At 41.8% G+C, this 56673-nt stretch carries 68 protein-coding genes and 2 other annotated features (1 of these 70 only partly in view); all 68 genes read right to left on the bottom strand.

What is annotated here, in order from left to right; all coding sequences use genetic code 11:
* On the bottom strand, positions 1-574 hold the beginning of the coding sequence (gene hemG, locus CUU66_RS03225) for a protoporphyrinogen oxidase (protein ID WP_101640242.1). It extends 812 nt beyond the left edge of the window; 574 of the gene's 1386 nt are visible here — the first part of the coding sequence; it begins with the start codon at positions 572-574; its stop codon lies beyond the left edge, outside the window.
* 230 nt (positions 575-804) lie between these two features.
* Positions 805-1197, bottom strand: a complete 393-nt coding sequence (rpsI, locus tag CUU66_RS03220) for a 30S ribosomal protein S9 (RefSeq protein ID WP_101640241.1) — start codon at positions 1195-1197, stop codon at positions 805-807.
* Between the two features lie 18 nt (positions 1198-1215).
* Positions 1216-1653 carry a 50S ribosomal protein L13 gene (gene rplM / locus CUU66_RS03215; protein ID WP_101640240.1) on the bottom strand — a complete coding sequence of 146 codons (438 nt, stop codon included), beginning with the start codon at positions 1651-1653 and terminating at the stop codon, positions 1216-1218.
* A gap of 213 nt (positions 1654-1866) precedes the next feature.
* On the bottom strand, positions 1867-2607 hold the full coding sequence (truA, locus tag CUU66_RS03210; RefSeq protein ID WP_101640239.1) for a tRNA pseudouridine(38-40) synthase TruA: 741 nt from the start codon (positions 2605-2607) through the stop codon (positions 1867-1869).
* A gap of 12 nt (positions 2608-2619) precedes the next feature.
* Entirely contained in the window at positions 2620-3417 is a 798-nt protein-coding gene (locus CUU66_RS03205) for an energy-coupling factor transporter transmembrane component T family protein (RefSeq protein ID WP_101640238.1), read from the bottom strand.
* Complete coding sequence (locus CUU66_RS03200) at positions 3414-4283, bottom strand: energy-coupling factor ABC transporter ATP-binding protein (protein WP_101640237.1); 870 nt, start codon at positions 4281-4283, stop codon at positions 3414-3416. The genes CUU66_RS03205 and CUU66_RS03200 overlap by 4 nt, the downstream gene beginning before the upstream one ends.
* Positions 4259-5098: an energy-coupling factor ABC transporter ATP-binding protein gene (locus CUU66_RS03195; RefSeq protein WP_101640236.1), complete on the bottom strand. Its 840-nt coding sequence runs from the start codon at positions 5096-5098 to the stop codon at positions 4259-4261. Before CUU66_RS03195 ends, CUU66_RS03200 begins: the two co-directional genes overlap by 25 nt.
* 403 nt (positions 5099-5501) lie before the next feature.
* Positions 5502-5864 (bottom strand): 50S ribosomal protein L17, encoded by a 363-nt coding sequence (rplQ, locus tag CUU66_RS03190; RefSeq protein WP_101640235.1) that lies wholly within the window; start codon positions 5862-5864, stop codon positions 5502-5504.
* 70 nt (positions 5865-5934) lie between these two features.
* Positions 5935-6879 carry a DNA-directed RNA polymerase subunit alpha gene (locus CUU66_RS03185; protein ID WP_101640234.1) on the bottom strand — a complete coding sequence of 315 codons (945 nt, stop codon included), beginning with the start codon at positions 6877-6879 and terminating at the stop codon, positions 5935-5937.
* Positions 6880-7052: 173 nt separating this feature from the next.
* Positions 7053-7442, bottom strand: coding sequence for a 30S ribosomal protein S11 (rpsK, locus tag CUU66_RS03180; RefSeq protein ID WP_026693346.1), 390 nt, complete (start codon positions 7440-7442; stop codon positions 7053-7055).
* A 22-nt stretch (positions 7443-7464) separates the two neighbouring features.
* Entirely contained in the window at positions 7465-7830 is a 366-nt protein-coding gene (rpsM, locus tag CUU66_RS03175) for a 30S ribosomal protein S13 (RefSeq protein ID WP_101640233.1), read from the bottom strand.
* Positions 7831-7852: 22 nt separating this feature from the next.
* A complete protein-coding gene (gene rpmJ / locus CUU66_RS03170; protein ID WP_003156543.1) occupies positions 7853-7966 on the bottom strand; it encodes a 50S ribosomal protein L36 in 114 nt (37 codons plus the stop codon).
* 37 nt (positions 7967-8003) lie between these two features.
* Positions 8004-8222: a translation initiation factor IF-1 gene (infA, locus tag CUU66_RS03165; RefSeq protein WP_026693344.1), complete on the bottom strand. Its 219-nt coding sequence runs from the start codon at positions 8220-8222 to the stop codon at positions 8004-8006.
* A gap of 96 nt (positions 8223-8318) precedes the next feature.
* The gene (map, locus tag CUU66_RS03160) at positions 8319-9065 is read right to left on the bottom strand and encodes a type I methionyl aminopeptidase (protein ID WP_101640232.1); all 747 of its coding nucleotides are present in this window, start codon (positions 9063-9065) and stop codon (positions 8319-8321) included.
* Positions 9065-9715 (bottom strand): adenylate kinase, encoded by a 651-nt coding sequence (locus tag CUU66_RS03155; protein WP_101640231.1) that lies wholly within the window; start codon positions 9713-9715, stop codon positions 9065-9067. Before CUU66_RS03155 ends, map begins: the two co-directional genes overlap by 1 nt.
* A 60-nt stretch (positions 9716-9775) precedes the next feature.
* Positions 9776-11068 (bottom strand): preprotein translocase subunit SecY, encoded by a 1293-nt coding sequence (gene secY / locus CUU66_RS03150; protein WP_101640230.1) that lies wholly within the window; start codon positions 11066-11068, stop codon positions 9776-9778.
* Entirely contained in the window at positions 11068-11508 is a 441-nt protein-coding gene (gene rplO, locus CUU66_RS03145) for a 50S ribosomal protein L15 (protein ID WP_101640229.1), read from the bottom strand. The genes secY and rplO overlap by 1 nt, the downstream gene beginning before the upstream one ends.
* A 33-nt stretch (positions 11509-11541) precedes the next feature.
* Positions 11542-11724, bottom strand: a complete 183-nt coding sequence (gene rpmD / locus CUU66_RS03140; RefSeq protein ID WP_101640228.1) for a 50S ribosomal protein L30 — start codon at positions 11722-11724, stop codon at positions 11542-11544.
* 13 nt (positions 11725-11737) lie between these two features.
* The gene (gene rpsE, locus CUU66_RS03135; RefSeq protein WP_101640227.1) at positions 11738-12238 is read right to left on the bottom strand and encodes a 30S ribosomal protein S5; all 501 of its coding nucleotides are present in this window, start codon (positions 12236-12238) and stop codon (positions 11738-11740) included.
* A 23-nt stretch (positions 12239-12261) separates the two neighbouring features.
* Complete coding sequence (gene rplR, locus CUU66_RS03130) at positions 12262-12624, bottom strand: 50S ribosomal protein L18 (protein WP_101640226.1); 363 nt, start codon at positions 12622-12624, stop codon at positions 12262-12264.
* Between the two features lie 32 nt (positions 12625-12656).
* Entirely contained in the window at positions 12657-13196 is a 540-nt protein-coding gene (rplF, locus tag CUU66_RS03125) for a 50S ribosomal protein L6 (protein ID WP_101640225.1), read from the bottom strand.
* Positions 13197-13226: 30 nt separating this feature from the next.
* Positions 13227-13625, bottom strand: a complete 399-nt coding sequence (rpsH, locus tag CUU66_RS03120) for a 30S ribosomal protein S8 (RefSeq protein WP_101640224.1) — start codon at positions 13623-13625, stop codon at positions 13227-13229.
* A gap of 31 nt (positions 13626-13656) precedes the next feature.
* On the bottom strand, positions 13657-13842 hold the full coding sequence (locus tag CUU66_RS03115) for a type Z 30S ribosomal protein S14 (RefSeq protein ID WP_026693334.1): 186 nt from the start codon (positions 13840-13842) through the stop codon (positions 13657-13659).
* A gap of 29 nt (positions 13843-13871) precedes the next feature.
* The gene (gene rplE / locus CUU66_RS03110) at positions 13872-14411 is read right to left on the bottom strand and encodes a 50S ribosomal protein L5 (protein WP_101640223.1); all 540 of its coding nucleotides are present in this window, start codon (positions 14409-14411) and stop codon (positions 13872-13874) included.
* Between the two features lie 26 nt (positions 14412-14437).
* Complete coding sequence (gene rplX, locus CUU66_RS03105; RefSeq protein ID WP_101640222.1) at positions 14438-14749, bottom strand: 50S ribosomal protein L24; 312 nt, start codon at positions 14747-14749, stop codon at positions 14438-14440.
* Between the two features lie 40 nt (positions 14750-14789).
* Positions 14790-15158: a 50S ribosomal protein L14 gene (gene rplN, locus CUU66_RS03100; RefSeq protein WP_101640221.1), complete on the bottom strand. Its 369-nt coding sequence runs from the start codon at positions 15156-15158 to the stop codon at positions 14790-14792.
* Positions 15159-15200: 42 nt separating this feature from the next.
* Positions 15201-15464, bottom strand: a complete 264-nt coding sequence (gene rpsQ, locus CUU66_RS03095; protein ID WP_101640220.1) for a 30S ribosomal protein S17 — start codon at positions 15462-15464, stop codon at positions 15201-15203.
* Positions 15465-15485: 21 nt separating this feature from the next.
* Entirely contained in the window at positions 15486-15686 is a 201-nt protein-coding gene (gene rpmC / locus CUU66_RS03090; protein WP_101640219.1) for a 50S ribosomal protein L29, read from the bottom strand.
* Complete coding sequence (gene rplP / locus CUU66_RS03085; protein WP_101640218.1) at positions 15676-16110, bottom strand: 50S ribosomal protein L16; 435 nt, start codon at positions 16108-16110, stop codon at positions 15676-15678. The genes rpmC and rplP overlap by 11 nt, the downstream gene beginning before the upstream one ends.
* 2 nt (positions 16111-16112) lie before the next feature.
* Entirely contained in the window at positions 16113-16769 is a 657-nt protein-coding gene (gene rpsC / locus CUU66_RS03080; protein WP_101640217.1) for a 30S ribosomal protein S3, read from the bottom strand.
* Between the two features lie 3 nt (positions 16770-16772).
* Positions 16773-17114: a 50S ribosomal protein L22 gene (gene rplV / locus CUU66_RS03075; protein ID WP_101640216.1), complete on the bottom strand. Its 342-nt coding sequence runs from the start codon at positions 17112-17114 to the stop codon at positions 16773-16775.
* 17 nt (positions 17115-17131) lie between these two features.
* Positions 17132-17410, bottom strand: a complete 279-nt coding sequence (rpsS, locus tag CUU66_RS03070) for a 30S ribosomal protein S19 (RefSeq protein ID WP_101640215.1) — start codon at positions 17408-17410, stop codon at positions 17132-17134.
* Positions 17411-17467: 57 nt separating this feature from the next.
* On the bottom strand, positions 17468-18298 hold the full coding sequence (rplB, locus tag CUU66_RS03065) for a 50S ribosomal protein L2 (protein ID WP_101640214.1): 831 nt from the start codon (positions 18296-18298) through the stop codon (positions 17468-17470).
* Positions 18299-18323: 25 nt separating this feature from the next.
* Positions 18324-18608: a 50S ribosomal protein L23 gene (gene rplW / locus CUU66_RS03060; RefSeq protein WP_101640213.1), complete on the bottom strand. Its 285-nt coding sequence runs from the start codon at positions 18606-18608 to the stop codon at positions 18324-18326.
* Positions 18608-19231, bottom strand: coding sequence for a 50S ribosomal protein L4 (gene rplD / locus CUU66_RS03055; RefSeq protein WP_101640212.1), 624 nt, complete (start codon positions 19229-19231; stop codon positions 18608-18610). Before rplD ends, rplW begins: the two co-directional genes overlap by 1 nt.
* Before the next feature lie 26 nt (positions 19232-19257).
* A complete protein-coding gene (gene rplC, locus CUU66_RS03050) occupies positions 19258-19887 on the bottom strand; it encodes a 50S ribosomal protein L3 (protein ID WP_101640211.1) in 630 nt (209 codons plus the stop codon).
* 36 nt (positions 19888-19923) lie between these two features.
* Positions 19924-20232, bottom strand: a complete 309-nt coding sequence (gene rpsJ, locus CUU66_RS03045; protein ID WP_019244375.1) for a 30S ribosomal protein S10 — start codon at positions 20230-20232, stop codon at positions 19924-19926.
* 1328 nt (positions 20233-21560) lie between these two features.
* Positions 21561-22748: an elongation factor Tu gene (gene tuf / locus CUU66_RS03035; RefSeq protein WP_101640210.1), complete on the bottom strand. Its 1188-nt coding sequence runs from the start codon at positions 22746-22748 to the stop codon at positions 21561-21563.
* 118 nt (positions 22749-22866) lie between these two features.
* Entirely contained in the window at positions 22867-24945 is a 2079-nt protein-coding gene (fusA, locus tag CUU66_RS03030) for an elongation factor G (protein ID WP_101640209.1), read from the bottom strand.
* Positions 24946-24990: 45 nt separating this feature from the next.
* Entirely contained in the window at positions 24991-25461 is a 471-nt protein-coding gene (gene rpsG, locus CUU66_RS03025) for a 30S ribosomal protein S7 (protein WP_101640208.1), read from the bottom strand.
* A gap of 45 nt (positions 25462-25506) precedes the next feature.
* Positions 25507-25929, bottom strand: a complete 423-nt coding sequence (gene rpsL, locus CUU66_RS03020) for a 30S ribosomal protein S12 (protein ID WP_101640207.1) — start codon at positions 25927-25929, stop codon at positions 25507-25509.
* Between the two features lie 103 nt (positions 25930-26032).
* Entirely contained in the window at positions 26033-26281 is a 249-nt protein-coding gene (locus CUU66_RS03015; RefSeq protein WP_101640206.1) for a 50S ribosomal protein L7ae-like protein, read from the bottom strand.
* A gap of 175 nt (positions 26282-26456) precedes the next feature.
* Entirely contained in the window at positions 26457-30056 is a 3600-nt protein-coding gene (gene rpoC, locus CUU66_RS03010; protein ID WP_101640205.1) for a DNA-directed RNA polymerase subunit beta', read from the bottom strand.
* Positions 30057-30111: 55 nt separating this feature from the next.
* Complete coding sequence (gene rpoB, locus CUU66_RS03005) at positions 30112-33675, bottom strand: DNA-directed RNA polymerase subunit beta (protein WP_101640204.1); 3564 nt, start codon at positions 33673-33675, stop codon at positions 30112-30114.
* Between the two features lie 329 nt (positions 33676-34004).
* Positions 34005-34607, bottom strand: a complete 603-nt coding sequence (locus tag CUU66_RS03000) for a class I SAM-dependent methyltransferase (protein ID WP_101640203.1) — start codon at positions 34605-34607, stop codon at positions 34005-34007.
* A gap of 646 nt (positions 34608-35253) precedes the next feature.
* Complete coding sequence (gene rplL, locus CUU66_RS02995) at positions 35254-35619, bottom strand: 50S ribosomal protein L7/L12 (RefSeq protein ID WP_101640202.1); 366 nt, start codon at positions 35617-35619, stop codon at positions 35254-35256.
* Positions 35620-35686: 67 nt separating this feature from the next.
* On the bottom strand, positions 35687-36187 hold the full coding sequence (gene rplJ / locus CUU66_RS02990; RefSeq protein WP_101640201.1) for a 50S ribosomal protein L10: 501 nt from the start codon (positions 36185-36187) through the stop codon (positions 35687-35689).
* A gap of 39 nt (positions 36188-36226) precedes the next feature.
* Positions 36227-36369 (bottom strand) — a sequence feature (ribosomal protein L10 leader region).
* Positions 36370-36412: 43 nt separating this feature from the next.
* Positions 36413-37114 carry a 50S ribosomal protein L1 gene (gene rplA, locus CUU66_RS02985; protein WP_101640200.1) on the bottom strand — a complete coding sequence of 234 codons (702 nt, stop codon included), beginning with the start codon at positions 37112-37114 and terminating at the stop codon, positions 36413-36415.
* A 118-nt stretch (positions 37115-37232) separates the two neighbouring features.
* A complete protein-coding gene (rplK, locus tag CUU66_RS02980) occupies positions 37233-37658 on the bottom strand; it encodes a 50S ribosomal protein L11 (protein ID WP_142383695.1) in 426 nt (141 codons plus the stop codon).
* A 177-nt stretch (positions 37659-37835) separates the two neighbouring features.
* Entirely contained in the window at positions 37836-38369 is a 534-nt protein-coding gene (gene nusG, locus CUU66_RS02975; RefSeq protein WP_101640198.1) for a transcription termination/antitermination protein NusG, read from the bottom strand.
* 273 nt (positions 38370-38642) lie between these two features.
* Positions 38643-38825 carry a preprotein translocase subunit SecE gene (gene secE / locus CUU66_RS02970; RefSeq protein WP_101640197.1) on the bottom strand — a complete coding sequence of 61 codons (183 nt, stop codon included), beginning with the start codon at positions 38823-38825 and terminating at the stop codon, positions 38643-38645.
* A 53-nt stretch (positions 38826-38878) separates the two neighbouring features.
* Entirely contained in the window at positions 38879-39028 is a 150-nt protein-coding gene (gene rpmG / locus CUU66_RS02965; protein WP_101640196.1) for a 50S ribosomal protein L33, read from the bottom strand.
* A gap of 634 nt (positions 39029-39662) precedes the next feature.
* Complete coding sequence (gene sigH / locus CUU66_RS02960; protein ID WP_257967882.1) at positions 39663-40313, bottom strand: RNA polymerase sporulation sigma factor SigH; 651 nt, start codon at positions 40311-40313, stop codon at positions 39663-39665.
* Between the two features lie 68 nt (positions 40314-40381).
* Complete coding sequence (locus CUU66_RS02955; protein ID WP_101640195.1) at positions 40382-40891, bottom strand: NYN domain-containing protein; 510 nt, start codon at positions 40889-40891, stop codon at positions 40382-40384.
* Between the two features lie 4 nt (positions 40892-40895).
* Entirely contained in the window at positions 40896-41639 is a 744-nt protein-coding gene (gene rlmB, locus CUU66_RS02950) for a 23S rRNA (guanosine(2251)-2'-O)-methyltransferase RlmB (protein WP_101640194.1), read from the bottom strand.
* Positions 41632-42063 carry a Mini-ribonuclease 3 gene (locus tag CUU66_RS02945; RefSeq protein WP_101640193.1) on the bottom strand — a complete coding sequence of 144 codons (432 nt, stop codon included), beginning with the start codon at positions 42061-42063 and terminating at the stop codon, positions 41632-41634. Before CUU66_RS02945 ends, rlmB begins: the two co-directional genes overlap by 8 nt.
* A gap of 2 nt (positions 42064-42065) precedes the next feature.
* A complete protein-coding gene (gene cysS / locus CUU66_RS02940) occupies positions 42066-43463 on the bottom strand; it encodes a cysteine--tRNA ligase (RefSeq protein WP_101640192.1) in 1398 nt (465 codons plus the stop codon).
* Positions 43444-44112, bottom strand: coding sequence for a serine O-acetyltransferase (gene cysE / locus CUU66_RS02935; protein ID WP_101640191.1), 669 nt, complete (start codon positions 44110-44112; stop codon positions 43444-43446). The genes cysS and cysE overlap by 20 nt, the downstream gene beginning before the upstream one ends.
* Before the next feature lie 75 nt (positions 44113-44187).
* Positions 44188-44428: a binding site (T-box leader), on the bottom strand.
* A gap of 40 nt (positions 44429-44468) precedes the next feature.
* Positions 44469-45926 (bottom strand): glutamate--tRNA ligase, encoded by a 1458-nt coding sequence (gene gltX, locus CUU66_RS02930; RefSeq protein WP_101640190.1) that lies wholly within the window; start codon positions 45924-45926, stop codon positions 44469-44471.
* A 23-nt stretch (positions 45927-45949) separates the two neighbouring features.
* On the bottom strand, positions 45950-46429 hold the full coding sequence (ispF, locus tag CUU66_RS02925) for a 2-C-methyl-D-erythritol 2,4-cyclodiphosphate synthase (RefSeq protein ID WP_101640189.1): 480 nt from the start codon (positions 46427-46429) through the stop codon (positions 45950-45952).
* Positions 46430-46458: 29 nt separating this feature from the next.
* A complete protein-coding gene (gene ispD, locus CUU66_RS02920; RefSeq protein WP_101640188.1) occupies positions 46459-47142 on the bottom strand; it encodes a 2-C-methyl-D-erythritol 4-phosphate cytidylyltransferase in 684 nt (227 codons plus the stop codon).
* An 18-nt stretch (positions 47143-47160) separates the two neighbouring features.
* On the bottom strand, positions 47161-48249 hold the full coding sequence (locus CUU66_RS02915) for a PIN/TRAM domain-containing protein (RefSeq protein ID WP_101640187.1): 1089 nt from the start codon (positions 48247-48249) through the stop codon (positions 47161-47163).
* 195 nt (positions 48250-48444) lie between these two features.
* Complete coding sequence (gene disA / locus CUU66_RS02910) at positions 48445-49518, bottom strand: DNA integrity scanning diadenylate cyclase DisA (protein ID WP_101640186.1); 1074 nt, start codon at positions 49516-49518, stop codon at positions 48445-48447.
* Positions 49519-49520: 2 nt separating this feature from the next.
* A complete protein-coding gene (radA, locus tag CUU66_RS02905) occupies positions 49521-50909 on the bottom strand; it encodes a DNA repair protein RadA (RefSeq protein WP_101640185.1) in 1389 nt (462 codons plus the stop codon).
* 192 nt (positions 50910-51101) lie between these two features.
* On the bottom strand, positions 51102-53543 hold the full coding sequence (clpC, locus tag CUU66_RS02900; protein WP_101640184.1) for an ATP-dependent protease ATP-binding subunit ClpC: 2442 nt from the start codon (positions 53541-53543) through the stop codon (positions 51102-51104).
* 17 nt (positions 53544-53560) lie between these two features.
* Positions 53561-54634: a protein arginine kinase gene (locus CUU66_RS02895; protein ID WP_101640183.1), complete on the bottom strand. Its 1074-nt coding sequence runs from the start codon at positions 54632-54634 to the stop codon at positions 53561-53563.
* Positions 54631-55179, bottom strand: a complete 549-nt coding sequence (locus tag CUU66_RS02890; protein ID WP_101640182.1) for a UvrB/UvrC motif-containing protein — start codon at positions 55177-55179, stop codon at positions 54631-54633. Before CUU66_RS02890 ends, CUU66_RS02895 begins: the two co-directional genes overlap by 4 nt.
* Before the next feature lie 27 nt (positions 55180-55206).
* Positions 55207-55668, bottom strand: coding sequence for a CtsR family transcriptional regulator (locus CUU66_RS02885; RefSeq protein WP_101640181.1), 462 nt, complete (start codon positions 55666-55668; stop codon positions 55207-55209).
* Between the last annotated feature and the right edge of the window lie 1005 nt (positions 55669-56673).

Raw genomic sequence — 56673 nt, 5'->3', positions numbered from 1 at the left:
AATCAAATACCTGAGGCAGAGTCGAAGCAATAGTAAGATCACTGAGGTTTCCAGAATATACACCTGAAAGCACTGGCGCAATTTGCTTTTGAACCAATTCTTCCCCCAAAAAGCACTCCAGAAACTTGCCTATGGAATCATTCTTTGTAAAGTTTTCATTCTTTGTAAAAAAGTCCTTTAATGCCTCGACTTTACCCTCTGCTGATACAAGGGTACTCTTCGCCAGTGATTCAATACTGGCAGGGATACCAAATACAGAATCTGCAGGAATCAGCTTAAGCTCCCCATCACTATAGATGAACGACCTGCCAGCGGCGTTATAGACTAATTTACCCTCCAGTCCCAGCTCCTTAATAAAATCCATACCGTGTGCTTTACGGGTAACCATAGAGTCTGCTCCGGTTTCCATTACAAAGCCGCCTTCCTTGACGGTTCGAATCTTTCCGCCAAGCTTTGCCGCAGCTTCAGCCAGTACCAGCCTTACATTCGATTGACATTCTTTTTTCCATTTATTCAGCTCATATAAAGCGGCCAGACCTGTTACGCCGCCACCGATTATTAATACTGTTTTCAAGTTGGACACCTCTGATTAATATCCTATTCGTACTTAAAGTGTACCACAATACAGAGTAAAGATTGAAAGCCGCGGTTTAATGTAACAATATTGTACTGATCTTTAGAGTTTTCCAAATTGGTTATTTTTTACGTAATTCCGCGAAACCATTTGATAATTGGGCGAAAAAACACTTTCCAGCATAAAAAAGACCCCCAGCCAAGATGACTGAGAGTCTTTGAAAGCGAAAATTAACGCTTTGAGAACTGAGGTGCACGACGAGCGCCTTTAAGACCGTATTTTTTACGTTCTTTCATACGAGCGTCACGAGTTAATAGTCCAGCTGATTTAAGTGATCCACGGTATTCAGGATCAGCTTGAAGCAATGCACGGGAGATTCCGTGGCGAATTGCGCCAGCTTGGCCAGTATAGCCGCCGCCTTGTACAGATACAAGAACGTCATAGCTGTTCACTGTTTCTGTATTGTTAAGTGGTTGTTTAACAACCTCGCGTAAAGCTTCGAATGGAATGTATTCGTTGATATCACGGCCGTTGATTACGATGCGTCCGTCGCCTGGTACTAAACGTACACGTGCTACGGAGCTCTTACGACGACCAGTGCCATAATATTGTACCTGTGCCATTATAATATCCTCCCTTTATTATCCGCGTAGTTCGTAAACTTCAGGCTGTTGAGCTTGGTGTGGATGCTCGCTGCCAGCGTATACGTGTAATTTTTTAAAGATTTGACGGCCAAGAGAGTTCTTTGGAAGCATGCCTTTAACAGCAAGCTCGATCATTCTCTCAGCGTAGTTAGTACGCATTTCAAGAGCCGTTCTAGTTTTTAGACCGCCTGGGTGCATACTGTGACGGTAGTAAATTTTATCTGTAAGTTTCTTACCTGTAAGTTCTACTTTAGAAGCGTTGATGATGATAACATGATCACCTGTGTCAACGTTTGGTGTAAATGTTGGCTTGTTTTTTCCACGCAAGATAGCTGCTACTTCACTTGCAAGACGACCTAAAGTTTTACCTTCAGCATCAATAACGAACCATTTACGTTCAATTTCATTTGCTTTCGCCATAAATGTCGTGCGCATGGTTACCCTCCTATTAAATCGTTGGTTATATTTATTTTCAATCACGTAAAGTCTTCCGGGGCTTAACGTGGGGTTTAAATATCATACCTATGATATGATATAATTTTTAGGACGTAATGTCAAGAAAATGTTACACCAGGATTAGTTGTCATAAAAATCGGGAACGCCTTGATATTACTGGATTTCCGCCCAGCTGTTTTTGGGTGAAAAAAATTAATCATAAAAGACTTCCCATAAATATAATCCGTGGCCCGGTGCCGTTTTCCCGGCACAGCTGCGATCCTTTTTTTCCAGGATCTCTTTCATCTCACTAGGTCGCTTCCTGCCCGTCCCTACTTCTAAAATCGTTCCTACTAATATCCTTACCATGTTATAAAGAAAACCATTGCCTACAAAGCGGAACATCAGCTCATCTCCGCTCTCCACAAATTCAATAGTACGAATGGTCCTTACCCGGTCTTCTACTTCCGTTTTAGCAGAGCAGAAGCTCGTAAAATCGTGAGTGCCTATTAAATGCTTCACTGATTCATTCATAGCCTCATAGTCAAGCTTAAATCCTGCCTGGTATGAATAATTACGCCTGAAAGGATCCCTTACTGTTCCAAGACTCACAAAGTACCGATATTCCTTTCCCGACGCATCAAACCGTGAATGGAATCCTGGATCAGCTCTACTGATCTGTACCACAGAAATATCATCAGGAAGCAGGGTATTCATTGCTTTCAGCCAATTTTCTTCAGGTATCTGGAGCGGAGAATCAAAGTGGATAATCTGGCCTCTGGCATGGACTCCTGCATCAGTTCGCCCCGATGCTGAAATGCGGATGTGAGTGCCCTTATGCAATTTAGTTAGAACACTTTCAATAACTCCCTGTACGGTCCTTTTTTCGGGCTGGACTTGATACCCTGAAAAATGAGTGCCATCATACATAATTTTGCATTTAAATCTTTCCATTTAACAGCTCCATTACGCTCGTAATATGAATAACAGTACAGTCATTACCCCTATGGCCGCGATCAGCACCGTGTCTGTACCTTCCCATTCCAACAGACGGTATTTGGTTCTTCCCTCACCGCCGCGGTAACCTCTTGATTCCATAGCGGTCGCGAGCTCCTCAGCCCTTTTAAACGAACTGACAAACAAAGGAATAAGCAAGGGAACAATCGCTTTGATTCTATTTTTTATAGGTCCGCTGGAGAATTCAGTACCCCTTGCCGCCTGTGCTTTCATGATTTTATCGGTTTCTTCCATCAAGGTCGGAATAAACCGTAAAGAAATCGACATCATCAGTGCTAATTCATGGATCGGCAGCTTCCACTTTTTTAAAGGGTTAAACAAGGTTTCGAGCCCATCTGTAATCGATATAGGAGTGGTTGTCAGCGTTAAAATAGATGTAATCAGTATTAACAAAGCAAAGCGCAAGGATATGAATATTCCCTGGCGCAGCCCATCTTCATACACTTCTATAAAACTCCACTTAAAAAGCAGATTGCCTTCCTTAGTGAAAAATATATGAAGCAGGAAGGTAAATAAAATGAGGTAAAAAACAGGCTTAAGGCCGCCTATCAAAAAACGGGCAGGAATATTTGATAATCTTAGAATAATAAACGTAAACGCTGCTGCAAGCACATATGTCGGAATGTTATTCGCTAGAAAAATGATAAATACAAATATAAATACCATTAGAAGTTTGGCCCGGGGATCCATCCGGTGCATAGGAGATTCCACAGGAACATAACGTCCAAAGATCATTTTATCCATCATTTCGAAACACCCCCTTCAAGGAGACTTTCAATCTGACAAGCCAGTTCATCCATAGTGAGGCATATCTGTCCCAGCTTCCTGCCGCACTGATTCTCGATCATAAGCTGCATACGTACTGTATTGGGAACATCCAATCCTAAAGTAACAAGCTCATCACTCTTTGAAAATATCTCTCTTGGACTGCCTTTCTCATATACTGTACCTTGATGCATAATAACAATCTCATCAGCATATCTAGCCGCATCTTCCATACTGTGTGTGACCAATATAGTAGAAATCCCAGCCTCTTTGTGTATTTCGTAAAACAGGTCCATGATTTCCATTCGGCCCCTTGGATCAAGGCCGGCAGTCGGCTCATCAAGGACGATTACCTCTGGCTTCATCGCAAGCACTCCAGCTATCGCCACTCTTCTCATTTGTCCGCCTGACAAATCAAAAGGGGACTTGTCCAGAATTTGTTCAGATAAGCCAACTTTACGGATGGCTTCTTTAGCGAGGGTAACTGCCTCCTCCTCAGGTATACCAAAGTTCATAGGACCAAAACAAATATCCTTTAATACGGTTTCCTCAAACAATTGGTGCTCGGGAAACTGGAATACGATTCCTACCTTTTTGCGGACAGCGCGGAGGTTCTTATCCTTTTTCCCTGCCTGTATCGTGTTCTCTCCAATTTGGACCGACCCTTTAGTAGGTTTCAAAAGGCCATTAAGGTGCTGAAGCAGGGTAGACTTACCTGAACCGGTATGCCCAATAATTGCAAGATAAGTTCCTGAAGGTATATCGATATTAACCTCTCTTAAAGCAACTCTCTCAAAAGGAGTATCTTTTTGGTACCTGTGCTCTACATTGTTGAGATTAATTTGCATAAATCATTCACCAGCTCTTTGTCGGTTAGATGTGATCCAGTTAAACGTACTCCCCGTTGTTGCAGCAGGGCGCTCAGTTTAATGGGAAAAGGTATGTCAAGTCCCAGGGTTACAAGCTCCTCTTCCAGCTTAAATATATCTCTGGGTGTACCTTCTTTATAAAGGGACCCCTGATTCATCACGATCATTCGGTCGGCACGGGAGGCTTCTTCTAAATCATGGGTTATAGAAACAACGGTGATTCCCCGTTCTTTCATAAGATCCCTGACAGTACCAAGTACTTCCTCTCGTCCTTTGGGATCGAGCATGGAAGTAGACTCATCCAGAATGATGATACTTGGCCTTAATGCCAAAACTCCAGCAATAGCTACCCTTTGCTTCTGTCCGCCAGATAGATGGTGCGGCTCTTGATTAAGAAATGAATCCATGTTAACCCGCTTGAGAGCATCGTCTACACGGAGAAGCATTTCCTCTCTGGGTATCCCAGCGTTTTCTAAACCAAAAGCCACATCATCCTGTACGGTGGTACCAACAAACTGGTTATCAGGATTCTGAAACACCATGCCAATCTGTCTGCGGACACCCCAGACTGTTTCCTCCGATAAATTCTGGCCTTGGACAGTGATCCTACCGGATTGTGGATATAGGAGTCCATTCAAGAGCTTTGCCAGAGAGGACTTGCCTGAACCATTATGGCCCACAATAGCCAGCCATTCACCCTCATAGATGTCGAAAGAGACAGAATCGACTGCATTCTGTTCCTGGCCATCATATTTAAATACAACTTGTTCCAACTGTACCAGAGCATTCTTCATGTGCTCTCCTCCTCTTGCCTCTCCTATACTGATCTCTGCTCTAGTAGAAAGTCTTTTGCTGCTGGCAAAAGAAGTTAAGGTCTATTTTCCATACGTCAGAAAAATGATCCTTTTCTAAAAAAGGATATAAAAAAACGCTGCACCCCTTCCACAAGAAAAAATTTTCCCGGTAGATTAAGAACAGCTTTAGAAGCATCCTATTTACGAATAAGAGCATTTTTACACTTTCATCCTATGAAAGCTGGAGGGGTGCGAGAGCTAGACGGGCCGGTTAAAAACCGGTCATCGTAACACTCTATTAGCGTATTGCATTTTACAAAAAAAACAAAAAATTTAACAAGGTAAGAAAAAAGGGCAAAGAACAAGTTAGTTTGGAACTGTCCCGCCCTTTTATTCATGCTTATTAAACTAACTCGATAATAACCATTGGTGCTCCGTCTCCGCGACGAGGACCTACTTTCATTATACGAGTGTAACCGCCTTGACGTTCTTCATAACGTGGAGCGATGTCACTGAACAATTTTTGAAGAGCATCTTGACCTGTTTCAGCGTTAGCTACTTCGTTGCGGATGAATGCTGCAGCTTGACGGCGTGCGTGCAAGTCACCACGTTTACCTAAAGTGATCATTTTTTCAACAACAGAACGTAATTCTTTAGCTTTAGCTTCTGTTGTTTCAATACGCTCACTTACGATTAGGTCAGTTGCTAAATCACGAAGTAGAGCCTTACGTTGAGAGCTAGTGCGTCCTAACTTTCTGTAACCCATTGAGAGATTCCCTCCTTTATTGAAGTCATTTTCTATATAGCCTGGTCAGGAAAGGACTTTATTTATTATATCAATCGTCTTTTCTTAAACCTAAGCCTAATTCTTCTAGTTTCGCTTTCACTTCTTCAAGTGATTTGCGGCCTAGATTACGAACCTTCATCATATCTTCTTCCGTTTTATGAGCAAGCTCTTGAACGGTATTGATTCCAGCACGTTTTAAACAGTTGTAAGAACGAACAGAAAGATCTAATTCTTCGATAGTCATCTCAAGAACTTTTTCTTTTTGATCTTCTTCTTTTTCTACCATGATTTCTGCATTTTGAGCTTCGTCAGTTAAACCAACGAAAATATTCAAATGCTCTGTTAAAATCTTGGCTCCAAGCGCGATAGCTTCTTTTGGACCATTGCTGCCATCAGTCCAAACGTCAAACGTCAGCTTATCGTAGTTAGTCATTTGTCCAACACGTGTATTTTCTACTTGGTAGGAGACACGTGAAACCGGAGTGTAAATAGAGTCGATGGGAATAACGCCAATTGGCTGATCTTCTCTCTTATTTTGGTCAGCTGGTGTATAACCGCGTCCTCTGCGTGCAGTTAATCTCATACGCATATGGCCGTTCTTACCAATGGTTGCGATGTGTAAATCAGGATTTAGGATTTCTACATCACTATCATGAGTAATATCAGCTGCCGTAACTACTCCTTCTTCCGGCACATCAATTTCAAGCGTTTTTTCTTCATCGGAGTAAATCTTAAGAGCTAGTTTCTTCACATTTAGAATAATAGAAGTAACATCTTCTACAACGCCTTCAATTGTTGAGAACTCATGCAGTACACCATCTATCTGGATAGATGTGACAGCGGCACCTGGGAGTGAGGATAATAGAATACGACGTAAGGAGTTACCCAGAGTTGTACCATACCCACGCTCAAGTGGCTCGACGACGAACTTACCGTACTTGGCGTCATCGCTGATTTCAACCGTTTCGATTTTTGGTTTTTCTATTTCGATCATTTAAATAAACCCTCCTTCAAAACGTCGAAACCCCGGCTAGTTATGTGGCTAACCGAAATTCCCCATGTTAACATTCCCGATTGTGCGCAACAACTGAATTATTTCTTCTGTATTAACGCAAACTTCCTATCATATCCCAGTATAGACAGGGATACAATTTCTATACAGAAAAATTAAACACGGCGACGTTTTGGTGGACGACATCCGTTATGTGGAACTGGAGTCACATCTTTAATTGCAGTAACTTCTAGACCAGCAGCTTGAAGTGCACGAATTGCAGCTTCACGGCCTGCTCCAGGACCTTTAACAGTTACTTCAAGAGTTTTCAAACCATGTTCCATAGAAGTTTTCGCTGCAGTTTCAGCTGCCATTTGAGCCGCGAACGGAGTGGATTTACGGGATCCTTTGAATCCTAATGCACCCGCACTTGACCAAGAAATAGCGTTACCTTGGCTGTCAGTGATAGTTACGATTGTATTGTTAAATGTTGAACGAATATGAGCAATACCAGTTTCAATATTCTTTTTTACACGACGTTTACGCGTATTCGTTTTACGTGCCATGAAATGTACCCTCCTTTACAGATTATTTTTTCTTGTTAGCTACAGTACGTTTTGGACCTTTACGCGTACGAGCATTATTTTTAGTGTTTTGTCCGCGAACAGGTAAGCCGCGACGGTGACGAAGACCACGGTAGCTGCCGATTTCCATTAAACGTTTAATGTTTAAAGAAATTTCACGGCGAAGATCTCCTTCTACTTTTAATCTGTCGATGATATCACGGATTTTGTTTAATTCATCTTCAGTTAAATCGCGTACGCGAGTATCTTCAGAAACACCAGCTTCTGCTAAGATTTGTTGTGCAGTTGGTTTACCAATACCAAAAATATATGTTAATGAAATGACAATACGTTTGTCACGTGGAACATCTACTCCAGCAATACGTGCCATTGTATATGCGCACCTCCTTCAATTAGCCTTGTTTTTGTTTATGCTTAGGGTTTTCGCAAATAACCATAACTTTACCTTTTCTGCGGATTACTTTACACTTTTCGCAGATCGGCTTTACAGATGGTCTGACTTTCATTGATTTAACCTCCTTATATAGATCGGAGAGAACCAGATTATTTGAATCGGTAAGTGATTCTGCCGCGAGTTAAATCATACGGTGAAAGCTCAACTGTTACTTTATCGCCTGGTAAAATGCGAATAAAGTGCATACGAATTTTACCGGAAACATGAGCTAAAACAGTATGACCATTTTCTAATTCTACCTTAAACATAGCGTTTGGCAAAGTTTCAGTTACTTTGCCCTCAATTTCAATTACATCATCTTTCGCCATTATAAATCTTCTCCCTTCATATCAGCTATAACTCGAATTTATGTGAACTCTGTACATTTATGAAACAGCCTTTAATACCGATTAGGACCACAGATCTTAAAGCTTGGTTAATACATCATAACCTGTTTCAGTAATGGCGATGGTATGTTCAAAATGAGCACACATCTTCTTGTCAACCGTTACAACAGTCCAGTCATCTGAAAGTGTTTTAACATAACGGCTTCCTGCATTAACCATAGGCTCGATACATATAACCATACCAGGCTTTAAGCGAGGACCTTTTCCCGGCGGACCATAATGAGGGATTTGAGGTTCCTCATGTAAGTCTTGACCGATTCCATGTCCAACATACTCTCGAACAATTGAGAATTTGTTTTCTTCAACATAAGTCTGAATAGCATGGGAGATGTTTGAAAGACGCACGCCTGGCATTGCTTCTTTCAATCCTCTATATAATGACTCTTCGGTAACATCCAAGAGCCGCTGCGTTTCATCATCAATATTGCCAACAGGATATGTCCAGGCCGAGTCACCGTGATAGCCATTATATTTAGCACCTATATCAATGCTGATTATATCGCCACCTTTGAGGACTCTGTTCCCCGGGATACCATGTACTAATTCATCATTCACAGAAGCGCATATGCTTCCGCGAAAACCATTATACCCTTTAAATGAAGGAATTGCATCATGTTTGCGTATGAAATTTTCTGCTATTTGATCTAATTCTTTCGTGGTTATACCTGGCTGAATGTGCGGTTTTAGTTCTTGATGAGTTAAGGCAACGATCCTGCCAGCTTCGCGCATAATTTCCAGCTCGCGAGGGGTTTTACAAATGATCATTATTGCAAGCTCCCAAGGAGTTCCTGGATATTTGCAAACACTTTGTCAATATCCTGCTGCCCGTTTATATTTCGAAGGTAACCTTTGTCTTCATAGAAATCTAGAAGAGGCTGTGTCTGCTTCACGTTAACTTCTAATCTAGTCTGGACAGTTTCTTGATTATCATCAGCCCGCTGATAAAGTTCTCCGCCGCAGCGGTCGCAGACTCCCTCTTTTGCCGGAGGATTAAATACTAAATGATACGTAGCCCCGCAGTCTTTACAGATGCGTCGGCCGGTTAAACGTTCCATTAGTATATTTTTATCAACGTCAATATTGATAACAAAGTCAATTTGGCGTTCAAGCTCAGCAAGAATGGCTTCTAAAGCACTGGCTTGCGCAACAGTACGTGGAAAACCATCTAGTAAGAAACCTTTAGTGCAATCATCTTTACTCAATCTTTCACGGACGATCCCGATGGTCACTTCATCTGGAACTAGTTCTCCTTTGTCCATGTACGATTTTGCTTGTAAACCAAGTTCCGTCTGGCTTTTGATAGCCGCGCGAAACATATCTCCTGTAGAAATATGAGGGATATCGTATTGTTCTACGATTCTTTCGGCTTGAGTACCTTTACCGGCGCCCGGAAGCCCCATTAATACTAGGTTCAACTTAGGTTCCCCCCTCAAAATCTATGATAGGTTTGGGGAACAATCTGTTCCCAAAACCCTTTATTTGATAAAGCCTTTATAATGACGTTTCACTAATTGGGCTTCCAGCTGTTTCATCGTTTCTAGGGCGACCCCGATGACGATCAGCAGGCTGGTACCTCCAATTTGTGCTGATTGCGGAAGATTGCCAATTGAGATGAAAATAACAGGCAAAATGGCAATCAGAGCCAAGAATATTGCACCGACAAAAGTTAATCGGCCCAGTACTCTAGAAAGATAATCTTGAGTGTTCTGTCCCGGGCGGATGCCAGGAACATATCCGCCTTGCTTTTTCAAATTATCCGCTACTTGTTCAGGGTTGACCTGGATAAACGCATAGAAATAAGCAAAAGCAATGATTAGCGCCACATACACAGCAGCTCCGACTGGGTGAGTATATGTGAAATTCTTTTGGATCCAAAGAGTTACGTCATTTGTACCAAAGAATGATGCGATCGTTGGCGGAGTAATCAAGAATGATACTGCAAAGATAACAGGAATAACTCCTGCTGAATTCACCTTTAATGGTAAATGTGTTGATTGGCCGCCCATTGGGTTGCGTCCAGCCACTCGCTTAGCATACTGAATCGGAATTTTTCGCAATGCCTGCTGAATGAATATTACTCCAACGATTATCGCGATCACAGCAAGAAGAATCAGTACGACAGTCACTATATTTAAAAATAGTTTATCTCCTGCATTTTCTAACTGCTGAGCATATATTTGGTTAACAGTTCCAGGAATTCCTGCAGCGATACCAGCGAAGATGATAATGGAAATACCATTACCTACTCCCTTGGAGGTAATCAGCTCTCCTAACCACAAAAGGAAAGCAGTACCCGCTGTTAAAACTGTGGCAATCAAAAGATATGTTCCAATGCCAGGATTGTTAATTAATAACCCGTTAGACATGTTATTAAATCCGTATGACATTCCAATGGCCTGGATAAAGCCAAGCACAATGGTTCCATAGCGGGTAAACTGAGCTAATTTACGTCTTCCAGCTTCTCCTTGTTTAGACCATTCGGTAAACTTAGGAATTACATCCATCTGCAAGAGCTGAATGATGATGGAAGCAGTAATGTAAGGCATAATCCCCATTGCAAAAATGGAAAATTGCTGCAGCGCACCGCCGCCGAATGTGTTTAGAATTCCAAATACATTCATCTGGTCCTGTGCTCTCAGTACATCTGCATTTACGTTTGGAACTGGAATGAATGCCCCAATTCTAAAAACAATCAACATTAAAAGGGTGAATAGGATTTTATTTCTTATATCACCCACGCGCATAAAATTGGAGAATGTGCGAAACATTAAATCACCTCAGTTTTACCGCCAGCAGCTTCGATCGCTTCTTTAGCAGCAGAGGAGAATTTATGAGCTTTCACAGTAAGCTTTTTCTCAACGTTACCTTTTGCAAGAATTTTGATTCCTGCTTTTTCATTACTTACAACGCCTGTTTCGATAAGAAGTTCTGGAGTAACTTCTGTACCGTCTTCAAAGCGGTTTAATGTTTCAAGGTTGACTACAGCAAATTCCTTACGGTGGATGTTAGTGAATCCGCGTTTAGGAAGACGTCTGAATAGTGGAGTTTGACCACCTTCAAAGCCTAGGCGTACACCACCACCTGAACGAGCGTTTTGACCCTTGTGTCCTTTACCGGCTGTTTTACCGTTTCCAGAACCGATACCGCGACCGACGCGGTTACGTTCTTTACGAGAACCTTCTGCAGGTTTTAACTCATGAAGTTTCATGTTGGCACCTCCTTGTTATATGAGAAATATATTTTATTGTTCTTTTACAGTAACAAGATGAGCAACTTTGTTAATCATACCGCGAATCGCAGGGTTATCATCATGAACAACAGTTTGATGCATTTTGCGTAACCCAAGCGTATTAACTGTTACGCGTTGATCTTCAGGGCGACCAATTAAGCTGCGAGTGAGGGTAATTGCTAATTTATTTGCCATTCGAATTCCCTCCTTATCCTAACAGTTCTTCTACTGATTTGCCACGTAATTTCGCTACGTCTTCAGCACGTTTTAATTGCTTCAAACCATCCATAGTTGCACGCACCATGTTAATTGGTGTGTTAGATCCTAGGGATTTAGAAAGAATATCACTAACACCAGCAAGTTCAAGTACAGCACGAACTGGTCCGCCAGCGATAACTCCAGTACCAGCAGAAGCTGGTTTTAATAGAATGTGGCCAGCACCGAAATGACCGTTAACTTGGTGTGGTACAGTAGTACCAACCATAGGTACAGTAATTAGGTTTTTCTTAGCATCTTCGATTGCTTTACGGATAGCATCTGGTACTTCTTGAGCTTTACCAGTTCCAAATCCAACATGTCCGTTTTTGTCACCAACCACTACTAATGCAGTGAAGCGGAAACGACGTCCACCTTTTACAACCTTCGCTACGCGGTTAACCGTAACAACGCGTTCTTCAAGTTCAAGTTTATTTGGATCAATGCGACGCATCTGATATGTCCCTCCTTTTTTGATTAAAATTCTAAGCCGTTTTCACGAGCAGCATCAGCTAATGCTTTTACACGACCATGGAAAAGGTAACCCCCGCGGTCAAATACCACAGCTTTAACACCTTTTTCTACAGCACGTTTAGCAACTAATTCGCCAACTTTTTGAGCTGCTTCAAGGTTGCTTGTTGATTCAAGGCCTAAGTCTTTATCTAAAGTAGAAGCACTTGCAAGAGTTACGCCTGTTAGATCGTCAACTAATTGTGCATAAATGTGCTTGTTAGAACGATACACATTTAGACGAGGACGAGCTTCAGTACCGGAAAGCTTAGCACGTACACGCGCATGTCTTTTTCTACGGGTTGCGTTTTTATCAAGCTTTGTGATCATTTAGGTCACTCCTTTCGTTTACTTATGACGCATTACTTACCAGTTTTACCTTCTTTACGGCGAACAACTTCACCTTCATAACGGATACCTTTACCTTTGTAAGGCTCTGGTGGACGTACATCACGGATGTTAGCTGCCAAAGCGCCTACACGCTCTTTGCTGATTCCTTTGACGGAGATCTTTGTGTTAGCAGGAACTTCGATTTCGATGCCTTGTTCAGGTTCGAATTCAACTGGGTGAGAGTAACCAACGTTCAGTACAAGCTTATTGCCTTGTTTCTGAGCACGGTAACCTACCCCAATAAGTTCAAGGTTTTTTTGATATCCTTTAGATACACCCTCAACCATGTTAGAGATAAGCGCGCGAGTTGTTCCGTGCAGAGCGCGGATCGTCTTCTCTTCTGAAGGTCGGGATACAGTAAGAACATTTTCTTCTATATTAATTGTTAACTCTGGACTAAAAGCACGAGTTAATTCACCTTTTGGGCCTTTAACAGTTACAGTGTTGTTATCAGCAACTGTAACAGTTACGCCAGCAGGAATTTCAATTATTTTTTTACCTATGCGGGACATTTAGTGCACCTCCATTCGTGTAAAGATTTATTACCAAACGTATGCTAGAACTTCTCCGCCAATTTGCTTAGCGCGAGCATCTTTGTCAGTTATAACGCCTTGAGATGTAGAAACTAGAGCAATACCTAAACCGTTAAGTACGCGTGGTACATCAGTTGATTTTGCATATACACGTAGACCAGGCTTGCTGATACGTTTTAATCCAGTAATTACACGCTCATTGTTAGCACCGTATTTCAAGAAGATACGGATGATACCTTGTTTGTTGTCTTCAATAAATTCAACGTCACGTACGAAGCCTTCACGCTTTAAGATTTCAGCGATTTCTCTTTTAATCTTAGAAGCTGGAACTTCTAATTTCTCGTGACGAACCATATTCGCATTACGGATGCGAGTAAGCAAATCTGCAATTGGATCTGTCATGACCATTGTTTATTTACCTCCTTCCCAATATCAGGTATTACCAGCTAGCTTTTTTAACGCCAGGAATTTGTCCTTTATAAGCAAGTTCACGGAAACAAATACGGCACAGTTTAAATTTACGGTATACAGAGTGTGGACGCCCGCAGCGTTCGCAGCGAGTGTACTCTTGAACCTTGAATTTAGCGCCTGCTTTTTGCTTCAAGATCATTGATTTTTTAGCCACGTTTTCGCCTCCCTTATTTAGCGATTATCTTACTTTTGGAATGGCATTCCGAATTGAGTAAGTAGTTCACGAGCTTCTTCGTCAGTGTTGGCAGTCGTTACGATAACGATATCCATACCACGAACCTTGCTCACTTTATCATAGTCAATTTCAGGGAAGATTAATTGTTCTTTAACACCAAGAGTGTAGTTACCGCGACCGTCGAATGCTTTCTTAGATACACCACGGAAGTCACGTACACGAGGTAAAGAAACAGAAATTAATTTGTCTAGGAATTCGTACATACGCTCACCGCGAAGAGTTACTTTCGCACCGATTGGCATACCTTCACGAAGACGGAAGCCTGCGATGGATTTTTTAGCTTTAGTAACCAATGGCTTTTGACCAGTGATAATAGCTAGCTCTTCAACAGCAGTGTCTAAAGCTTTAGCGTTTGATACTGCATCGCCGACACCCATGTTAATTACGATTTTATCAATTTTTGGAGTTTCCATAACAGATTTATAGTTAAACTTGCTCATCAGAGCAGGAGTAATTTCTTGTTGGAATTTTTCCTTTAGGCGGTTCATTTATTGTACCTCCCTTCTTCTTAAACTTATTTATCTATAGTTTCGCCAGATTTTTTAGCAACACGTACTTTTTTGCCATCAACTTCTTTTGTACCTACGCGAGTAGGAGTTCCTGTTTTAGGATCAAGAAGCATGACATTTGATACGTGAATAGCAGCCTCTTGGTTTAGAATGCCGCCCTGTGGGTTGACTTGTGAAGGTTTAGCGTGTTTTTTAACAATGTTTACACCTTCAACAAGCACACGGTCTTTCTTAGGGAAAGCTTCAAGGACCACGCCTTGTTTTCCTTTGTCTTTGCCAGAGATGACTACGACTTTATCACCTTTTTTTACATGCATGAGATTCGCACCTCCTTGAAAGGCATTTTACGATTTATCATTATAGAACTTCTGGAGCAAGTGAAACGATCTTCATGAAGTTGTTGTCGCGCAATTCGCGTGCAACAGGTCCAAAGATACGAGTACCGCGAGGGCCTTTATCGTCACGGATGATTACACATGCGTTTTCATCGAAACGGATGTAAGAACCATCATTACGACGCACACCGCTCTTCGTACGAACAACTACCGCTTTAACAACGTCACCTTTTTTAACAACGCCACCTGGTGTTGCTTGTTTTACTGTACAAACGATAACATCACCAATATTAGCAGTTTTACGGCCAGAACCACCGAGAACTTTAATTGTAAGTACTTCACGTGCACCGGAGTTATCAGCAACTTTTAAACGTGTTTCTTGTTGAATCACGAACGAAACCTCCCTTCGGAATTAACATAATCCGAACATATATTATATAATAACAGCTTTTTCTACAACTTCTACAAGACGGAAGCGTTTAGTAGCAGAAAGTGGACGAGTTTCCATAATTCTTACGATATCGCCAGCTTTTGCTTCGTTTTGCTCATCATGAGCTTTAAACTTCTTGGAGTACTTCACGCGCTTGCCGTATAGAGAATGTTTTTTATAGGTTTCTACAAGAACAGTGACTGTTTTGTCCATTTTATCTGATACTACACGACCAGTATAGACTTTACGCTGATTGCGTTCACTCATTCCATAAACCTCCTCTCATGATCAATTGTTAGCAGAGATCTCTCTTTGACGTACAACAGTTTTCATACGAGCGATCGATTTGCGCACTTCACGGATGCGTGCAGGGTTTTCTAATTGTCCAGTTGCTAACTGGAAACGAAGGTTGAATAACTCTTCTTTTAAAGACTTTACTTTTTGTTCTATTTCGGCAGTGGTAAGATCACGGATTTCATTAGCTTTCATTTGATTCACCACCAATTTCTTCTCGTTTTACAAACTTACATTTAACAGGAAGTTTGTGGGCTGCAAGACGAAGAGCTTCGCGAGCTACTTCTTCAGAAACACCAGCAATTTCAAACATAACTTTACCAGGTTTCACAACAGCTACCCATCCTTCTGGAGCACCTTTACCGGAACCCATACGGACTTCAAGAGGTTTAGCAGTGTAAGGCTTGCTTGGGAAAATCTTAATCCAAACTTTACCTCCACGTTTCATGTAACGAGTCATCGCGATACGAGCTGCTTCAATCTGACGGTTAGTGATCCAAGAAGCATCTTGTGCTTGAAGACCAAATTCACCAAAATGAACTTCAGTGCCGCCTTTGGCACGGCCCCTCATCTTACCGCGGTGTTCACGACGATATTTAACGCGTTTAGGCAATAACATGATTATTTTCCTCCTTCCTCGGATTTCTTCTTAGTAGGAAGAACCTCTCCACGATAGATCCATACTTTCACACCAAGCTTACCATAAGTAGTGTCAGCTTCAGCAGTAGCATAGTCAATATCAGCACGAAGTGTGTGAAGTGGAACTGTACCTTCGCTATAGTGTTCAGAACGAGCGATATCAGCGCCGCCAAGACGTCCAGATACCATTGTTTTAATACCTTGTGCACCAGAACGCATTGTGCGTTGGATCGCTTGCTTTTGTGCACGACGGAAAGATACACGGTTTTCTAATTGACGAGCGATGTTTTCTGCTACTAGTTTAGCGTCAAGATCCGCTCTCTTGATTTCAATGATGTTGATGTGAACGCGTTTCCCAGTTAACTGGTTTAATGCTTTACGCAATGCTTCAACTTCAGTACCACCTTTACCAATAACCATACCAGGTTTAGCAGTGTGGACAGAAATGTTGATGCGGTTTGCAGCACGTTCAATTTCTACTTTGGATACAGAAGCATCATTTAAACGATTCATGATGTACTCACGAACTTTGATGTCTTCGTGTAAAAGTTCTGCGTAGTCTTTATCAGCGTACCATTTAGATTCCCAGTCACGGATAATCCCGATACGTAAACCGACCGGATTTACTTTTTGACCCACAGTTTATCCCTCCTTCTTTTCTGATAGAACGATAGTTATATGACTAGTACGTTTGTTGATTGCACTCGCACGACCCATAGCGCGAGGACGGAAACGTTTCAATGTTGGTCCTTCATTCACATAAGCTTGTGAAACAACCAGGTTATTAATGTCCATTTCGTAGTTGTGTTCTGCATTTGCTACAGCAGATTTAAGAACTTTTTCTACGACTGGAGAAGCGGCTTTTGGAGTGTGGCGAAGAATCGCTACCGCTTCACCGATTTGCTTGCCTCTGATTAAGTCGATTACTAAACGAACTTTACGAGGTGCAATACGGACTGTATTAGCAACAGCTTTAGCTTGCATGAGATGCCCTCCTCTCATTAACGTCTTGTTTTCTTATCATCATTGCCATGGCCTTTATAGCTACGAGTTGGTGCGAATTCACCAAGTTTGTGGCCAACCATGTCTTCAGTTACATAGACCGGTACGTGTTTACGACCATCGTAAACCGCGATTGTGTGCCCAATGAATTGCGGGAAGATTGTTGAACGGCGAGACCAAGTTTTAATTACTTGTTTTTTCTCAGCGTCATTCATTTTTTCAACCTTGTTAATTAAATGATCATCAACAAAAGGTCCTTTTTTCAAACTGCGACCCATATGTGTGCCTCCCTTCGCGATTGCACTACGGTCCGCATGAACCGTAGATCAATCCCGTTATTTTTTACCACGACGTACGATAAATTTATCAGACTTGTTCTTTTTCTTACGAGTTTTAAGACCAAGAGCAGGTTTGCCCCAAGGAGTCATTGGTGATTTACGTCCGATAGGAGCGCGTCCTTCACCACCACCGTGTGGGTGATCTACTGGGTTCATTACAGAACCACGTACAGTTGGACGTTTGCCTAACCAGCGAGAACGGCCAGCTTTACCGATGTTGATAAGTTCATGCTGTTCATTACCTACTTGACCAATTGAAGCGCGGCATGTAGATAGAACCATACGAACCTCACCTGAATTTAATCGAACTAATACGTAACGGCCTTCTTTACCAAGAACTTGTGCAGAAGTACCGGCAGAACGTACTAATTGACCACCTTTTCCAGGTTTCAATTCGATATTGTGGATAACAGTACCAACAGGGATGTTGATAAGTGGAAGTGCGTTTCCTACTTTAATGTCAGCTTCAGCACCTGACATGATCTCCATACCTACTTCTAGGTTTTTAGGAGCTAGGATATAACGTTTTTCTCCATCCACGTAGTTAATTAATGCAATGTTTGCGGAACGGTTTGGATCATACTCAATAGTAGCAACGCGTCCTGGTATACCATCTTTATTCCGTTTGAAGTCGATGATACGGTATTGACGCTTATGGCCGCCACCTTGATGACGAACAGTTAACTTACCTTGGTTGTTACGGCCACCTTTTCTGTGTAAAGGTGCAAGCAATGATTTTTCTGGTTTGCTAGTTGTGATCTCTGCAAAATCAGAAGTAGTCATGCCGCGACGACCATTGGAGGTAGGTTTGTACTTTTTAATCGCCATAGTTATTCCCTCCTTCTCTTATATATTAAGCTTCGAAAAATTCGATTTCTTTGCTGTCAGCAGTCAATTTAACGATTGCTTTACGGCGTTTGTTTGTATAGCCGGCATAACGGCCCATACGCTTGAATTTACCTTTGTAGTTCATGATGTTTACTTTCTCAACTTTTACGTCAAAGATTTCTTGAACAGCATCTTTAACTTGAGTTTTGTTAGCTCTAACATCCACTTCAAAAGTGTATTTTTTTTCAGCCATCAAGTCTGATGAAGCTTCAGTGATTACGGGGCGCTTAATGATATCACGAGCATCCATTATGCAAGCACCTCCTCTACTTTTTCAACAGCAGCTTTAGTAAGGATCAGTTTGTTGTGTCCTACAACGTCTAATACGTTTAGGCCGTCAGCTTCTACAACTGTTACACCAGGAATGTTACGAGCAGAAAGTGCTACGTTTTCGTTCAGGCTGTCTGTAACAATAAGTGCTTTCGTATCAACAGAAAGACCTTCAAGGACCGCTGTGAATTCTTTTGTTTTTGGTGCATCAAACGCTAGGTTTTCAAGCACTAAAATGTTCTCTTCTTGCACTTTAGCAGAAAGAGCAGATTTAATAGCTAAACGACGCATTTTCTTAGGCATTTTATAGCTGTATGATCTTGGTGTTGGACCAAAAACGATACCACCGCCGCGCCATTGTGGAGAACGGATAGAACCTTGACGAGCACGTCCAGTTCCTTTTTGTTTCCATGGCTTGCGTCCACCGCCTGCTACTTCAGAACGGCCTTTTACTTTATGAGTTCCTTGACGTAAGGAAGCTCTTTGCATAACAATCGCTTCAAATAAAACAGCGTTGTTAGGCTCAATACCAAATACAGATTCATTAAGCTCGATATCTCCAGCTTGTGATCCATCTTGTTTGTAAAGTGTTACTTTTGGCATTCCAATGCTCCTCCTTTCCTAAAAAATTACTTTGCTTTTACCGCACTTTTAATTTTTAATAGAGCTTTTCTTGCTCCAGGTACATTACCTTTAATTAATAGTAAGTTGCGATCAGCATCAACTCTTACGATTTGAAGGTTTTGAACAGTGATTTGCTCTCCGCCCATGCGTCCTGGTAGTAATTTACCTTTGAATACACGGTTTGGAGCAACAGGACCCATTGAACCAGGGCGACGGTGGTAACGAGATCCGTGTGCCATAGGTCCTCTAGATTGTCCGTGGCGTTTAATAGCACCTTGGAAACCTTTACCTTTTGAAATTCCTGTTACATCTACTAGATCGCCTTCTGCGAAAATATTAACTTGGACTTCCTGACCAACCTCATAGTCACCGAGGTTAACTTCGCGGAATTCACGAATGAAGCGCTTAGGAGCAGTTTTCGCTTTTTCAGTGTGTCCTTTTTCGGGTTTGTTAGAAAGCTTTTCACGCTTATCTTCAAAACCTACTTGAACAGCTTCGTAGCCATCAGCCTCAACTGATTTTACTTGAAGCACTACGTTTGGAGCTGCTTCAACAACAGTTACAGGGATAAGCTCACCGTTTTCAGCAAATACTTGCGTCATACCGATTTTTCTACCTAAGATTCCTTTGGTCATTAGTCACACCTCCTGTGAATTTATCTTTTTTTATTATTAAAGTTTGATTTCAATGTCAACGCCTGACGGTAAGTCTAAACGCATCAATGAATCAACTGTTTGTGGAGTTGGGTTAACGATGTCGATTAGACGTTTGTGTGTACGCATCTCGAATTGCTCACGAGAATCTTTGTACTTATGAACCGCACGAAGGATTGTATATACAGATCTTTCAGTCGGTAATGGAATCGGACCGGATACAGCCGCACCAGAACGCTTAGCAGTTTCAACAATCTTCTCAGCAGATTGATCAAGGATTCTGTGATCATATGCTTTTAAACGGATACGAATTTTTTGTTTTGCCATTACTTTTCCCTCCTTTTCGCCTATTTTAAAAATAGACAGTTCTCAGTGAAAATTTCCCACACACTCGCCATGGCAAAGCGGCCGGGTGTGTCAGCAACCTCTCACATCATCGCGGTCAAAGACCAACATTGTCTATTATACATATAACCCAGTGAATAAGCAATACTTTTATAAAAACTTTTTCCATGGGTTGCACACTTTTTCTATTATACATAGGTCCTTGGGCTTTTACAAGATAGTGTGAGTAATTTTATACATGTTTTTAGAAAAAAGTTGTCTGAAGGGTAAATTAGAATAGATGTATATTCTCAGAAATGAGAATGGAAGGGAAAAGTTTGGGGCGGTTTGATTGATTACGGATTTAACGATAATTTATATTTCCATTTTGCTTTAGTGTAATTCACTTGAAGGTTTGGGTATATATCAATTGCAGTGGAAGCTGACCCTGCTGTGTTCCTTCTATATATATTGAAGAAATTTATTTGACTTTTCTTGGGATCTTAAACAATGTGGTTTTTGTTTTCTCTCCAAAGTACTATAAATTTGCCCAATTTTATAAATGTTGGGACGGCAGGTTTTTTTGGATAGGTTGATTATTGAGGCAGAAATCTGGATGGTGGCAACTAATTAGTGATTCTGCAAATGTAAGGAAGGATAAAGTTCATATACCAAAAGGACCCTTGATCCTTTATCGTATTGGAGTAGCCGGCCGATCATTCTATGCATAATTCCGGACTCCTCACCTTTGTGGATTGAAAAAATTACGGTTACCAGCAGTTAAAGTGCTTTTTCATAACTTATTGGTCTAAAACTTGTATGTATTTTAGCTTTTAACAAACAGGGATGAATAAACGAATGCAGAAATGGCTGTATTTATACTATTTTTTTACTAATTTTAAAAAACAGACTAACATTGGGCAGGCTTATGCTTATGTTTTGAACTTTTATGCTTACGTTTTATGGTTTTATGCTTATGTTTTCGGAGTTTATGCTTATGTTCAATAGTTTTATGCTTATATTGGAAAAAGCTATGCTTATCTTTCAGGCCGTATGCTTATTACGTAGCGTTTATGCTCAGCAAATTGGAATTATGCTTATTCACTTTGGTTTATGCTTTTCCTTAGATACGGGTTTACCCCTTTGACCATAACCTGTTTATTTATAAGTTATCCTAAAAAGTCTATTTCTTATTTACAGGAATCTAAAAAGGTCTACTGACCTTTTTAAAATAGCAGCTGGGTGTATCAGCTAAAAATAGAAACCAAAAAAGCAGAGGGCGTCCCCTCTGCTTTTTGGTTGGAAGGCGTCCCCTCCGTATTTAACTAAAATTATTCTTGGATTGAAGCAACGATGCCAGCGCCTACAGTACGGCCACCCTCACGGATAGAGAATTTAGTACCTTCTTCGATAGCAACAGAAGCGATAAGTTCAACAGTCATTTCGATGTTGTCGCCAGGCATAACCATTTCTACACCTTCAGGAAGGTTGCAGATTCCAGTTACGTCAGTTGTACGGAAGTAGAACTGTGGACGGTAGTTAGTGAAGAATGGAGTGTGACGTCCACCTTCTTCTTTAGATAGAACATAAACTTCAGCTTTGAACTTTGTGTGTGGGTTAATTGTACCAGGCTTAGCTAATACTTGACCACGTTGGATATCTTCACGAGCTACACCACGAAGAAGGGCACCGATGTTGTCACCAGCTTCAGCATAGTCAAGAAGTTTACGGAACATTTCAACACCAGTTACAGTAGTTGATTTTGGCTCTTCAGCTAAACCGATGATTTCAACAGTGTCACCGACTTTAACTTGTCCACGCTCAACACGTCCTGTAGCAACAGTTCCACGACCAGTGATTGAGAAAACATCCTCAACTGGCATCATGAAAGGCTTCTCAGTGTCACGAGTTGGAGTTGGGATGTACTCATCAACAGCAGCCATAAGTTCGTTGATTTTTTCTTCCCATTCTGCTTCACCTTCAAGAGCTTTAAGAGCAGAACCTTTGATTACTGGAATATCATCGCCAGGGAATTCGTATTCAGAAAGAAGATCACGAATTTCCATTTCAACTAATTCAAGAAGTTCTTCGTCGTCAACCATGTCACACTTGTTCATGAATACAACAAGGTAAGGTACACCTACTTGACGAGAAAGAAGGATGTGCTCACGAGTTTGTGGCATTGGGCCGTCAGAAGCAGATACAACTAGGATTCCGCCGTCCATTTGAGCAGCACCAGTGATCATGTTTTTAACATAGTCAGCGTGTCCTGGGCAGTCAACGTGTGCATAGTGGCGAGTTTCTGTTTCATACTCAACGTGTGCAGTAGAGATAGTGATACCACGTTCTCTTTCTTCTGGAGCTCCGTCGATTTGATCATATGCACGAGCTTCAGCTCCACCAACTTTTGCAAGTACAGAAGTGATAGCAGCTGTTAAAGTAGTTTTACCATGGTCAACGTGACCGATTGTACCGATGTTAACGTGTGGCTTAGAACGATCGAATTTAGCTTTTCCCATTAGGATTTGCCTCCCTAAAATTATATTTTATTGGATTAAGTATAGTGCTATGAAAGTAGGATTGTCCACTTTCATAGCTTACATAAGTAGTTATACTTTAATGAAGGGTGAAAATCAATTATTCACCTTTATTTTTTTTGATAATTTCTTCAGAGATCGATTTTGGAACTTCTTCATAGTGATCGAAGTGCATGGAGAATGTTCCACGACCTTGCGTATTTGAACGCAGGGAAGTAGCATATCCAAACATTTCAGAAAGTGGAACGAACGCTTTAACGACTTGTGCATTACCGCGAGCTTCCATACCTTCTACACGGCCACGGCGAGAAGTTACATCACCCATGATATCTCCAAGATACTCATCAGGAATAACAACTTCAACTTTCATAACCGGTTCAAGGATGACAGGCTTACACTTTGAAGCGGCATTTTTAAGAGCTAGTGAAGCAGCTACTTTGAATGCCATTTCAGAGGAGTCAACATCATGGTATGAACCATCAAAAAGTTTAGCTTTAACGTCAACCAACGGGAATCCAGCAAGTACACCTCTATCAAGAGAGTCTTCAAGACCAGCTTGAACAGCAGGGATGTATTCACGTGGAACAACTCCACCTACGATAGCATTTTCAAATTCAAATCCTTTTCCTTCTTCATTTGGAGAGAACTCGATCCAAACATGTCCGAATTGTCCGCGTCCACCAGACTGACGAGCGAATTTACCTTCTACTCTAGCTGATTCACGGAAAGTTTCACGATATGCAACCTGTGGAGCACCAACATTAGCTTCCACTTTAAACTCACGACGCATACGGTCAACAAGGATATCCAAGTGAAGCTCACCCATACCGGCAATGATAATCTGTCCAGTTTCCTGATCAGTGTGTGCACGGAATGTAGGATCTTCTTCTTGTAGTTTTTGAAGTGCTGTTGTCATTTTATCTTGGTCAGCTTTTGACTTAGGCTCAATAGATAATGAGATAACCGGTTCTGGGAATACCATTGATTCCAAGATTACAAGGCTTTTCTCATCACAAAGAGTGTCACCAGTAGTAGTATCTTTAAGACCTACAGCTGCCGCAATATCTCCAGCGTATACTTGTGAAATCTCTTCACGGGAGTTAGCATGCATCTGCAGGATACGACCTACACGCTCACGCTTTCCTTTAGTAGAGTTCTGTACATAAGAACCTGAGTTCAAAGTACCAGAGTATACACGGAAGAATGTTAATTTACCAACATAAGGGTCTGTCATAACTTTAAACGCAAGAGCAGAGAACGGCTCTTTGTCGTCAGAGTGACGGATAACCTCTTCATCAGTATCAGGAAGTGTACCTTTAATAGCTGGTACATCAAGTGGTGATGGCAGGTAATCAATTACTGCATCAAGCATCAATTGAACACCTTTGTTTTTAAATGCAGATCCACAGATAACCGGATAGAATTCAACATCAACAGTACCTTTACGGATAGCAGCTTTAAGCTCTTCTTTTGTAAGCTCTTCTCCGCCAAGGTATTTCTCCATTAACTCTTCATCTAATTCAGCAACAGCCTCAATTAGTTTTTCACGGTATTCTAGAGCTAGATCCATATGTTCTGCAGGAATTTCACGAACTTCGATATCAGTACCAAGGTCATTGCCGTAGAATACAGCATTCATTTCTACTAAATCGATGATCGCTTCAAATTCATCTTCTGCACCAATTGGAATTTGAATTGGATGTGCATTAGCTTGCAAGCGGTCATGAATTGTTTTTACAGAGTACAAGAAATCCGCACCGATCTTATCCATTTTATTAACGAATACAACACGGGGTACTCCGTAAGTTGTTGCCTGGCGCCAAACTGTTTCAGTTTGAGGCTCAACACCGGATTGAGCGTCAAGAACCGCAACTGCACCATCAAGTACGCGCAGGGAACGTTCAACTTCAACTGTGAAGTCTACGTGTCCTGGAGTATCGATGATATTTACGCGGTGGCCTTTCCACTGAGCAGTTGTTGCAGCGGAAGTGATTGTGATTCCACGCTCCTGCTCTTGTTCCATCCAGTCCATCTGAGAAGCACCTTCATGAGTTTCACCAATCTTATGGATACGACCAGTGTAATAAAGGACACGCTCAGTTGTAGTTGTTTTACCGGCATCAATGTGAGCCATGATACCGATATTACGAGTGTTTTCTAAGGAGAACTCTCTTGCCATTGGGTCTTTCTCCTTCCTATTATGAATATAATGTTAGTACAAATCTTACCAGCGATAATGAGCGAATGCTTTATTAGCTTCTGCCATTTTGTGTGTATCTTCGCGTTTCTTAACAGACGCACCTGTGCTGTTAGCTGCATCAAGAATTTCGTTAGCTAGACGCTCTTCCATGGTTTTTTCTCCACGAAGACGAGCGTAGTTCACTAACCAGCGAAGACCTAAAGTTGTACGGCGGTCTGGACGCACCTCAATTGGTACTTGGTAGTTTGCACCACCTACACGACGAGCTTTAACTTCTAATACTGGCATAATGTTTTTAAGAGCAGCTTCGAATACTTCCATTGGCTCTTTACCAGAACGTTCTTGAATGATATTGAATGCAGAGTAAAGTATTGTTTGAGACTTACCTCTCTGTCCGTCAACCATCATTTTGTTAATCAAACGACTAACTAATTTAGAATTGTAAAGCGGATCAGGTAATACGTCTCTTTTAGATACAGGGCCTTTACGAGGCATCTTGTTTCCTCCTTTCGGTAAAATAAATATTTTTAGTTTGAATGATTATTTTTTAGCAGCTTTTGGACGCTTAGTACCGTATTTAGAACGGCCTTGCATACGGTTGTTAACACCAGCAGTATCTAATGCGCCACGAACGATGTGATAACGTACCCCTGGTAAATCCTTTACACGTCCTCCACGGATCAATACAACACTGTGTTCTTGCAGGTTGTGTCCGATACCAGGAATGTAAGCAGTTACCTCGATACCATTAGTCAAACGCACACGAGCATATTTACGCAACGCTGAGTTTGGTTTCTTCGGTGTCATTGTACCAACACGAGTACACACACCGCGTTTTTGTGGAGATGATACATTAGTCTGTGCTTTCTTAAAGCTGTTGTAGCCTTTATTTAACGCAGGGGATTTTGATTTTTCTTCCTTAGTTTCGCGTCCCTTACGTATTAATTGGTTAATAGTAGGCATTTGTTTTTTCCTCCCTTCGCATATTCATTTATAGACCCACACATCCAGGTGGTTCGTAAATGGGCAAAAACAAAGTTTTTGTAGTTTATCTACAAAAACAGTTTTACTTTTTAATTGCAACAGCTACCGCACCAACTTCAATTCCGCATGCTCTTCCAAGCTTTTGCATAGAATCAACATGAGAGACTGCAACGTTGTATTCTTTGGTAGCTTCCAGTACCTTTGCTTTCACTTTTGGATCAGCATCAGCAGCTATAACTACCTCGGAAACGATTCCGTTCTTTAGAGCTTTCACTGTTTGTTTTGTTCCTACAATGACTGTCAACGCCTGTTGAACTTTTTCATAAGACATAAATCATATCCTCCGAAGCTACAGGTATTATAGGAGCACCTTTGCTATAGTAACATCATTAGGCACAAACTGTCAACATTACTTTTAAAAAATATTAATAAAATAATAATTGGCAGGCAGCCATGTTTATATTTCTTAAAAAGAGGCCGGTGATCTCATCACCGGCCAATTCTTATTAGTCAACAGAAACGGTTTCCTCGGCAGAATCTTCAGCCAGTACCGGCGATGCTTTTCTGTAGCGGAGCATACCTGTTCCAGCAGGAACAAGCTTACCGATAATAACATTTTCTTTTAGACCAAGTAATTCGTCACGTTTCCCTTTAATCGCAGCATCTGTAAGGACTCTAGTGGTCTCCTGGAATGATGCAGCAGACAAGAACGAATCAGTTTCAAGAGAAGCTTTGGTGATCCCGAGCAATACAGGACGTCCAGTAGCAGGTGTTTTTCCTTCAAGCAGAGCTTTTTGGTTAGCATCTGTAAACTGGTGGATATCAAGCAGTGTTCCTGGCAGCACTTCTGACTCACCCGCATCTAGGACGCGGATTTTACGAAGCATTTGACGTACCATAACTTCTATATGCTTATCTCCAATTTCAACCCCTTGCATACGGTAGACCCTTTGAACTTCTTTAAGCAGATATTCCTGTACTGATAATACATCCGTAATCTTCAGAAGCTCTTTTGGATCAATAGAACCTTCTGTCAATTCTTGACCGCGTACTACCTTAGTATCTACAGCGACTTTTAGACGTGCAGTATAAGGGGCGGTATAAGAACGTGATTCTACTTCACCCTGGATGGTTATTTCCTGCTGTTTGTCTTTCACTTCTTTTATGCCTGTTACTGTACCATCAATTTCAGAGATAATTGCTTGACCTTTCGGATGTCTAGCTTCAAACAATTCCTGAATACGAGGCAGACCTTGAGTGATATCATCCCCGGCAACTCCACCCGTATGGAATGTACGCATTGTTAATTGTGTACCTGGTTCTCCAATGGATTGTGCCGCGATGATTCCGACAGCTTCGCCGACTTCTACCTGTTCACCTGTTGCAAGGTTGCGTCCGTAGCATTTCTTACATACACCATGACGAGTGTTACATGTGAAGGCAGAACGGATCCATACCTTTTCCACACCTACATCCTCAACGTATTTAGCAAGATCTTCTGTAATCAATTCATTTTCAGCAACAATAACTTCTTTAGTTTCAGGATGTCTTATTGGCTTTCTAGCATAACGGCCAATTAAACGTTCTTCCAAGTGCTCGATAGTTTCTGTTCCGTCTTTAAGTGCAGAAATTAGGAGGCCTCGGTCAGTTCCGCAGTCGTCATCCCTTACAATTACATCTTGAGCAACATCGACTAGGCGGCGGGTAAGGTAACCAGAGTCAGCCGTCTTAAGGGCTGTATCCGCAAGACCTTTACGGGCACCGTGAGTCGAAATGAAGTATTCTAGAACCGTTAATCCTTCACGGAATGAAGATTTAATCGGCAATTCAATAATACGTCCAGCCGGGTTGGCCATCAGTCCGCGCATACCAGCAAGCTGTGTAAAGTTAGACGCGTTACCACGGGCACCGGAATCACTCATCATGAAGATCGGGTTGCGCTTGTTCAAGGACTGCATAAGCTTAGCCTGTATCGCATCCTTCGCACCGCTCCAAATTGAGATAACTCTGTCATAACGTTCTTCTTCGGTGATAAGACCGCGTCTGAACTGTTTCATAACATTATCTACTTTGGACTGTGCTTCCTCAATGATTTGCTTCTTCTCAGCAAGAACCACGATATCCGCTACACCAACGGTAATACCAGCTCTTGTTGAATGCCTGAACCCAAGATCCTTCATGCGGTCAAGCATTTTAGACGTTTCAGTGATTTTGAAGCGTTTGAACACTTCCGCAATGATGTTTCCTAAGAACTTCTTAACAAACGGATCAACACCAGGCTGTGCTTTAATGATTTCTCTTACATCCTGCCCTTTTTCAACAAAATACTTTTCAGGAGTTTTTTCCTCAAGATTAGATTTTGTTGGTTCATTAAGGTACGGGAATGTTTCAGGAAGAATTTCATTGAAGATCAACTTTCCTACTGTAGTAAGCAGAAGCTGCTTGTTTTGCTCTTCTGTGAACGTCTTATTCTTAAGAGAACCGGCGTGTACAGCCACACGGGTATGTAAGTGCACATATCCGTTCTGATAAGCAAGAATAGCTTCGTTTGTATCTTTAAAGATCATACCTTCGCCGTTTGCGCCTTCACGTTCCATAGTCAGGTAATAGTTACCTAATACCATGTCCTGGGAAGGGGTAACAACAGGTTTTCCATCTTTAGGATTCAAAATATTTTGTGCTGCAAGCATAAGAAGTCGTGCTTCAGCTTGAGCTTCTGATGAAAGCGGTACGTGTACAGCCATTTGGTCGCCATCAAAATCCGCATTATAAGCAGTACATACAAGCGGATGCAATCTGATAGCCCGGCCTTCAACCAGTGTAGGTTCAAATGCCTGGATACCAAGTCTATGAAGAGTCGGTGCACGGTTCAATAGAACCGGATGCTCCTTAATAACGGATTCCAGCACATCCCAGACTTCAGGCTGCAAACGTTCAATTTTGCGCTTGGCAGATTTGATGTTATGGGCTAATCCTTTTCCAACTAATTCTTTCATAACAAACGGCTTGAATAACTCAATCGCCATTTCCTTTGGAAGACCGCATTGGTACATTTTCAGGTTAGGTCCAACAACGATTACTGAACGGCCTGAGTAGTCAACACGTTTACCCAGAAGGTTTTGACGGAAACGCCCTTGCTTCCCTTTAAGCATATGAGAAAGGGATTTAAGAGGACGGTTACCAGGACCTGTAACAGGTCTGCCGCGGCGTCCGTTATCAATCAATGCATCTACAGCTTCTTGAAGCATCCGCTTTTCGTTTTGAACGATAATGCTAGGAGCCCCAAGGTCTAATAGACGCTTTAGACGGTTATTACGGTTAATTACCCGGCGGTATAAGTCATTTAAGTCAGACGTCGCAAAACGTCCTCCATCCAGTTGAACCATCGGGCGAAGCTCTGGCGGGATAACAGGAAGAACATCCAGGATCATCCATGAAGGTTCGTTTCCTGAGTTACGGAATGCCTCAAGCACTTCAAGTCTCTTGATTGCACGTGTCCGTCTTTGTCCCTGAGCCGTTTTAAGCTCTTCTTTTAAGAAATCAACTTCTTTATCTAAGTCGATATCTAGAAGAAGTTTTTTAATGGCTTCTGCACCCATAGCAGCCTGGAACTTATTGCCGAACTTTTCACGGTATGCACGATATTCTTTTTCAGAAAGAAGCTGTTTCTTGTCAAGTGCAGTATCACCGGTCTCAGTTACTACATAGGACGCAAAATAAATAACTTCTTCCAAAGCCCGGGGGGACATGTCTAAGACAAGCCCCATCCGGCTAGGGATACCTTTAAAATACCAAATGTGAGAAACAGGAGCAGCAAGCTCAATGTGCCCCATGCGTTCACGGCGAACCTTAGCACGAGTTACTTCCACTCCGCATCGGTCACATACTACACCTTTATAACGTACTCTCTTGTATTTTCCGCAATGACATTCCCAGTCTTTTGTAGGACCAAAAATTCTTTCACAGAACAAACCGTCTTTTTCAGGCTTAAGAGTACGATAGTTGATGGTTTCAGGTTTCTTTACTTCCCCAAATGACCAAGAACGAATCTTGTCAGGAGAAGCTAAACCGATTTTCATATACTCAAAATTATTAACATCTATCAAGGGGCCTACCTCCCTCTTAATCTCCGGGTTTTACCCATATTGCTTTTCAGCTGTATTACTCTTTAGAACCAACGATTTCTGATTCAGGTTCTTTTGGATCGGGATCGATTGTAAGCGAGTCGGCTTGATTCAATTCTTCTTCATCATCCAGGTCGCGCATCTCAATCTCTTTATCATCACTTGATAGAATCTTAACGTCCATTCCTAAACTTTGAAGTTCTTTTATTAATACTTTGAAAGATTCAGGTACTCCTGGTTCAGGGACATTTTCGCCTTTTACGATTGCTTCATATGTTTTCACACGGCCCACAACGTCATCGGACTTAACAGTAAGAATTTCTTGCAGAGTGTATGCTGCACCATAAGCTTCAAGTGCCCAAACCTCCATCTCACCAAAGCGCTGTCCGCCGAATTGAGCTTTACCGCCAAGAGGCTGCTGAGTAACAAGCGAGTAAGGTCCTGTTGAACGGGCATGGAGTTTATCATCTACCATGTGAGCAAGTTTAATCATATACATGATACCGACAGAAACTCGGTTATCGAACGGTTCTCCTGAACGGCCATCATATAAAACCGTTTTGGCGTCATTCGCCATACCAGCCTCTGCGATAGTACCCCATACATCTTCCTCACGCGCACCGTCAAATACCGGTGATGCTACATGAATACCAAGGTATCTGGCTGCCATACCAAGATGAAGCTCTAATACCTGCCCGATATTCATACGTGATGGAACCCCTAGAGGGTTAAGCATGATGTCAACCGGTGTACCGTCAGGAAGATACGGCATATCTTCTTCAGGCAGGATACGGGAAATAACCCCTTTATTACCGTGGCGTCCGGCCATCTTGTCGCCTTCAGATATTTTACGTTTCTGCACGATATAAGCACGCACCAGCTGGTTAACACCTGGAGGAAGCTCATCACCGTCTTCACGGTTGAATACTTTCACATCAAGAACAATTCCGCCTCCGCCGTGCGGTACACGTAGAGAAGTATCACGGACTTCACGGGCTTTTTCACCGAAAATCGCATGAAGCAAACGTTCCTCAGCTGTAAGCTCTGTCACACCTTTTGGCGTTACTTTACCCACGAGAAGGTCTCCATCTTTTACTTCTGCACCCACTCGGATGATTCCACGCTCATCAAGATTGCGCAGAGCATCTTCGCCGACATTTGGAATATCTCTTGTGATTTCTTCTGGCCCGAGTTTTGTATCCCGGGATTCTGATTCATATTCTTCAATATGAATAGATGTATATACGTCGTCCTTCACAAGACGTTCACTCATAATAATAGCATCTTCGTAGTTATAGCCATCCCATGTCATGAATGCAACCATAACATTTCGTCCCAGCGCCAATTCGCCTTTTTCCATTGATGGTCCGTCTGCTAGGATTTCACCTTTTACAACACGGTCACCAACGCTGACTATAGGGCGCTGATTATAGCAGGTACCTTGGTTTGAACGGATGAATTTAAGCATTCTGTATTTGTCCAGATCGCCTTTAACTTCCTGTCCGTCCACGTCTTTAACTCTTCTTACCCATACTTCTCTGGATTCAACATGTTCAACAATACCTTCATGTTTACAGATGACTGCAGCACCAGAGTCCTTAGCAGATACGTATTCCATACCTGTTCCGACAATTGGAGCTTCAGGCTGCATAAGAGGTACAGCTTGACGCTGCATGTTCGCACCCATTAGAGCACGGTTAGAGTCATCATTTTCCAAGAAAGGAATACAAGCTGTTGCAGCGGATACTACTTGCTTCGGAGAAACATCCATATAGTCGACGCGGTCGCGTTTCACTACTGTATTTTCTCCACGGAAACGGGCAATGACATCTTCTTCAACGAAAGCACCACTTTCATCTAGAGGTACATTCGCCTGTGCTACAACATAGTTATCCTCTTCATCGGCTGTCATATAATCGATTCTGCTCGTGATTTTCCCAGTTTCAGGATCAACACGGCGGTAAGGAGTTTCAATGAATCCAAATCGATTGACCTTCGCAAAGCTTGATAGCGAGTTAATCAATCCGATGTTTGGTCCCTCTGGAGTTTCAATCGGACACATACGGCCATAGTGGGAGTAGTGAACGTCACGTACTTCAAAGCCCGCACGCTCACGGGTTAAACCACCGGGTCCTAATGCTGATAGACGGCGTTTGTGTGTCAGCTCAGCAAGCGGATTGGTTTGATCCATGAACTGAGATAACTGTGAACTGCCGAAAAACTCTTTAATGGAAGCTATAACTGGACGGATGTTAATTAACTGCTGAGGTGTAATCGTATTTGTATCTTGAATAGACATTCTTTCACGAACAACACGTTCCATACGTGATAGACCGATTCTGAATTGGTTTTGAAGCAATTCGCCTACTGAGCGGAGTCGGCGGTTACCAAGATGGTCAATGTCATCTGTATCTCCAACCGAGTGAAGCAGGTTAAAGAAATAGCTGATGGAAGAGATAATATCAGCAGGTGTAATATTTTTCACCGCTTCTTCCACGTATGCATTTCCGATTACATTAATTACTTTTTCACCTTCTGCATCGTTTGGTGCATAGATTTTGATAAGCTGCATGAGAATATCTTCTTCTACTACGCCATTAGAAGGATGGAAGGATTTAAATTCAATGCCCTTCTCTAAGAAAGGAATGATACGGTCTAGATTTCTGCGGTCTAGTACTGTACCTGATTCTGCAATGATTTCGCCAGTTTCAGGGTCTGCCAATGTTTGAGCCAGACGCTGGTTAAACAGGCGGTTTTTAATATGAAGCTTTTTATTAATCTTATAGCGGCCAACATTAGCCAGATCATATCTTTTTGGATCAAAGAATCTTGATACCAATAAGCTCTTTGCATTTTCAACTGTTGGCGGTTCGCCCGGGCGAAGACGCTCATAAATCTCAAGCAAAGCTTTTTCCGTACTTTCAGTGTTGTCTTTTTCCAGCGTATTACGAATATATTCGTTATCGCCGATAAGATCGATGATTTCTTGATCAGAGCCAAACCCTAGTGCACGCAATAGAACGGTAACTGGAAGTTTCCTTGTACGGTCTATTCTTACGTATACTACATCCTTAGCATCTGTTTCATATTCAAGCCAAGCTCCGCGGTTTGGAATGACAGTAGCCGTATAGCCTCTTTTGCCATTCTTGTCTACCTTTCCGCTATAGTAAACACTTGGTGAACGCACTAACTGAGAAACGATAACACGCTCAGCACCATTAATCACAAAAGTGCCTGTCTCAGTCATAAGCGGGAAGTCACCCATAAAAACATCCTGGTCTTTAACTTCACCTGTTTCTTTGTTTACTAGGCGTACTTTCACACGAAGCGGAGCAGAATAAGTAACATCACGCTCTTTTGATTCTTCGACGGAGTACTTTGGTTCCCCCAAGCTGTAATCAATAAATTCAAGCGAAAGGTTACCTGTAAAGTCCTCGATAGGAGAAATATCTTGGAACATCTCTCTTAAGCCCTCATCAAGAAACCATTGGTATGAAGAGGTTTGAATCTCGATAAGATTCGGTAATTCTAAAACCTCGCTAATTCTTGCATAAGTTCTGCGCTGGCGGTGTCGTCCATACTGAACTAGTTGACCTGTCAACTGATTCACCCCTCAAATCAAGCATAATAAGGTTATATCTTGTAAATCTACGCATGAAAGCGAAAATTTACCTGGGTAAATTCCCGCGAATATGCGAGAATGTACCTGCCTATGTAGCTGTAAACTCACAGACAAAAAAGAAAAAGGGTTTTCACTTCAAAAACCGCATTTTTCAAAAAAACAAACTATTATCAATATATTTTTCCCCACTGATGCAATTTTTATACTATAATAATAAAGAGACTCTACATAATACGGGGAATTATATATATGCATTAAATAATATTATCATAGCCATATTTGCGAGTCAAATCTTTTAGGAGATTTTTTTATTTTTTTGAGTACAGGATATAATACCCCTTTTTCTTCTCCACTAATTCCACATTCCCGAATAACTCTTCAAGCTTATCCATTGCCGACGGCGCCCCTTGTTTCTTCTGAATTACAACCCACAATTCTCCTCCGTCAGCCAATTTAGCATAACTTTGTTCGAAAATTTCATGAACAACCTGCTTGCCTGCCCGGATAGGCGGGTTGGTAAGAACAGATGCGAACCCTGATGCCTCGACTCCAGTTAGCCTATCGCTCTCATAGATTTTAACATTTTGAACATGGTTAATCTGCGCATTTTCTTTCGCAAGTTCGATCGCCCTTGCATTTACATCCACCATATGAACACGGCTATCCTCAAGCTCCGACGCTAAAGAAAGTCCAATAGGCCCGTACCCGCAGCCAACATCTAAAACGTCACCTTCAATGTCATTATTAGGTTTAAAGGTCTCAATGAGAAGTCTGGAACCAAAATCTACTTCCTTCTTTGAAAAAACACCATTATCTGTTTTAAACTTAAATTCCTTGTTCCTTAAAGTAAAAGACCAGTACTGTGGATTGCTCTCTGCGTGTGGAGTCCTGGAAAAATAATGATCACTCATAAATACCTCATCCTTTACTAACACTCTTTTCTAGAAGTTTGAACTCTGTACCATTACTTATTTTATCCGTCTACAGAATGAACCAAACGGTCCTTCGGGAAGAGCTGCCCAAACCCGTCGTGTACCAGGTTGATTCACAGGAGGCTATACACTGAAATAATGGCTCTTTTCTAAAAGATTATTGTTTTTTTAATAAGTTTTGTTACATCACTCTATTGTTAAATCAGGTTGATTGGAGTGTAAGGTGCGAGACTCCTGCGGGAGCAGCGGGCATTGTCCGGCTCCAGCGCCTAGACCCTCGAGTCATAAGCCAATCGGTCCATGAAAGGAAAACCGCTTTCCACGGCCCGCTTTTCTTATGCTTGGCTAACGCATAAGCGCGACTAAGCTTCTGTCTTCGCTAACGCTCGCCAATCAGCAAGTCTTCTTTATCGGGTCTGAACAAGGCGCTTCCGCTTTTCTATCAGGTGAGACCCCGCAGACGAAGACGAGGAGGCTCACCGCCCGCCCCGCGGAAAGCGAGCATGCCTTGTGCTCCAATCAACTTCTTGTTCAATAGCAACAAAGTTTAAGAAAACAGCCAAAATAATAAAAATGCAGTAAAAAAAAGCCCGCTTTAAAAGCGAGCTTTTTCTATTACGCAATATTACTTAACTTCAACGTTAGCTCCAACTTCTTCAAGTTTAGCTTTGATTTCTTCAGCTTCTTCTTTAGAAGCTCCTTCTTTAACTGCTTTTGGAGTGTTGTCAACAAGTTCTTTTGCTTCTTTAAGACCAAGACCTGTGATTTCACGTACCACTTTGATAACTTTGATTTTTTGATCTCCAGGGCTAGCTAGAACAACGTCAAATTCAGTTTGCTCAGCAGCAGCGTCTGCACCAGCAGCTCCGCCAGCCATTGCTACAGGAGCAGCAGCAGTTACGCCGAATTCTTCTTCAATTGCTTTTACTAGATCGTTAAGTTCTAAAACAGTCATGGATTTAACTGCTTCAATGATTTGTTCTTTAGTCATTATTAGTTCCTCCTAAAATAGTTTTAATTTATATTGTCAGACATGAATTGCTAATGGCAACTTAAGCTTACGCGCCTTGTTCTTCTTTTTGGTCTGCAACAGCTTTTGCAGCAAGAGCAAGGTTACGGATTGGAGCTTGAAGTACGCTAAGCAACATAGAAAGTAATCCTTCGCGTGATGGAAGTTCAGCAAGAGCTTTTACTTCTTCAACTGTTGCAAGGTTTCCTTCAATTACACCAGCTTTAATTTCAAGTGCTTCATGTTTCTTCGCGAAATCATTAAGAATTTTTGCAGGCGCAACTACATCTTCATTACTGAACGCGATAGCGTTTGGACCAGTAAGAGATTCGTTTAAGCCAGCAAGTTCAACTGATTCAGCAGCACGGCGAGTTAAAGAGTTTTTGAAAACTTTGAACTCGATTCCTGCTTCACGAAGTTGTTTACGAAGTTCTGTTACTTCTGCAACTGTTAAGCCGCGGTAGTCAACAACGATAGTAGATTTGCTCTCTTTGAATTTACCAGCAATATCGTCTACGATCTGTTTCTTTTGTTCAATAGCACTGCTCATCTAGACACCTCCTGTAAGATTTGTTAAACACAATATATACCGCTCATGAAAAAGCCTCCAGATCTATGCAGACATGGAGGCAGTAAGTTCGTATAGTCAAAGACTAATATATCGAATTTACCTAGGCAGGAAATTAAGCCTATGAAAGCACCTGCTGTCTACGGTACAAATGTATTTTATTTTCAACAAGAAATATCATAATACATATTTCTTAGTTTGTCAACATTATTTTACAGCTGAGAAAGTAGAAGGATCAACTTTCACACCAGGGCCCATTGTAGAAGTTACAGCAACGTTCTTCATGTAAGTTCCTTTTGCAGCCGCAGGCTTAGCTTTTAATAAAGTATCAAAGATTGTTGTAAAGTTTTCAAGAAGTTTTTGGTCATCGAAAGAAACTTTACCAATTGGTACATGGATATTACTTTGTCTGTCGACACGGTATTCCACTTTACCAGCTTTGATTTCTTTAACTGCTCTATCTACATCAAATGTTACTGTTCCAGTTTTAGGGTTTGGCATTAGGCCTTTTGGTCCTAACACGCGGCCAAGTTTACCAACTTCACCCATCATGTCTGGAGTAGCAACGATTACGTCAAAGTCGAACCACCCTTGCTGAATTTTGTTGATGTAATCAGCATCTCCAACAAAGTCAGCTCCGGCAGCTTCTGCTTCTTTTGCTTTTTCACCTTTAGCGAATACTAATACACGCTGAGTTTTACCAGTTCCGTTTGGAAGCACAACAGCTCCACGGATTTGCTGATCAGCTTTCTTAGGATCTACGCCTAGACGGAAAGCAACTTCAACAGTTGCGTCAAATTTAGCTGTGTTTGTCTTTTTCACTAACTCAATAGCTTCAGCTACAGAATATGCTTTAGAACGATCTACAAGCTTAACAGCTTCTAGATACTTCTTGCCTTTTTTAGCCATTTTAATTTTCCTCCTAATATGTGGTTTTAGCGGAATAACCTCCCACGAATAAAGGTTGCGAGCATTTTTAACAATACCGCAACCCCCAGAAAAAACACCTTAACAATTTTGCATGGAATTAGTCTTCAATAACAATACCCATGCTGCGAGCAGTACCTTCAACCATACGCATAGCAGTTTCAACACTAGCAGCGTTTAGGTCAGGCATTTTAGATTCAGCAATCTCACGCACTGTATCACGCTTGACTGTAGCAACCTTTTTACGATTTGGTTCACCAGAACCAGACTCAATACCAGCTGCTTTTTTAAGAAGAACTGCAGCGGGCGGAGTTTTCGTAATGAATGTAAAGGAACGGTCTTCAAAAACCGTGATCTCAACAGGAATGATCAGACCAGCTTGATCTGCTGTACGAGCGTTGAACTCTTTACAGAAACCCATGATGTTAACACCGGCTTGACCAAGAGCAGGACCAACTGGTGGTGCTGGGTTAGCTTTACCTGCAGGAATTTGCAGCTTTACTAATTTAATTACTTTTTTAGCCACGAGACACACCTCCTTATCGTCCGTGATGTGGTATATGGGTTTTAAAACCCTCCCACTCATCTGGATTCTTTATATTATAAATAAAGAATTATCTAAATAGTTCAGGGCTCACGAATGAGACATACTGACCTTTGAAATATTACCACTTTTTCAAAATGATTTCAAGTTTATTTTGGTTTATATTTTTTCCACCTGGTCAAAATCCAGTTCTACTGGCGTATCCCGGCCGAACATATTAACCAGAACCTTGATTTTAGATTTATCCTTATCGATCTCTTCAATGGAACCGACAAAGGTCGCAAACGGGCCTTCTGTAACCTGAACCTTTTCTCCAAGAGTAAAGTCCACGTCCACTTTTTTCTCATCCATGCCCATATGTTTGAGGATGTTCACCACTTCTTCCGGAAGAAGCGGGGTTGGTTTTGACCCAGATCCGGCAGAACCGACAAATCCAGTTACTCCTGGCGTATTTCTCACTACATACCATGAATCATCAGTCATGATGATCTCAACAAGGACATAACCTGGAAATACCTTTTTCTTAACTGTTTTTTTCTTGCCGTCCTTGATACTTGTTTCTTCTTCTTCAGGAACGACTACCCGGAATATCTTATCTTGCATTGCCATTGTCTCTACACGCTTCTCGAGATTGGCTTTTACTTTATTTTCGTAGCCCGAATAAGTGTGGACCACATACCAGTTCTTTTCCATTGCTTAGGACTTAATGTCCTTTCCCTCCCTACAGGAAATAGTTTTGCATTTATGCAGACGGTCTGAAACAGCTGATCTGCCTCAGTAAATAAGACACGCCATCTTCACCTAAAGGCGCAGCTTCCTGCGTCAGGGCAGGCTGCTGCTGCAGGATATAACACCAATAGCTTTCAAAGCACGATGCTTAAAAAAAACCAAATTAAAAAACCCGTTCCCGGGCTTTTTTTTCAGACACTATTAATTTATCACCATTATACCATTATTTGCGATTAATTATTCAAGTATTAAACGAATTAACTTTGAAATACCTAAGTCTATTACGGCAAAGAAAACGGCCATAAACACAATTGTTGTCAAAACAGTGATTGTATATGATGTAAGCTCTTTTTTCTTTGGCCAGCTTACTTTTTTCATTTCGCGAACTACGCCGCGAAAAAACTCAGATATGCGCTGCATAAATGTAACCTCCACCCCGGGTAAAATGACTGGTATCTATGTCTGTGAATTCATTACTTCGTCTCTTTGTGAAGTGCGTGCTTATTGCAGGTACTGCAGAACTTATTAATCTCTAATCGTTCTTCATTGGAATTTTTATTACTTTCTGTGGCATAGTTTCTTGAGCCGCAAACAGTACAGGATAAAACTACTTTTCTTCTCATAAATAAGTACATCCTTTATCATTATACACTTTAAAAACTGTATCATGGCTCCCTTTTTATGTCAATACCCTCAAAAGCGGAAGAGCCTCGTTCAGCCCCGACCAGCATAAGGCGATCAGGCCGTGAGAAGCGGGCTTTCTTCTCATGGACTGATTGACTTATGACCTCGAGGGGCTAGGCTCTGCAGCTGGACGCAGATACCCCATAAAAGTGAAGGAGCCTTGAACAGAGGACGAACGGCTAAAAGCGCCACGTCCTGTGGCAACGCCGTTCTGACCCACATCCTGTGGGCCTCCGATAAAGAAGACAGAAGCCTAGTCGCACTTATGCTCCAGCCAAGCATAAGGCGAGCAGGCTGTGAGAAGCGCTTTTCCTTCTCATGGACTGATTGACTTATGACTCGAGGGGCTAAGCTCTGCAGCTGGACGCAGATCCATCTTAACAGTCCTATGGATCCGCCTAGAATACATGCCGCCTAACCAGTTGGAAGATTACCAGGGTCTCTTTACCTAAAAAGGGTCTTATACAGCTTCACAAAACATTGGTTCTTCAGAATACGTTAGGATAATAAAATAGGAAAGTCCGAAAAATAAGAGGATTATGGATTGATACTATAGAATAATGAGAGTGGGGATCACTGAGTAATTTCCCTGATTTCTAAATAACGCTCCAGCTTTCTTTTTACCCGCTGAAGAGCATTGTCGATTGATTTAACATGGCGGTTAAGCTCTTCTGAAATTTCCTGATAGGACTGCCCGTCCAGATAAAGGGAGAGGACACGTCTTTCCAGATCACTTAGAAGTTCCGCCATTTTGGTTTCGATATCATCATATTCTTCTTGATTAATAATTAATTCTTCCGGATCCATAACCTTTGTGCCCGAAATCACATCCATAAGGGTTCGGTCGGATTCCTCATCATATATCGGCTTGTCCAGTGATACATAGGAATTTAACGGAATATGCTTCTGCCGCGTTGCAGTCTTAATCGCAGTTATGATTTGCCTGGTGATGCATAACTCTGCGAAAGCTTTAAATGAAGTCAGCTTGTCTTCTCTAAAATCACGTATAGATTTAAAGAGGCCAATCATCCCTTCTTGAACAATATCTTCTTTATCCGCGCCTATCAGGAAATAGGTCCTAGCTTTGGCTCGTACAAAATTACGATATTTGTGGATAATAAAATCCAGCGCTTCACTATCCCCTTTATGTACAAGCTCTACTAATACCTCATCTTCCATTTGCTCAAAATCATGATTATGCTTTACTTCGAAGTTCGCAATCACTCAAATCCCCCCGATCGCACACGTAGATAAAGCTATTATACAGGAGGAAAATTTTGGCCGTCAATAATTCAGAAGCTGCCTCTGCGCCACTTTTCGAAAATTTCTGCCATTTCACTGCTAAGCTGGATTTTGGAAGCGGGTTTTTTACCAGACGTTTTGACTATTTTCTTTTCTATTTCTTTGTCAATATGCTCTACTTCATTAAACAATTCCCTGGCTGATATTCTAAGTGCCCCTTGTCCAAAAATGGCCCATTGTTCTGTCGCATCGGAAGTAGCGACATGAATCTGCGTTTTTATGTTATTCAGTTCTATTGCTAGTTTCTCAATCCGTTCATCAGCCGACTCATTTTCCCTGGTGAAGATCACTTCTACTTTATAATCTTTGTACTTCTTCTCAGTTCCCTGCACGAAATGAGCATCAAAAACAACAATTACACGGAATCCGCTGAAAGCCTGATATTCTGCCATCTTTTGTATCAGACTGTCTCTTGCGGCGGAAAGGTCCCGATTCCTAAGGGAGCGCAGCTGAGGCCAGGCACCAATGATGTTGTAGCCATCAACCAGAAGAATGTCCATAGCTTCAATCTCCTAATGGCTGCCGCTTGCGGTATACCTCATACATCAATAATCCGGCAGCTACAGATGCGTTCAAGGAAGTTACTTTCCCTGCCATTGGCAAATGGAATAGAAAATCACATTTTTCCTTGATCAGCCGGCCCATCCCTTTGCCTTCACTTCCAATTACAATGGCTAAAGGCATGTTTCCGTCCATCCTGCGGTAATCCTGCTTTGCTTTTGCATCAGTCCCGGCAATCCAGACTCCGCGTTCTTTCAGTTCCTCTATAGCTCTGGACAGATTAGTCACCCGTGCAACTGGAATATATTCGATCGCTCCAGTAGAAGCTTTCGCTACCGTTGCAGTCAGTCCGACGGCCCTCCGTTTTGGAATGATAATACCATGAACCCCAGACGAATCAGCTGTTCTCATGATAGAGCCTAAATTATGGGGGTCTTCTATTTCATCCAATATTAAGAAGAAGGGTTCCTCATTCTTCTCCTCCGCATTCTTAAATAAATCGTCAATCTCTGCATAATCATAGGCAGCGACCTGAGCGATGACTCCTTGATGATTTCCGTCAGACATCTGGTCGATTTTCTTCCTTGGTACAATCTGTACCATGATGTTGGCTTCTTTAGCCATCCCTATAATGGGCTGCATGGACCCTTTTTGAGCTCCTTCTGCAATCCAGATCTTATTGATCTCTCTATTAGACCTTAATGCCTCCTGAACTGGATTTCTACCGATGATAAATTCTTCACTCATTGTTTTTTCCTCCTTTCTCAGATTCTAGATACAGAATAGTCTCTCCAATAATTTCTTCCATCCTGGTTATTTCTTCACTTAGAAACAAATAACCGATCAGGGCTTCAAAAGCTGTACTATATCTATAGGTTTGGACATCTGTATTTTTAGGCACAGTTCCTGACTTAGCGTTTCTGCCTCGTTTAACTACAGACTGCTCCTCTTCAGTTAACAAACCACTATCCATAAAATAATGAATCGCCTTGCTTTGAGCCTTTGCTGACACAAAACTTGTAGATTCCTTATGAAGGAGATGAGGTCTGATCCCCCCTTTTTGAAGGAGATGATGCCGTACGTATGTTTCAAATACGGCATCGCCCATATAGGCCAGAGCTAAGCTGTTGAGCAAATTGACTTTTATTTGATGTTCGTACTGCGGCTTCATGCTTATCCTCGTTTCCATCGCGTTCCTTGTGCGGTATCCTCTAGAATGATATTCCTGTCTTTTAAACGGTCTCTAATTTCATCAGACAATGCAAAGTTGCGGTCTTTGCGCGCTTGGTTACGCTGCTCAATCAGCTCTTCTATCTCTTGATCCAGCAGGTCCTGTTCTTCCAAGATCAGCCCAAGGATGCCAAATAGTGTTTCAAATTCTTTAATGAAAGCTTCGATGACAGGTCTGTCTGTATTCTTTTCAAGCAGGTAATAATTCGCTTGCTTCGAAAGCTCAAACAGTATAGAAATAGCATTTGCTGTATTAAAATCATCATCCATCTCTTTTTCAAAGTCCTGGTGGATAGACGATACTTTTTGAAGCCATTCTTCACTGTTTTCTGTTAAGCCCGTACTTGATCCTAGACGGTGCTTTAAGTTCTGGTATGAAGTTTTAAGTCGGTTTAAGCCTGCTTCTAAGTTCTCTAACAGCTCTTCACTATAATTGATCGGATGACGGTAATGGACTGACAGCATGAAAAATCTAATTAATCCCGGGTCATGATTTTTGAGGATGTCATGAACCGTAATGAAATTCCCTAGAGATTTAGACATTTTTTCATTATCTATATTAATATATCCGTTATGCATCCAATATTTCGAAAAGATCTTTCCTGTTAACGCCTCGGATTGGGCAATTTCATTTTCATGATGTGGAAACGCCAGGTCCTGCCCACCTGCATGGATATCAATTGTATCCCCAAGGTATTTTTTTGCCATCGCAGAACATTCAATATGCCAGCCTGGTCTTCCTTTTCCCCAGGGGCTTTTCCAAAAGATTTCTCCTTCTTTAGCGGCTTTCCATAGAGCAAAATCAAGAGAATCCTGTTTCTTCTCACCCACTTCAATCCGGCTGCCAAGACGAAGTTCATCTATAGACTGGTGTGAAAGCTTGCCATAACCTTCAAATTTTCGGGTCCTGTAATATACATCCCCTTCAGATTCATAGGCAAACCCTTTGTTGATTAAAGCCTGAATAAAATCAATAATGATATCCATGTTTTCCATAACACGGGGATGAACATCCGCTCTTTTGCAGCCCAATGCACCTACATCTTCAAAATACGCCTCAATAAAGCGGTCAGCGATTACAGGTACTTCTTCGCCTAACTCATTAGCTGCCTTGATGAGCTTATCATCTACATCAGTAAAATTTGAAACAAAATTCACTTCGTAGCCGCGGTATTCCAGATAACGGCGCACTGCATCAAATACGATCGCAGGACGGGCATTTCCTATATGAATATAATTATATACGGTAGGTCCGCATACATACATCTTTACCTTTCCTTCTTCTAATGGTGTAAACTCCTCTTTTTGTCTCGACAGAGTATTATAAATTTGAATGCTCACGAATGAGGCTCCTTTCGTTTTCCATTTTCTTTAGTTCCCCTTTAAGAAATTGAATTTCTTCTTCAAGAGTTCTTAAACGGTCATTAACAGGATCCGGAAGGTTGCAGTGGTCCAGATCCTTCTTCACTCTCACACCATTCTGAATGACGACTCTTCCCGGTATGCCGACTACAGTGGAGTTCGGAGGAACATCCCGAAGTACAACTGAACCTCCGCCAACCTTAGAATTTTGGCCAATGACTATGGAGCCCAGCACTTTGGCGCCGGTAGATATCAACACATTATCGTGAATGGTTGGGTGGCGCTTCCCCTTTTCCTTGCCTGTACCACCAAGCGTGACTCCCTGGAAGATGGTGACATTATCGCCGATCTCACAGGTTTCCCCAATTACAACTCCCATTCCATGGTCGATAAAGAATCTTCGGCCTATTTTTGCGCCAGGATGTATTTCAATTCCGGTGAAAAAACGGCTTATTTGAGATATGGTTCTTGCAATAAAAAACCACTTTCTTTTATAAAAAGCGTGGGCAGCCCTGTGCGCCCATATAGCATGCAAACCGGAATAGGTTAAAATAACCTCTAAGTAGCTGCGAGCAGCTGGGTCCTGGTCAAACACAACCTCAATATCTTCTTTTAGATTCTTAAACATGCTATGCCGCCTCCATTCTTCCCAAGGTTTTTTGTCCTGTCTTTTTATTTATAAAAAAAACGCCTCTGTCATAATGACAGAGACGCTGTTCCTCGCGCGGTTCCACTCTGCTTGAAAAGGCCGCATTCAGCCCTTTCCTGCTTTAAGCCTTTTAACGGCTGGCCAGCCGCCTTGCATACTAAACGTCTATGACGCAGTTTCTGCGAAGGGCTCGAGGGTGCATTTCAAAAAACGGAGAGGCTTAAACCACTTTCAGCCGGTGATGGTTCTCTCTAAAAAGCTTCGTTTTTTTACTTCTCCCTGTCTACGCACTTTTTTATAATTACTTACTACTATATTACAATATACTGAAAATGTTAATTCAAAATATCCTGAAGACGCTGCTTTATTTTATCTTTTCCTAATAATTCAATAGCCTGAGGCAGATCCGGCCCGTGTGTCTGTCCCGTAACAGCCGCACGAATCGGCATAAATAGTTTTTTTCCTTTATGACCGGTTGCTTTCTGAACAGCTTTCATAGCTGCCTTAATCTCGTCTGCTTTAAAATTCTCGAGTGCTTCTACCTCATGAAGAAAAGCAGTGAGGACCTCAGGAACCTGTTCTTCTGCTAGGACAGCCTGGCTTTCACTATCAAACTCCACTCGGTCTGTGAAGAATAACTCGGATAATTCTACAATTTCAGCTCCATAGCTCATTTTCTCCAAAAACAAACTAATTAATCCATGAAGCCAGACTTTTCCTTCATCCGTTAAATGTTCCGGCATGCGCCCAGCCTTGACGAGGTGAGGAAAACAAAGTTCAACTGCCTCAGCTAGATCCAGCTTCTTCATATATTGATTGTTCATCCACAATAGCTTTTGCTTATCAAATAATGCAGGCGATTTGGAAAGCCTGTTTTCATCAAAGCCCTGAATAAACGCATCTTTTGACAGAATTTCTTCCTCTCCAACTGGTGACCAGCCTAACAGAGCAATGAAGTTGAATAGAGCTTCAGGCAGATACCCAAGTTCCTCGTACTGTTCGATAAATTGAATAATCGTTTCGTCACGCTTGCTCAGTTTCTTGCGGCTTTCATTTACGATTAAAGTCATATGGCCAAAAATTGGCGGTTCCCAGCCTAAAGCTTCATAAATCATCAGCTGTTTTGGCGTATTTGATATATGATCATCCCCTCTTAACACATGGGAAATCTTCATTAGATAGTCGTCCACGGTAACGGCAAAATTATAGGTTGGTGTCCCATCCTTTTTCACTATGACCTGATCGCTCATCCCCTCTGATTCAAAGGAAACTTCACCTTTTACCATATCATCGAAGGTGAACACTTTACCTTCAGGAACAGCAAAACGGATGCTTGGCTCGCGGCCTTCGGCTTCGAGCTTAGCCCGTTCCTCATCTGTTAAATGGCGGCACTTTCTGGAATAGACAGGTGTTTCATTCCTAGCCATCTGCTCTTCACGTTCAGCAGCAAGTTCTTCTTCTGAACAATAGCACTTATAGGCTAAGTCCTTTTCCAGTAATTCAGTATAATATTTTTTATAAATATCGTTTCTTTCGGATTGGCGGTACGGTCCATATTCTCCACCGACATCAACACTTTCATCCCAATCCATTCCCAGCCATTTTAAATATTTTAGCTGGCTTTGCTCTCCACCCTCGATATTCCTTTTCTTATCCGTATCTTCTATGCGGATGATAAACTTTCCGCCTTTATTCCTTGCAAACAGGTAATTGAAAAGTGCTGTACGTGCGTTTCCTATATGTAAATTACCCGTTGGGCTTGGTGCATAACGAACGCGGATTTCTTTATTCATAGCTGTTCCTCCATGCGTAATATTTAGTTATTTTTAATCAAGAGTATGACCGCCTGAGAAGCAATGCCCTCGCCGCGCCCAGTGAAGCCTAATTGTTCAGTCGTTGTCGCTTTAACATTGACTTGGCTTTCTTCACCTTCGAGAAGCTCAGCAATTCTTGCTCTCATATCGCCTATATAAGGTGCCATTTTGGGCTTTTGTGCAATGATTGTACAATCTATATTTCCTAAAGAATAGCCTTTTTGCTTAACAAGTTCCCATGTCTGCTGTAAAAGAACGGCAGAATCCGCATCTTTAAATTTTGCGGACGTATCAGGAAAGTGCCTGCCAATATCGCCTTCTCCAATTGCACCCAGGCAGGCATCTGCTATGGTATGCAGCAAAACATCTGCGTCAGAGTGCCCCAGAAGGCCCTTTTCATAAGGAATCGTGATCCCGCCTAAAATCAACGGCCTTCCCTCGACAAGCTGATGTACGTCAAACCCTTGTCCCACACGAAACATCTTAGTGACTCCTTTATTATAAATTTAGTCTATTTATTTTTACGTATAATAGCCTCGGCAAAGAAAATATCTTCTGGGGTCGTGATTTTTATATTATCATAATTTCCCTCAATCACCGATACCTCTAAGCCCATATTTTCAATTAAGCTTGCTTCGTCTGTACCAAGCAGGCCGCTTTCACGAGCTTTTCTATGAGCCTCTTTTAACAGGGAAATACGAAAAGCCTGTGGGGTTTGCACTGCCCACAAGCTGGATCGTTCTACGGTCTCCAGAACCGAGTTATCCTTTACCTTTTTAATCGTATCTTTTACCGGTACAGCAAGAATACCACTGCCCCGTTCCGCTGCAGCCTTAACAAGCTCCGCAATGAGATTTCGCTGAATAAAAGGGCGGGCTCCGTCATGGACAAGAACAATCGCTTCCTGTTTCTCTATAGCTTGCAAACCGTTGTAGACACTATCCTGCCGCTCCGCTCCGCCCGATATAAGCTCAATTGGTTTCTGGAAGGAATACTCTTCTATAAGCCTCTCAAACTCGGCCTTCTCATTGATATTGATAGGAAGGATGATCCTCCTGCATGCCGGATCTCCATCAAAGACTCTCAAGGTATAGACAATCAGCGGTATATCAAAAAGTGTTAAAAAAAGCTTGTTTTTACCAGCCTTCATTCTAGTTCCCCTGCCAGCCGCAGGGATAATGACTTCATAAAACATAAAATTTTCTCCCCTGTATTACAGCGCCTTCTCAAGCATCTTTGGCTTCGCAAAGATCATTCTTCCGGCAGAAGTCTGGAGTACACTTGTTACCATCACATCGATTCGTTTACCTATATAATTGCGGCCATCTTCCACCACAATCATAGTCCCGTCATCCAAATAGGCTACTCCCTGGTTCTGCTCTTTTCCATCCTTGATCACCTGGATATTCATTTCCTCGCCAGGCAGGACCACCGGTTTCACCGCATTTGCCAGATCATTAATATTTAATACTGCCACTTTCTGCAGTTCACATACTTTATTTAAGTTGAAATCATTGGTAACAACCACACCATTTGTAAGCTTGGCCAATTTTACAAGCTTGCTGTCCACTTCCTGGATCTCTTCAAAGTCACCTTCATAAATTTCAACTTTAATGGCCAGTTCCTTTTGGATCCTATTTAAGATATCAAGTCCGCGTCGACCCCGGTTCCTTTTCAAAGCATCTGAAGAATCGGCAATATGCTGCAGCTCTTCGAGAACAAATTGCGGGATTACGATAGTCCCTTCAAGGAAACCAGTCTGACAGATATCCGCTATTCTGCCATCGATAATAACACTTGTATCAAGTATTTTAAGCTGATTTTTCTCATTCTCAGCCTCTTCCTCAATATCAGAGCCTTTTTTCTTGTTGGTTTTACTGAATAAACCCGAAAGCTCATCACGCTTCTTAAAGCCCACCTGAAATCCAAGGTAGCCAAATAACAATGTTAATAGAATAGGGGCAACAGTATTAATGATCGGCACTTCAATGGCATTTAACGCAAATCCTATCAAAAAGGCAAGCAAGAGCCCAACAAGCAATCCCAAACTTCCAAAGATAATATCGGTTATTGGGGCTTTGACTAGTGTCTCTTCAAACCATTTAATAAAATTCACCACATGATCGATTGCCTTAAAAGTAATAAAATAAAATATAATTGCACCTATTATTGCAGTAACATAAGGGTTGTTAATATACGTGATATCTGAAGCATGTAAAACCGCCATTAATTCAGGAATTAAGAAAATCCCCAATGTGCCGCCTGTTATAAGGAAACAAGCCTGAACTATTCTTTTTAACATCCCTTCACCTCCCTTACTCATTATAATCAAATATCCTAAATCAAAACCTATGAAGGCATATTTTATAGATTTTTTTACTTTATAGAAGCAGGAATACGAAGCCCGGCTTTCGTAATTCTTAGGTTAGCACCCGCCATTTCCCGTGTCAAATAATTAAAGCCTAATATTTTAGCATAGTTGTGCTAATGATTCAAACTAGATTTTTCTTTCTGAAAAATGCTGTTCCTTTATCGACCTCAGACCTTCTTTAATCTTTTTGGCCCTGACTTCTCCTATTCCTTCTACATCATCCAGATCGGCTACAGAAGCATTAATGATGTTTGCCAGCGTTTTAAATTGTGTAACCAAATTCTCAATAATCAATAGCGGAAGTCTTGGGATCTTATGCAGGAGGCGGTAGCCCCTTGGATAGATGCTCTCTTCTATAGGCGTATACCCCATATAGCCTAGGAGCTTCATAATCATTCCATCTTCGACGATTTCAAGATTGGAGAATTCCTGCAGACGGACAAGTATTTCTTTTGAAGAGGCACTCTTATCGTAAATATAATCCTGGATAATCAGAAATGCTTCATTTTCGAGATCAGTCAGCAGTTCGTTCATCTGGAGCCTAATCAATCGCCCTTCTGTCCCCAGTTCATTTAAATACGAAATCAGTTCCCCCTTAATGCGCAGCACCATAATAAAACGGTGCATGACCTGCAATACATCCCCATAGGTTACAGACTCTTCGAATTCTAATAATCCTAAGTGTGTAATACTCTGCCTCAGAACCGCTTTATATTTTTCCAGCGTCTGGATCGCCTGGTTGGCTTTTGTTAAGATGACGGCCATGTCCTTTAAGGCATATCGAAAGTTCCCCTGATAGAGAGTGATCACATTACGCCGCTGTGAGATGGCAATGACTAATGCCTTTGTTTCTTTGGCTACCCTTTCTGCGGTACGGTGCCGCATTCCTGTTTCACTTGAAGGGATAGAGGAGTCTGGAGCAAGCTGGGCATTCGCTAATATAATGCGGTCAGCTTTCTCATTTAAAATAATGGCTCCATCCATTTTTGCCAATTCATACAGATAGCTTGAAGAAAAGGGGCATTCAATATGAAACCCGCCGTCGACAATGGTACGGACTTTCTCATTATAGCCGACGACAATCAGTCCGCCTGTGTTTGCCCTCAGGACATTATCAATGCCTTCTCTTAGAGGAGCACCAGGGGCGACCATACGCAAAATCTCTGTTTTCGTCTTATCAAGGGACCTTTTTTCGCTCATATTTACCCTCCTATTGCGTATTGAAGTGCTTCCGCCACAGTTGAAACACCCACTAATTCAATTCCTTTCGGTACGCTCCAGCCGCCTAAATTATTGGCAGGAAGAATGATCCTTTCAAAGCCTAGTTTCGCTGCCTCCTGTACTCGTTGTTCAATCCTTGAAACACGCCGCACCTCCCCAGTCAGACCCACCTCTCCAATCAGACAGTCTGTTTGTCGTGTTGGTTTATCTCTAAAGCTGGATGCAATGCTTACGGCAATCGCCAGATCTATGGCTGGTTCATCCAGCTTGATTCCTCCTGCGATCTTTAGATATGCATCCTGATTTTGCAGCAGCATCCCTACTCTTTTTTCTAACACAGCCATAAGGAGTGAGATCCGGTTGTGATCCGTTCCAGTAGCCATCCTGCGGGGCGTACCAAAGCTTGTTGGCGAGATGAGTGCCTGGATTTCAACTAAAACGGGCCTGGTACCTTCCATGGAGGCAACTACTGTAGAACCTGATGCACCTTGTGAGCGTTCTTCAAGAAAAATTTCAGAGGGGTTTTCAACCTCTTCCAGTCCGTTTTCTTTCATTTCGAAAATGCCCATTTCATTTGTAGAGCCAAAACGGTTTTTTACCGCCCTTACAATCCGGTAAGTGTGATGCCTCTCCCCTTCAAAATAAAGTACTGTATCTACCATATGCTCAAGCAGGCGCGGTCCTGCAATCGATCCTTCCTTCGTTACATGGCCCACAATAAAAATAGCGATTCCGTTTGTTTTGGCGATACGCATCAATTCAGCCGTACACTCTCTCACCTGTGATACACTTCCAGGGGCTGACGTGACCTCAGATTGAAATACAGTCTGAATGGAATCAATGATCACAAGGTCAGGTGCTACCTCCTTTATGGCCTGGCCGATATAATCCATATCAGTTTCTGAATACACAAACAGATTATCCGAAGTAACCCCAAGACGCTCTGAACGGAGCTTTGTCTGCTTGACAGATTCCTCTCCGGAAATATAAAGAACTTTTTTCTGTTTATTGGCAAGCTGTGATGAAACCTGCAATAATAATGTTGACTTTCCGATACCCGGATCTCCGCCGATCAATACAAGGGAGCCCTGAACAATGCCGCCGCCAAGAACACGGTTTAGTTCCACTAAATCTGTCGCTATTCTAGGTTCCTGTATCGTGGCAATGGACGTGATTGGGGCAGCCTTCTGGCGTTCACCGGAGAAATGTACGGCTTCCGTATTAGCAAATGCACCTCTTCTGCCCGGCTTAACGATCTCCACTTCCTCAACCATCTTGTTCCATTCGCCGCATCCAGGACATTTCCCCATCCATTTAGCCGACTCGTAGCCGCATGAACCACATATAAATTTCGTTTTTTTCTTCGCCATACCTGTTCCTCTCAAATCTATTTCTATAATTGTTTTTTTATATAAAAAGAAACATTTTTATCTCTACTTATAAACATATTAACCTTCTTATAAGTTTAATCCTTCTTTAATTTGCAATCAAATTTTGACATTATATGAACTTAGTTCTATGACAAAACAAAACGGGTACACGAACTGTGTACCCGCACAAGTTTATTTATTTACTGGAGTTTTATCAACAGGTCTTGCAATAAGCTCTCCATCCTGAACATCAATTAGTACATGCTGGCCTTTTTCGACATTGCCTTTTAAAAGTTCTTCAGAAAGGTGGTCTTCAATATGCTTCTGTATGGCTCTGCGCAGCGGTCTTGCCCCATATTCCGGATCATAGCCTTCTTGAGTGATCTTATCTTTTGCCGCATCAGATAATTCTAGATGAATGTCCTGTTCTTTTAAGCGTTTGACTAAGGCATCGGACATAAGTGTCACGATTTCTTTTAAGTGTGCCTTTTCCAACGCATGGAAAACGATGATTTCATCAATACGGTTTAAGAATTCAGGACGGAATGCCTTTTTAAGCTCCTCCATCACTTTACCCTTCATGTCTTTATAATCCTGCTTTTCATCCTGTATGTTAAAACCGACAAATTTGTTTCTCTTCAATGTGTCAGCACCAACATTGGACGTCATAATCAATATCGTATTGCGGAAATCTACTGTACGTCCTTTAGAATCTGTCAGCCTTCCGTCTTCAAGCACTTGAAGAAGAATGTTAAACACATCCGGATGTGCTTTCTCAATTTCATCAAGGAGAACTACAGAGTAAGGCTTACGGCGTACTTTTTCTGTCAGCTGCCCGCCTTCCTCATATCCTACATACCCTGGAGGTGAACCTACTAGACGGGAAGTGGAGTGCTTCTCCATATATTCAGACATATCGATGCGGATCATGGCGTCCTCATCACCAAAAATGGATTCGGCTAAAGCTCTGGCAAGCTCGGTTTTTCCGACGCCTGTAGGGCCGAGGAAGATAAAGGATCCAATCGGACGCTTAGGATCTTTCAGGCCTGCACGGGCACGGCGGACAGCTTTTGCTACTGCAATGACCGCTTCCTCCTGACCGATGACACGTGAATGAAGGATCTGCTCCATATTCAGAAGCTTATCAGACTCTGTTTGCGCAAGCCTTGTAACAGGAACTCCAGTCCAGCTGGATACAACATTGGCTATATCATCAACTGTAACCTCTGAGTTTTCTTTGCCCTGTTTTTCTTTCCAGGTTTTCTTTGTATCTTCAAGCTGTTCTCTAATACGCTGCTCTGTATCTCTTAAGGATGCAGCTTTTTCAAACTCCTGGCTTTGGACAGCGGCATCTTTTTCTTTACGGACCTCATCCAATTTTACTTCTAGCTCTTTTAAATTTGGCGGTGTCGTATAAGAACGCAGTCTTACTTTTGAACCGGCTTCGTCAATTAAATCTATGGCTTTATCCGGCAGGAACCGGTCAGAGATATAGCGGTCAGACAATTTTACAGCAGCCTCGATGGCCTCATCGGTAATGGAAACACGGTGATGCGCTTCATAACGATCACGAAGACCATGTAAAATTTGGATGGATTCTGCTGCTGTCGGCTCGTCAACCTGAATCGGCTGGAATCGGCGCTCTAATGCAGCATCCTTTTCAATATATTTCCTGTATTCATCTAGCGTTGTAGCGCCAATACACTGAAGCTCACCGCGGGCAAGGGATGGTTTTAAAATATTTGAAGCGTCGATAGCTCCTTCTGCACCGCCAGCGCCGATTAAGGTATGAAGCTCATCGATAAACAGAATAATATTTCCTGCCTGACGGATTTCATCCATTACCTTCTTCAAGCGGTCTTCAAATTCGCCGCGATACTTGGTTCCCGCTACTACTGTTCCCATATCAAGAGTCATCACGCGCTTGTCACGTAAAATTTCAGGAACCTCATTGTTCACAATCTGCTGGGCCAATCCTTCGGCAATGGCTGTTTTACCTACCCCAGGTTCACCAATGAGCACTGGATTATTTTTAGTCCTGCGGCTTAACACTTCAATTACACGCGTAATTTCCTTGCTTCTTCCGATGACCGGATCCAAAGTACCTTCGCGTGCTATCGCAGTAAGGTCACGGGCAAGGCTATCCAAAGTCGGCGTACTCGCAGCACTTGATGAACCGCCCTGATGGCCGCCGCTTTCATTGCTGCCAAGAAGCTGAAGTACTTGCTGGCGGGCTTTATTTAAACTTACACCAAGATTATTTAGTACTCTGGCTGCTACTCCTTCTCCTTCTCGGATTAATCCAAGCAGCACATGTTCAGTCCCTACATAGGAATGGCCTAATTTTCTGGCTTCATCCATGGACAATTCGATCACTTTTTTAGCTCTAGGAGTATAGTGGATGGACTGTGCAGTGTCCTGCCCTCTCCCGATAAGGTTTTCAACTTCTTTCTGGATCTTATCTGCACCCAATCCAAGAGCGTAAAGAGCTTTTGCCGCGATCCCTTCACCTTCTCTTATCAATCCAAGTAGAATATGCTCTGTCCCGATATTATTATGACCTAAACGAATAGCTTCTTCCTGTGCTAAAGCTAATACTTTTTGAGCCCTCTCAGTAAATCGTCCAAACATCATGGCACATTTCCTCCTTGCTAATCTCTATTTTCTTCCAACATCAGTCTTTCTCGAATTAATGCAGCTCTTCTAATATCTCTCTCATCAGGATTTAAAGGACCTCCTGCATACTGCTGAAGAAATCCAGGCTGAGTGAGAATCATTAATTCATTTAAAATGGTCTTTGGTATATCTTTTATATAACCAAGGTCGATCCCAAGCCTTAAATCGGATAAACACTTGGCTGCTTCCTTTGTTTCAATCACTCTGGCATTCGCAAGAATACCATAAGATCTAAATACCCTATCTTCTAATTGTATGTCAGAGGTTTCGACTAATGCTTCTCTAGCTGACCTTTCTCGATCAATTATCTGTTCTACAACACTCAGCAAATCTTCCACAATATCTTCCTCGGACTTCCCAAGGGTTATCTGATTTGATATTTGAAAGATATTCCCGAGCGCTTCACTGCCTTCTCCATAGATCCCTCTTACAACAAGGCCTAATTGGTTGATCGCTGGAATAATCCGATTAATCTGCCGTGTCAGGACTAAACCCGGCAGATGCATCATTACAGATGCCCGGAGCCCAGTTCCTACATTGGTTGGACAGCTGGTTAAGTATCCTCTTTCTTCATCAAAAGCATATACACCTTTATCCTCAATCCAATCATCAACCTGCCCTGCCATAACCAGCGCTTCTTTAAGCTGAAGCCCCGGATATAAACATTGAATGCGGATATGGTCCTCTTCGTTAATCATTACGCTTACTTCCTCGTTATTTGACAGAAGAACAGCTCCGAATGGAGCATTTTCAGCAAGATTGGGGCTGACTAAATGTTTTTCAACCAGGACTCTTTTTTCTATGGGCTTTAAATCATTCATGGTCAGCAATTCTAAGCTGCAGGTATTAGAAACTGGAAGGCTGCTCAGATCATTTTTGGCCCATTGAATGATTGCTTCCGCTTCATCCCTGGAAAAGATGATGGGAAATTTGTATTCTCTTAAATTTCTTGCAAGGCGAACCCTTGAACTCAGTACAATATCTGAATCAGGACCCTCCTCGCTCATCCAGGAACTTACCGCATTTTTTAAAAAACGCTCGAGGCTCATGTCTGCCCGCCTCCCTCTTGACTATTGTTCATTTCCTTTTCAAGAGCGCGAATTTCATCGCGAATATTAGCTGCACTCTCAAATTCTTCCTGATCAATTGAGCTCTTTAAATCCTGTTTAAGTTCTTCAATTCGCTTTTTTAACGAAATATTCCCGCCGGCTTTTTTAGGTATCTTACCGGTATGGACAATATTGCCGCTGTGAAGCCTTTTTAACACAGGCACCAAATGATTCTTGAAGGTAGAATAGCATTCAGAGCATCCGAACCTTCCGATTTCCACAAACTGCTGATAAATCATATGACATTTTGGACATCTCAGCTCTTCCCTATGAGCGACCGAATTATGAGACTGCTGAAAAGCAACCCCATTCAAAAGTCCGCCTAATAGATCATTTATAGAAAAGCCTGCATAACCATTAAATAACGACTTATTGCCCTTCTCTTGAGCACATGTCTCACAAAGATGCACCTCTGTCTTCTTACCATTCACTACATTTGTATAATGAAGGGTAGCGGGCCTTTCATGGCATTTCTCACAAATCATTCACACATCTCCCTTATTTAGTCCCTTTTATTTATACATCAATGTTTTCAGGACCGCCCGGAGCATACGTGCTCTTAATTCGTCACGTTCCGGCAGATCAATATATAATACAGAACGGTCAAGTACACTTAACATAATTTTGGCTTCTCTTACAGTTATAATCTCTTCCTCTGCAAGCCTTCCAATAATATGTTCCGCATTTGCCTGTGTAACCCTGTCTTTTATCATGGAAAGAATCTGGTCTATGAGATCTGCTGCATCTCTAAGCTGCACCTTCATAATCCTGATATAGCCTCCGCCGCCCCTCTTACTTTCGACTATATAACCGCGTTCTACCGTAAAACGTGTATTAATAACATAATTTATCTGGGAGGGCACACATTGAAATTTATCAGCTATCTCACTGCGCTTTATCTCCACTATTTCCCGTTCACTTAAATGCAGGACCTCTTTTAAATAACTTTCAATAATGTCTGAGATATTTTTCATAAAACCCCCTCCATCTGACTTTGACTATATTTGACTTTAATTATACATATATTGCCCTATTATCTCAACTTTTTATAACTTCCGCTCTGCTGTATACCTATATAAGTTTATACGACCATTTTAGCCATAGTTTTATGTATTTATTATCGATTGTGTTACTTTTTTTGTATAAAGGATTATTACCCATAACTGGATAGGTAAAAACATGTGAAAGTGTAAGCAGAGTATTTTTATCTTTAGTATGGGGGTGTGCTGATTGGGGAGCATGAAGGAAGGTTCCGTAGAGTGCAGATTTGGCAGGGATAACATTGGTATCCATTATGTAAAATGGTACGGTCCCATATAGGGGCTCACTGGATCATGCAGGAATTAGGTTTTTAGGGCAAGAGCTGCATAAACCTTTGACGATAAGCATAAAGCCATTCGGATCAGCGTATATCGAACTTAATCAGCATATAATGAACTTGATCAGCATATGAGCTATAAAATAAGCATACTCATTGCCCAGATAAGCATAAAACGACTAAACATAAGCATAAATCTCAAAAACCTAAGCATAAATCGTTAAAACCTAAGCATAAAACATCAAAACACAAGCATAAAACTTTCCACATCTAGTCGGCTTATACGTTTATAGCTTTTCCCCGTTAAAATTTCACCATATTGGCCTTCTTTTTCTCAAATATGCCGCAGGGATGACCTAATTTTATCTGTTATTTCAAAAAAAAGTTAAAAATTAAACGTTTGAATGTGAATAAATGGATTCCAATCCGACACTGGAATTCGAGCAATAAGGCTCAATATAGGACTATTAATAAAAGAAAGTCCATCAACCACATTCTCCCTCAGCATTCAGGGGATAGTAGTTCTGGTCTCTTTGTTTTTCAACCGGGTTCGCTTTATCTTTATTAATCATTCTATTTTTCACCTTCGGTTTAAAAACACAAAAAAAGACCAGCTATCACAGCTGATCTTCGTTCTGCCTGGCAGCGTCCTACTCTCACA

This window comes from Peribacillus deserti, assembly GCF_002863585.1.
Taxonomy (GTDB): domain Bacteria; phylum Bacillota; class Bacilli; order Bacillales; family DSM-1321; genus Paraperibacillus; species Paraperibacillus deserti_A.
Note: the sequence above shows the minus strand (reverse complement) of the source record. Positions and strands in the feature narration are given on the sequence as shown.

What these genes read in the sequence shown, in the direction of transcription:
- rpsI (WP_101640241.1), bottom strand. Translation starts at nt 1,197, where the DNA reads ATGGCACAGGTACAATATTATGGCACTGGTCGTCGTAAGAGCTCCGTA.
- rplM (WP_101640240.1), bottom strand. Translation starts at nt 1,653, where the DNA reads ATGCGCACGACATTTATGGCGAAAGCAAATGAAATTGAACGTAAATGG.
- truA (WP_101640239.1), bottom strand. Translation starts at nt 2,607, where the DNA reads ATGGAAAGATTTAAATGCAAAATTATGTATGATGGCACTCATTTTTCA.
- CUU66_RS03205 (WP_101640238.1), bottom strand. Translation starts at nt 3,417, where the DNA reads ATGATGGATAAAATGATCTTTGGACGTTATGTTCCTGTGGAATCTCCT.
- CUU66_RS03200 (WP_101640237.1), bottom strand. Translation starts at nt 4,283, where the DNA reads ATGCAAATTAATCTCAACAATGTAGAGCACAGGTACCAAAAAGATACT.
- CUU66_RS03195 (WP_101640236.1), bottom strand. Translation starts at nt 5,098, where the DNA reads ATGAAGAATGCTCTGGTACAGTTGGAACAAGTTGTATTTAAATATGAT.
- rplQ (WP_101640235.1), bottom strand. Translation starts at nt 5,864, where the DNA reads ATGGGTTACAGAAAGTTAGGACGCACTAGCTCTCAACGTAAGGCTCTA.
- CUU66_RS03185 (WP_101640234.1), bottom strand. Translation starts at nt 6,879, where the DNA reads ATGATCGAAATAGAAAAACCAAAAATCGAAACGGTTGAAATCAGCGAT.
- rpsK (WP_026693346.1), bottom strand. Translation starts at nt 7,442, where the DNA reads ATGGCACGTAAAACGAATACGCGTAAACGTCGTGTAAAAAAGAATATT.
- rpsM (WP_101640233.1), bottom strand. Translation starts at nt 7,830, where the DNA reads ATGGCACGTATTGCTGGAGTAGATGTTCCACGTGACAAACGTATTGTC.
- rpmJ (WP_003156543.1), bottom strand. Translation starts at nt 7,966, where the DNA reads ATGAAAGTCAGACCATCTGTAAAGCCGATCTGCGAAAAGTGTAAAGTA.
- infA (WP_026693344.1), bottom strand. Translation starts at nt 8,222, where the DNA reads ATGGCGAAAGATGATGTAATTGAAATTGAGGGCAAAGTAACTGAAACT.
- map (WP_101640232.1), bottom strand. Translation starts at nt 9,065, where the DNA reads ATGATCATTTGTAAAACCCCTCGCGAGCTGGAAATTATGCGCGAAGCT.
- secY (WP_101640230.1), bottom strand. Translation starts at nt 11,068, where the DNA reads ATGTTTCGCACATTCTCCAATTTTATGCGCGTGGGTGATATAAGAAAT.
- rplO (WP_101640229.1), bottom strand. Translation starts at nt 11,508, where the DNA reads ATGAAACTTCATGAGTTAAAACCTGCAGAAGGTTCTCGTAAAGAACGT.
- rpmD (WP_101640228.1), bottom strand. Translation starts at nt 11,724, where the DNA reads ATGGCAAATAAATTAGCAATTACCCTCACTCGCAGCTTAATTGGTCGC.
- rpsE (WP_101640227.1), bottom strand. Translation starts at nt 12,238, where the DNA reads ATGCGTCGCATTGATCCAAATAAACTTGAACTTGAAGAACGCGTTGTT.
- rplR (WP_101640226.1), bottom strand. Translation starts at nt 12,624, where the DNA reads ATGATCACAAAGCTTGATAAAAACGCAACCCGTAGAAAAAGACATGCG.
- rplF (WP_101640225.1), bottom strand. Translation starts at nt 13,196, where the DNA reads ATGTCCCGCATAGGTAAAAAAATAATTGAAATTCCTGCTGGCGTAACT.
- rpsH (WP_101640224.1), bottom strand. Translation starts at nt 13,625, where the DNA reads ATGGTCATGACAGATCCAATTGCAGATTTGCTTACTCGCATCCGTAAT.
- rplE (WP_101640223.1), bottom strand. Translation starts at nt 14,411, where the DNA reads ATGAACCGCCTAAAGGAAAAATTCCAACAAGAAATTACTCCTGCTCTG.
- rplX (WP_101640222.1), bottom strand. Translation starts at nt 14,749, where the DNA reads ATGCATGTAAAAAAAGGTGATAAAGTCGTAGTCATCTCTGGCAAAGAC.
- rpsQ (WP_101640220.1), bottom strand. Translation starts at nt 15,464, where the DNA reads ATGAGTGAACGCAATCAGCGTAAAGTCTATACTGGTCGTGTAGTATCA.
- rpmC (WP_101640219.1), bottom strand. Translation starts at nt 15,686, where the DNA reads ATGAAAGCTAATGAAATCCGTGATCTTACCACTGCCGAAATAGAACAA.
- rplP (WP_101640218.1), bottom strand. Translation starts at nt 16,110, where the DNA reads ATGTTATTGCCTAAACGCGTTAAATATCGTCGTGAACACCGCGGTAAG.
- rplV (WP_101640216.1), bottom strand. Translation starts at nt 17,114, where the DNA reads ATGCAAGCTAAAGCTGTTGCTAATACAGTCCGTATTGCACCTCGTAAA.
- rpsS (WP_101640215.1), bottom strand. Translation starts at nt 17,410, where the DNA reads ATGGGTCGCAGTTTGAAAAAAGGACCTTTTGTTGATGATCATTTAATT.
- rplB (WP_101640214.1), bottom strand. Translation starts at nt 18,298, where the DNA reads ATGGCGATTAAAAAGTACAAACCTACCTCCAATGGTCGTCGCGGCATG.
- rplW (WP_101640213.1), bottom strand. Translation starts at nt 18,608, where the DNA reads ATGGATGCTCGTGATATCATTAAGCGCCCCGTAATCACTGAAGCTTCA.
- rplD (WP_101640212.1), bottom strand. Translation starts at nt 19,231, where the DNA reads ATGCCAAAAGTAACACTTTACAAACAAGATGGATCACAAGCTGGAGAT.
- rplC (WP_101640211.1), bottom strand. Translation starts at nt 19,887, where the DNA reads ATGACCAAAGGAATCTTAGGTAGAAAAATCGGTATGACGCAAGTATTT.
- rpsJ (WP_019244375.1), bottom strand. Translation starts at nt 20,232, where the DNA reads ATGGCAAAACAAAAAATTCGTATCCGTTTAAAAGCATATGATCACAGA.
- tuf (WP_101640210.1), bottom strand. Translation starts at nt 22,748, where the DNA reads ATGGGAAAAGCTAAATTCGATCGTTCTAAGCCACACGTTAACATCGGT.
- fusA (WP_101640209.1), bottom strand. Translation starts at nt 24,945, where the DNA reads ATGGCAAGAGAGTTCTCCTTAGAAAACACTCGTAATATCGGTATCATG.
- rpsG (WP_101640208.1), bottom strand. Translation starts at nt 25,461, where the DNA reads ATGCCTCGTAAAGGCCCTGTATCTAAAAGAGACGTATTACCTGATCCG.
- rpsL (WP_101640207.1), bottom strand. Translation starts at nt 25,929, where the DNA reads ATGCCTACTATTAACCAATTAATACGTAAGGGACGCGAAACTAAGGAA.
- CUU66_RS03015 (WP_101640206.1), bottom strand. Translation starts at nt 26,281, where the DNA reads ATGTCTTATGAAAAAGTTCAACAGGCGTTGACAGTCATTGTAGGAACA.
- CUU66_RS03000 (WP_101640203.1), bottom strand. Translation starts at nt 34,607, where the DNA reads ATGAGTGATCATTATTTTTCCAGGACTCCACACGCAGAGAGCAATCCA.
- rplL (WP_101640202.1), bottom strand. Translation starts at nt 35,619, where the DNA reads ATGACTAAAGAACAAATCATTGAAGCAGTTAAATCCATGACTGTTTTA.
- rplJ (WP_101640201.1), bottom strand. Translation starts at nt 36,187, where the DNA reads ATGAGCAGTGCTATTGAACAAAAGAAACAGATCGTAGACGATATTGCT.
- rplA (WP_101640200.1), bottom strand. Translation starts at nt 37,114, where the DNA reads ATGGCTAAAAAAGGCAAGAAGTATCTAGAAGCTGTTAAGCTTGTAGAT.
- nusG (WP_101640198.1), bottom strand. Translation starts at nt 38,369, where the DNA reads ATGGAAAAGAACTGGTATGTGGTCCACACTTATTCGGGCTACGAAAAT.
- secE (WP_101640197.1), bottom strand. Translation starts at nt 38,825, where the DNA reads ATGCAGCGCATATCTGAGTTTTTTCGCGGCGTAGTTCGCGAAATGAAA.
- rpmG (WP_101640196.1), bottom strand. Translation starts at nt 39,028, where the DNA reads ATGAGAAGAAAAGTAGTTTTATCCTGTACTGTTTGCGGCTCAAGAAAC.
- CUU66_RS02955 (WP_101640195.1), bottom strand. Translation starts at nt 40,891, where the DNA reads ATGGACATTCTTCTGGTTGATGGCTACAACATCATTGGTGCCTGGCCT.
- rlmB (WP_101640194.1), bottom strand. Translation starts at nt 41,639, where the DNA reads ATGAGTGAAGAATTTATCATCGGTAGAAATCCAGTTCAGGAGGCATTA.
- CUU66_RS02945 (WP_101640193.1), bottom strand. Translation starts at nt 42,063, where the DNA reads ATGAAGCCGCAGTACGAACATCAAATAAAAGTCAATTTGCTCAACAGC.
- cysE (WP_101640191.1), bottom strand. Translation starts at nt 44,112, where the DNA reads ATGTTTAAGAATCTAAAAGAAGATATTGAGGTTGTGTTTGACCAGGAC.
- gltX (WP_101640190.1), bottom strand. Translation starts at nt 45,926, where the DNA reads ATGAATAAAGAAATCCGCGTTCGTTATGCACCAAGCCCAACGGGTAAT.
- ispF (WP_101640189.1), bottom strand. Translation starts at nt 46,429, where the DNA reads ATGTTTCGTGTGGGACAAGGGTTTGACGTACATCAGCTTGTCGAGGGA.
- ispD (WP_101640188.1), bottom strand. Translation starts at nt 47,142, where the DNA reads ATGTTTTATGAAGTCATTATCCCTGCGGCTGGCAGGGGAACTAGAATG.
- CUU66_RS02915 (WP_101640187.1), bottom strand. Translation starts at nt 48,249, where the DNA reads ATGTTAAAAAGAATAGTTCAGGCTTGTTTCCTTATAACAGGCGGCACA.
- disA (WP_101640186.1), bottom strand. Translation starts at nt 49,518, where the DNA reads ATGAGCGAAAAAAGGTCCCTTGATAAGACGAAAACAGAGATTTTGCGT.
- radA (WP_101640185.1), bottom strand. Translation starts at nt 50,909, where the DNA reads ATGGCGAAGAAAAAAACGAAATTTATATGTGGTTCATGCGGCTACGAG.
- clpC (WP_101640184.1), bottom strand. Translation starts at nt 53,543, where the DNA reads ATGATGTTTGGACGATTTACTGAGAGGGCTCAAAAAGTATTAGCTTTA.
- CUU66_RS02895 (WP_101640183.1), bottom strand. Translation starts at nt 54,634, where the DNA reads ATGAGCCTCGAGCGTTTTTTAAAAAATGCGGTAAGTTCCTGGATGAGC.
- CUU66_RS02890 (WP_101640182.1), bottom strand. Translation starts at nt 55,179, where the DNA reads ATGATTTGTGAGAAATGCCATGAAAGGCCCGCTACCCTTCATTATACA.
- CUU66_RS02885 (WP_101640181.1), bottom strand. Translation starts at nt 55,668, where the DNA reads ATGAAAAATATCTCAGACATTATTGAAAGTTATTTAAAAGAGGTCCTG.